Source organism: Lentzea sp. NPDC058436, assembly GCF_042721515.1.
Lineage (GTDB): Bacteria > Actinomycetota > Actinomycetes > Mycobacteriales > Pseudonocardiaceae > Lentzea.
Map to the genome: position 1 here is coordinate 993169 of NZ_JBHXLF010000001.1, position 57671 is coordinate 1050839.

Annotated in this window: 48 protein-coding genes (2 of these 48 only partly in view); 25 read left to right on the forward strand and 23 right to left on the reverse strand. The window is 72.0% G+C overall.

Annotated features, from left to right (window positions below; genetic code table 11):
* The 4 genes in view from ACFWN2_RS03885 to ACFWN2_RS03900 are tightly spaced (at most 25 nt apart) and all read right to left on the reverse strand, a layout consistent with a single transcriptional unit that may run on beyond the window.
* Positions 1 to 767, reverse strand: the 5' portion of a protein-coding gene (locus ACFWN2_RS03885; protein WP_382424750.1) for a hypothetical protein. 103 nt of this gene lie to the left of the window's left edge; the window shows 767 of its 870 coding nt (coding positions 1-767); its start codon is at positions 765 to 767; the stop codon falls past the left edge of the window.
* Positions 764 to 1234, reverse strand: coding sequence for a phage tail protein (locus ACFWN2_RS03890; protein WP_382424751.1), 471 nt, complete (start codon positions 1232 to 1234; stop codon positions 764 to 766). The genes ACFWN2_RS03885 and ACFWN2_RS03890 overlap by 4 nt, the downstream gene beginning before the upstream one ends.
* A gap of 25 nt (positions 1235 to 1259) precedes the next feature.
* On the reverse strand, positions 1260 to 1715 hold the full coding sequence (locus tag ACFWN2_RS03895) for a phage tail protein (RefSeq protein ID WP_382424752.1): 456 nt from the start codon (positions 1713 to 1715) through the stop codon (positions 1260 to 1262).
* Positions 1716 to 1729: 14 nt separating this feature from the next.
* Positions 1730 to 3631, reverse strand: a complete 1902-nt coding sequence (locus ACFWN2_RS03900) for a DUF4157 domain-containing protein (protein ID WP_382424753.1) — start codon at positions 3629 to 3631, stop codon at positions 1730 to 1732.
* Between the two features lie 1018 nt (positions 3632 to 4649).
* Between ACFWN2_RS03900 and ACFWN2_RS03905 the strand changes: the two genes are divergently transcribed.
* On the forward strand, positions 4650 to 4853 hold the full coding sequence (locus ACFWN2_RS03905; protein ID WP_382424754.1) for a hypothetical protein: 204 nt from the start codon (positions 4650 to 4652) through the stop codon (positions 4851 to 4853).
* An 810-nt stretch (positions 4854 to 5663) separates the two neighbouring features.
* Here ACFWN2_RS03905 and ACFWN2_RS03910 read toward each other — a convergent pair.
* Genes ACFWN2_RS03910 through ACFWN2_RS03925 form a run of 4 tightly spaced genes read right to left on the reverse strand, consistent with a single transcriptional unit; the run spans position 5664 to position 8260 of the window.
* Positions 5664 to 5843, reverse strand: a complete 180-nt coding sequence (locus tag ACFWN2_RS03910; protein WP_382424755.1) for a DUF6760 family protein — start codon at positions 5841 to 5843, stop codon at positions 5664 to 5666.
* Positions 5843 to 6229 carry a phage tail assembly protein gene (locus tag ACFWN2_RS03915; protein WP_325515827.1) on the reverse strand — a complete coding sequence of 129 codons (387 nt, stop codon included), beginning with the start codon at positions 6227 to 6229 and terminating at the stop codon, positions 5843 to 5845. The genes ACFWN2_RS03910 and ACFWN2_RS03915 overlap by 1 nt, the downstream gene beginning before the upstream one ends.
* The gene (locus tag ACFWN2_RS03920; protein ID WP_382424756.1) at positions 6226 to 6690 is read right to left on the reverse strand and encodes a phage tail protein; all 465 of its coding nucleotides are present in this window, start codon (positions 6688 to 6690) and stop codon (positions 6226 to 6228) included. The genes ACFWN2_RS03915 and ACFWN2_RS03920 overlap by 4 nt, the downstream gene beginning before the upstream one ends.
* A 34-nt stretch (positions 6691 to 6724) precedes the next feature.
* On the reverse strand, positions 6725 to 8260 hold the full coding sequence (locus ACFWN2_RS03925) for a phage tail sheath family protein (protein ID WP_382424757.1): 1536 nt from the start codon (positions 8258 to 8260) through the stop codon (positions 6725 to 6727).
* Positions 8261 to 8444: 184 nt separating this feature from the next.
* On the opposite strand from ACFWN2_RS03925, the gene ACFWN2_RS03930 reads away from it, so the two are divergent.
* Positions 8445 to 9095 (forward strand): Pvc16 family protein, encoded by a 651-nt coding sequence (locus ACFWN2_RS03930; RefSeq protein ID WP_382424758.1) that lies wholly within the window; start codon positions 8445 to 8447, stop codon positions 9093 to 9095.
* A gap of 16 nt (positions 9096 to 9111) precedes the next feature.
* Entirely contained in the window at positions 9112 to 12288 is a 3177-nt protein-coding gene (locus tag ACFWN2_RS03935) for a hypothetical protein (protein WP_382424759.1), read from the forward strand.
* Positions 12289 to 12428: 140 nt separating this feature from the next.
* Here the strand turns inward: ACFWN2_RS03935 and ACFWN2_RS03940 are convergent, their stop codons facing one another.
* On the reverse strand, positions 12429 to 14654 hold the full coding sequence (locus tag ACFWN2_RS03940; protein WP_382424760.1) for a hypothetical protein: 2226 nt from the start codon (positions 14652 to 14654) through the stop codon (positions 12429 to 12431).
* Positions 14655 to 14666: 12 nt separating this feature from the next.
* A complete protein-coding gene (locus ACFWN2_RS03945; RefSeq protein ID WP_382424761.1) occupies positions 14667 to 15737 on the reverse strand; it encodes a hypothetical protein in 1071 nt (356 codons plus the stop codon).
* Positions 15738 to 16097: 360 nt separating this feature from the next.
* On the opposite strand from ACFWN2_RS03945, the gene ACFWN2_RS03950 reads away from it, so the two are divergent.
* Entirely contained in the window at positions 16098 to 16529 is a 432-nt protein-coding gene (locus ACFWN2_RS03950) for an HIT family protein (RefSeq protein ID WP_382424762.1), read from the forward strand.
* Positions 16530 to 16680: 151 nt separating this feature from the next.
* Here the strand turns inward: ACFWN2_RS03950 and ACFWN2_RS03955 are convergent, their stop codons facing one another.
* From ACFWN2_RS03955 to ACFWN2_RS03970, 4 genes are all read right to left on the reverse strand, one after another.
* The gene (locus tag ACFWN2_RS03955) at positions 16681 to 16989 is read right to left on the reverse strand and encodes a hypothetical protein (RefSeq protein ID WP_382424763.1); all 309 of its coding nucleotides are present in this window, start codon (positions 16987 to 16989) and stop codon (positions 16681 to 16683) included.
* 58 nt (positions 16990 to 17047) lie between these two features.
* Positions 17048 to 18946 carry a hypothetical protein gene (locus ACFWN2_RS03960; RefSeq protein ID WP_382424764.1) on the reverse strand — a complete coding sequence of 633 codons (1899 nt, stop codon included), beginning with the start codon at positions 18944 to 18946 and terminating at the stop codon, positions 17048 to 17050.
* Positions 18947 to 19059: 113 nt separating this feature from the next.
* Complete coding sequence (locus tag ACFWN2_RS03965; protein WP_382424765.1) at positions 19060 to 19704, reverse strand: isochorismatase family protein; 645 nt, start codon at positions 19702 to 19704, stop codon at positions 19060 to 19062.
* A 12-nt stretch (positions 19705 to 19716) separates the two neighbouring features.
* Positions 19717 to 20490, reverse strand: a complete 774-nt coding sequence (locus tag ACFWN2_RS03970; RefSeq protein WP_382424766.1) for an SDR family oxidoreductase — start codon at positions 20488 to 20490, stop codon at positions 19717 to 19719.
* A gap of 88 nt (positions 20491 to 20578) precedes the next feature.
* On the opposite strand from ACFWN2_RS03970, the gene ACFWN2_RS03975 reads away from it, so the two are divergent.
* The 17 genes from ACFWN2_RS03975 to ACFWN2_RS04055 all read left to right on the forward strand — a co-directional run bounded on the left by ACFWN2_RS03975 (position 20579) and on the right by ACFWN2_RS04055 (position 44231).
* Entirely contained in the window at positions 20579 to 24274 is a 3696-nt protein-coding gene (locus ACFWN2_RS03975) for an amino acid adenylation domain-containing protein (RefSeq protein ID WP_382424767.1), read from the forward strand.
* Positions 24275 to 24293: 19 nt separating this feature from the next.
* Positions 24294 to 26780: an alpha/beta fold hydrolase gene (locus tag ACFWN2_RS03980; protein ID WP_382424768.1), complete on the forward strand. Its 2487-nt coding sequence runs from the start codon at positions 24294 to 24296 to the stop codon at positions 26778 to 26780.
* Positions 26781 to 26866: 86 nt separating this feature from the next.
* The gene (locus tag ACFWN2_RS03985; protein WP_382424769.1) at positions 26867 to 27697 is read left to right on the forward strand and encodes a glycosyltransferase family 2 protein; all 831 of its coding nucleotides are present in this window, start codon (positions 26867 to 26869) and stop codon (positions 27695 to 27697) included.
* Between the two features lie 4 nt (positions 27698 to 27701).
* The gene (locus ACFWN2_RS03990; RefSeq protein ID WP_382424770.1) at positions 27702 to 28670 is read left to right on the forward strand and encodes a glycosyltransferase family 2 protein; all 969 of its coding nucleotides are present in this window, start codon (positions 27702 to 27704) and stop codon (positions 28668 to 28670) included.
* 23 nt (positions 28671 to 28693) lie between these two features.
* The gene (locus tag ACFWN2_RS03995; RefSeq protein WP_382424771.1) at positions 28694 to 29908 is read left to right on the forward strand and encodes a lipopolysaccharide biosynthesis protein; all 1215 of its coding nucleotides are present in this window, start codon (positions 28694 to 28696) and stop codon (positions 29906 to 29908) included.
* Positions 29905 to 30765 (forward strand): glycosyltransferase family 2 protein, encoded by an 861-nt coding sequence (locus ACFWN2_RS04000; protein WP_382424772.1) that lies wholly within the window; start codon positions 29905 to 29907, stop codon positions 30763 to 30765. Before ACFWN2_RS03995 ends, ACFWN2_RS04000 begins: the two co-directional genes overlap by 4 nt.
* 36 nt (positions 30766 to 30801) lie before the next feature.
* On the forward strand, positions 30802 to 32976 hold the full coding sequence (locus ACFWN2_RS04005; protein ID WP_382424773.1) for a glycosyltransferase family 2 protein: 2175 nt from the start codon (positions 30802 to 30804) through the stop codon (positions 32974 to 32976).
* The gene (locus ACFWN2_RS04010; RefSeq protein WP_382424774.1) at positions 32973 to 35297 is read left to right on the forward strand and encodes a hypothetical protein; all 2325 of its coding nucleotides are present in this window, start codon (positions 32973 to 32975) and stop codon (positions 35295 to 35297) included. Before ACFWN2_RS04005 ends, ACFWN2_RS04010 begins: the two co-directional genes overlap by 4 nt.
* Positions 35297 to 35590, forward strand: coding sequence for a hypothetical protein (locus ACFWN2_RS04015; RefSeq protein WP_382424775.1), 294 nt, complete (start codon positions 35297 to 35299; stop codon positions 35588 to 35590). Before ACFWN2_RS04010 ends, ACFWN2_RS04015 begins: the two co-directional genes overlap by 1 nt.
* The gene (locus ACFWN2_RS04020) at positions 35587 to 36327 is read left to right on the forward strand and encodes a glycoside hydrolase family 16 protein (protein WP_382424776.1); all 741 of its coding nucleotides are present in this window, start codon (positions 35587 to 35589) and stop codon (positions 36325 to 36327) included. The genes ACFWN2_RS04015 and ACFWN2_RS04020 overlap by 4 nt, the downstream gene beginning before the upstream one ends.
* A 73-nt stretch (positions 36328 to 36400) precedes the next feature.
* Complete coding sequence (locus ACFWN2_RS04025; RefSeq protein WP_382424777.1) at positions 36401 to 38413, forward strand: hypothetical protein; 2013 nt, start codon at positions 36401 to 36403, stop codon at positions 38411 to 38413.
* A 2-nt stretch (positions 38414 to 38415) separates the two neighbouring features.
* A complete protein-coding gene (locus ACFWN2_RS04030; RefSeq protein WP_382424778.1) occupies positions 38416 to 39477 on the forward strand; it encodes a WxL protein peptidoglycan domain-containing protein in 1062 nt (353 codons plus the stop codon).
* The gene (locus tag ACFWN2_RS04035) at positions 39470 to 40444 is read left to right on the forward strand and encodes an ABC transporter substrate-binding protein (protein WP_382424779.1); all 975 of its coding nucleotides are present in this window, start codon (positions 39470 to 39472) and stop codon (positions 40442 to 40444) included. Before ACFWN2_RS04030 ends, ACFWN2_RS04035 begins: the two co-directional genes overlap by 8 nt.
* Positions 40441 to 41454 carry a hypothetical protein gene (locus ACFWN2_RS04040; protein WP_382424780.1) on the forward strand — a complete coding sequence of 338 codons (1014 nt, stop codon included), beginning with the start codon at positions 40441 to 40443 and terminating at the stop codon, positions 41452 to 41454. Before ACFWN2_RS04035 ends, ACFWN2_RS04040 begins: the two co-directional genes overlap by 4 nt.
* Complete coding sequence (locus tag ACFWN2_RS04045) at positions 41454 to 42158, forward strand: hypothetical protein (protein WP_382424781.1); 705 nt, start codon at positions 41454 to 41456, stop codon at positions 42156 to 42158. The genes ACFWN2_RS04040 and ACFWN2_RS04045 overlap by 1 nt, the downstream gene beginning before the upstream one ends.
* A complete protein-coding gene (locus tag ACFWN2_RS04050) occupies positions 42155 to 43147 on the forward strand; it encodes a FecCD family ABC transporter permease (RefSeq protein WP_382424782.1) in 993 nt (330 codons plus the stop codon). The genes ACFWN2_RS04045 and ACFWN2_RS04050 overlap by 4 nt, the downstream gene beginning before the upstream one ends.
* Positions 43148 to 43196: 49 nt before the next feature.
* A complete protein-coding gene (locus ACFWN2_RS04055) occupies positions 43197 to 44231 on the forward strand; it encodes a FecCD family ABC transporter permease (protein ID WP_382424783.1) in 1035 nt (344 codons plus the stop codon).
* Positions 44232 to 44233: 2 nt separating this feature from the next.
* Here the strand turns inward: ACFWN2_RS04055 and ACFWN2_RS04060 are convergent, their stop codons facing one another.
* The gene (locus ACFWN2_RS04060; protein ID WP_382424784.1) at positions 44234 to 44887 is read right to left on the reverse strand and encodes a FadR/GntR family transcriptional regulator; all 654 of its coding nucleotides are present in this window, start codon (positions 44885 to 44887) and stop codon (positions 44234 to 44236) included.
* Between the two features lie 44 nt (positions 44888 to 44931).
* On the opposite strand from ACFWN2_RS04060, the gene ACFWN2_RS04065 reads away from it, so the two are divergent.
* Positions 44932 to 46152, forward strand: coding sequence for an enterochelin esterase domain-containing protein (locus tag ACFWN2_RS04065; protein WP_382424785.1), 1221 nt, complete (start codon positions 44932 to 44934; stop codon positions 46150 to 46152).
* Between the two features lie 48 nt (positions 46153 to 46200).
* Positions 46201 to 46719, forward strand: a complete 519-nt coding sequence (locus ACFWN2_RS04070; protein WP_382424786.1) for a DoxX family membrane protein — start codon at positions 46201 to 46203, stop codon at positions 46717 to 46719.
* Between the two features lies 1 nt (position 46720).
* Here the strand turns inward: ACFWN2_RS04070 and entS are convergent, their stop codons facing one another.
* Positions 46721 to 48010 carry an enterobactin transporter EntS gene (gene entS / locus ACFWN2_RS04075; protein ID WP_382424787.1) on the reverse strand — a complete coding sequence of 430 codons (1290 nt, stop codon included), beginning with the start codon at positions 48008 to 48010 and terminating at the stop codon, positions 46721 to 46723.
* A gap of 82 nt (positions 48011 to 48092) precedes the next feature.
* Here entS and ACFWN2_RS04080 point away from each other — a divergent pair, with 82 nt between their 5' ends.
* Together ACFWN2_RS04080 and ACFWN2_RS04085 are read left to right on the forward strand one after the other, a co-directional pair.
* On the forward strand, positions 48093 to 49196 hold the full coding sequence (locus ACFWN2_RS04080; protein WP_382424788.1) for an isochorismate synthase MenF: 1104 nt from the start codon (positions 48093 to 48095) through the stop codon (positions 49194 to 49196).
* Entirely contained in the window at positions 49193 to 49411 is a 219-nt protein-coding gene (locus ACFWN2_RS04085) for a phosphopantetheine-binding protein (protein ID WP_382424789.1), read from the forward strand. Before ACFWN2_RS04080 ends, ACFWN2_RS04085 begins: the two co-directional genes overlap by 4 nt.
* On the opposite strand, the gene ACFWN2_RS04090 is transcribed toward ACFWN2_RS04085, so the two are convergent.
* The 7 genes from ACFWN2_RS04090 to ACFWN2_RS04120 form a co-directional block, all read right to left on the reverse strand.
* Positions 49380 to 50378 carry a 3-deoxy-7-phosphoheptulonate synthase gene (locus ACFWN2_RS04090; protein ID WP_382424790.1) on the reverse strand — a complete coding sequence of 333 codons (999 nt, stop codon included), beginning with the start codon at positions 50376 to 50378 and terminating at the stop codon, positions 49380 to 49382. The genes ACFWN2_RS04085 and ACFWN2_RS04090 overlap by 32 nt on opposite strands.
* A gap of 4 nt (positions 50379 to 50382) precedes the next feature.
* Positions 50383 to 51975 (reverse strand): (2,3-dihydroxybenzoyl)adenylate synthase, encoded by a 1593-nt coding sequence (locus ACFWN2_RS04095; protein ID WP_382424791.1) that lies wholly within the window; start codon positions 51973 to 51975, stop codon positions 50383 to 50385.
* Between the two features lie 127 nt (positions 51976 to 52102).
* Positions 52103 to 53824, reverse strand: a complete 1722-nt coding sequence (locus ACFWN2_RS04100; protein ID WP_382424792.1) for an ABC transporter ATP-binding protein — start codon at positions 53822 to 53824, stop codon at positions 52103 to 52105.
* A complete protein-coding gene (locus tag ACFWN2_RS04105; protein WP_382424793.1) occupies positions 53821 to 55527 on the reverse strand; it encodes an ABC transporter ATP-binding protein in 1707 nt (568 codons plus the stop codon). Before ACFWN2_RS04105 ends, ACFWN2_RS04100 begins: the two co-directional genes overlap by 4 nt.
* The gene (locus tag ACFWN2_RS04110) at positions 55524 to 56678 is read right to left on the reverse strand and encodes an alpha/beta hydrolase-fold protein (RefSeq protein ID WP_382424794.1); all 1155 of its coding nucleotides are present in this window, start codon (positions 56676 to 56678) and stop codon (positions 55524 to 55526) included. Before ACFWN2_RS04110 ends, ACFWN2_RS04105 begins: the two co-directional genes overlap by 4 nt.
* Positions 56679 to 56690: 12 nt before the next feature.
* The gene (locus tag ACFWN2_RS04115) at positions 56691 to 57524 is read right to left on the reverse strand and encodes an ABC transporter ATP-binding protein (protein ID WP_382424795.1); all 834 of its coding nucleotides are present in this window, start codon (positions 57522 to 57524) and stop codon (positions 56691 to 56693) included.
* Positions 57521 to 57671: the 3' portion of a FecCD family ABC transporter permease gene (locus ACFWN2_RS04120; RefSeq protein ID WP_382424796.1), read on the reverse strand. It continues 899 nt past the right edge of the window; only the last 151 of its 1050 coding nucleotides appear in the window; its start codon lies beyond the right edge, outside the window; the stop codon is at positions 57521 to 57523. The genes ACFWN2_RS04115 and ACFWN2_RS04120 overlap by 4 nt, the downstream gene beginning before the upstream one ends.

The window sequence follows — 57671 nt, forward strand, 5'->3', positions numbered from 1 at the left end:
TTGCGCCAGGCGTGGGGACTGCCGTAGACGCGGTTGGCGATCTGCACGACGTTCTCGCCCTGGCAGACCACGTGCCTGGTCCGTCCGGGAACCCCGCCGGAGGTCGGGTTGGTCCGGGGTTTCGGCGCCGTGTACTCGACCAGCGTCAGGTCGAAACTCGCCCACACCGGCACGCCGTACTCGTCGAAGCGCTTGTACTTGACCTTGACGTTCTCCAGAGCCACCTTGGCGTTGCGCCCCATCGGACCCACGATGCCCCAGCTGAACAGCAGGACCGGCAACCGGTAGAACACCGGCCTGGAGGCCATCTCCTTGAAGGGGTTCTTCGTCGCGGACTCCGCCGCCCCGCCGGTCGCCTGCGCCTTCAGCGCCTCCGCCTTCGCGAAGACACTGTTCGCCAGGTCCTCCGCGGCGGTGAACGATCCGAGCTCCAGCGCCGTCGCGGCGCTGATCCGCACCGGCGTGGCCCAGGAGATGAGCTGGTCCACGGCCATCTGCGTCGTCCCCGCACCGACCACCTGCGCGCCCGAGAGCTCCAGCCGGATGTTGCTGGTGCCCTTCAACGCGTCCTGGAAGCTGTGCGTGACGACCGCGCGGTTGCCCTCGGTGTTGTTCTTCTTCTTGAGGCTGACGTCGGTGGGGTTGAGGGAGAACACCACCGGCCACCCACCGGACTCGGGGACGAGTGTCGCCTTGGCGTTGCCGCTCACCAGCCCGAGGAGGTTGGTGACGTCGGAGATCGCCCGGCCGCCGGGCATCTTGATCACAGGAACCCCTCGTGCGCCAGTTCGAGCGTTTCCTTCGCGATCCCGCCCTTGTCCGCTTCGAGGTCGGGGCCGGTCCACGAGACGGGGTAGACGTTGCGCAGCTCCCAGGACGTGACGACCTGCCACTCGGAGTCCAGCAGCTGGATGGTCGCGTCGTCCCCCAGGAAACCCCTGGCGATGGAGGGCAGCGCGCCGGGCTGGCCGTAGGGGGACCACTTGCCGCGCAACCAGCTCAGCACCTGCGCCGACGACGAGTCGATCGCGCGTCTGAGCCTGATCGGCTTGTAGTCCACGTCCGCGAACAGGATCCGCTGGTAGCCGTACTGCCCGGGGTCGTGCGCCTTGTGCAGCTTGGCGTCCACCTTGAGTCCCGCGCAGGACGCCCAGTCGCCGAGGCTCACCCCTCCCACGATCACGTTGAACCGCATGGACATGCCCATGACCGGGCGTGCGCCGATGTCACTCATGCCGTGCCCCGCTCTGCCGCCGCGTTCACCGGGAGGCCTGCTGTCCGGGAGCGAGGAATCCACCGTGGACGATCGTCAGCGTCTCCACGGCCACCTTGCTCGACGTCGCGTCGAACTCGCTGATCTGCCAGCCCACGGGGAACATCTCCCGCAGGTTCCACACCGCGACGGGGATCCCGCCCGAGGTCGACATCTCGACGGCTCCCTCCTCCGGCACCCCTCCGCGCGCCTGGACGTCGGCCAGCCACGTCTGGACGGCCGCCGCGCCGGCGGCGTCCGCGGCACGGCTGAGCTTGACCTGTTCGTACCGGGGTATCGCCGCGAACCGGACCACCTGGTCCGAGTTGCCCCGCCGGTACTCGGCGACGTCCCACTTCACCGCCAGCCCGGCGACCTTCGACCACGAACCGAGGTCGTGCGCGCCCGCCGTGACGGCGAACCGATGAGACATCCCGTGTGCCAGGGACAGCTTGTCCGTCATGGTGGTACCCACTTTCAGCCGAAGTCCATCAGGCGGCCGGAACGCTCCCGTTCGACGAGCATGTCGAACCGGAGGCGGGCCGAGAGCTGGTTGTAGATCCTGTTCGCCAGCTCCTCGAACTCGTCGACGTCGTCCAGGTCGAACCACCGGCGGGGAGGTTCGTCGGCGAGCACCTCCGCCAGTCGTTCCAGCAGTCCCTCCTCGTCCACTTCGGACGGTGTGCCGAGACGTCTTCCGCCGTTCTCGTCCGTTGTGCCGTCGTCGCGGTGAGCGGCGTTCTCCGCGTCTCGCTCCACCTGCTGGTACAGGGAGAGCAGCGAGGCCGCCTCACGCCGCTGGAACGACGGCTCACCGGCCGCGTCCTGAGCATTCGCCTCCTCCAGCGCGCGCCGCACCTGTTCCGCCATCTGCGGTTCTTCGGGACCTGCCTGCCAGGACGCTGCGGCCCGCAAGTCCTCCGGAGGTGCTGGAGACGTCGCGACGACGGGGTGCAGAAGGACGGGCGGTGCTCCGGTGGCGCCACCCGACACCCAGTCCTCGATCCGCACGGCGTCCTGTTCGAGCTCCTGACCCACCGCCGAGGACCGGTCGGGCAGCGCTCCACCGAAATGGCGTTGCTGGAAGACGTGGGTGAGCTCGTGCGCCACGAGCGGCGCCGCCTCCGTCCCGTCGAGCGCACCGGCCTCCCCGGGGACGTGCATCACCGCGCCGTCGGTGTAACCGCGCACGTCCAGCTCCCTCGCCGTCCGTGACGCGTCGGCACCCCTGCGCACCGGCAGGTCACCCACCTCCACGCCGAGCGCGCGCGAGACCGGCTCCGCGACGGAGCGCGGTACCTGTTCCTCGACCGCGAGAGCGATGCCGGACGGCCCGCCCGGCCGATCCCGGCGTCCGGGTGCGAACTGGGCACTCGCCCTGGGAAGGGGCGAGGTGATCGCGGATCGGGACGACACCGCCGCAGTCCCCGTGCTCCTGGCGGGAGCGCCGAAGCGGACTGCCGCCGGAGGTGCTGGACGAACAGGTCGTTCCTGCCACCAGCGGATGGCCTCGCGCACCTCTGGACCGTCCTGTGTGGACTCGAACCCGAGCTGTGAACTCGTCGTGGGCACCGCCGCAGACACGGGAGACCGGTGTCGGGCCACCTCTGCCGTGCCACCGGCCGGGAGAAGCGCGCGGAGCGACTCGCCCGCGGGTCCGTCGCGCCGTTCCCCCGCCTCACCGTCCTGCCCGACGACCGAGGTGACCTGCTCTTCACGCACGAGCGCATTGGCGATCGACACGGGAGCGTTGTGCCGCAGGGGAAGGGCGGTGGTCCGTTGCGGTGGTGCGGGCTGCTCGGTGAAGGACGCGGGCGGTGCCACGGGAGGAGTGGTCGTTGAGTCCGGATTCGTCGCCGTGCCTGTGTCAGCCGGACCCGTCTCGTCCCCGACACGCTTTCCGGTCGTGTTCGCCGCCCGTGGTGTCGTCGCACCGGCGTTGTCGAACGTCGGCGAGTCACCGGGCAGGAGCTCCTCAGCGGTCTCGCCCACGTGGATCACGGTGGGGGCCTCCAGCGGAACGGCCTTCGCCGGTGAGGGCTGCTCCTCGACCGGGCCGTCGTGGTCACCGCCGGCGGGTCGGGACTCCACCCGTGCCGGCAACGAGGGGTGCACCAGTGGTGAGGAATCAGAGGGTTCGTGCTCGTCCGTTTCGGGTGAGGCGCCGAAAACCTGTGCGCCGGTGAACGCGGCAGCGTCGGCGCGACGCGGTACTCCGTCGTCGCTGTCAGGAGCTTGGACGTTCTCCCCGGTCGTGTAGACCGGGTCGGCGGCCGCGACGACGGGCTCGCCGGTACCACGTGGAGTGCGCTCTCTCACCGGCGCGTGCAGGAGCGCGGGAGCGGCGGAATCATCCGGCTCCTCCGCTTCCTGTTCCACCAGGGGACCTTCGATGTGTGACCGGGCCTCGGGAAGCGCAGGACTCGGGACGTGATCCACGAGGGGGACCGGTTCCTCGGCAACCGAGCCGAGGAACGTGGTCCCGGCCGGGGCGACGGTCTCGGCGTCGAGCGGCTGGGGAGACGTTTCCTCAGCGCTCTCCGCAGCGGGGATCGCGGTGGGAGTCGCGGTGGTGGGAGACGGGGGGACACGGAGGACTTCCGGGTGCGCCAGGGGTAGCGGCGATCGGTTGGCGTTCTCGCCGGCTGGATCAGCCGCCGGAACAGCAGTTGCATCGGGCGCCGGGTCCGTCGCGAGACCGCGCACTGGGGCTACCACGGGAGCGGGTGCTGGGGCTGTGACGGGGATGGGCGCTAAGTCTGTGGCGGCAACGGGTGGTGGGGTTGCGACGCGAGCGGACGCCGGGGCTGCGACGGGGACGGGGGCTGGGGTTGCGACGGGAAGGGGCGCCGGGTCTGTCGCGGCAACGGGCACTGGAGCTGCGACGCGAGCGGGCGCCGGGGCTGCCACGGCAACGGGTGTCGGGGCTTCTATGGGAACGGGCGTTGGGGCTGCCACGGGAACAGGTGTCGGGGCCGCGACGGGAGGGGGCGCTGGAGCCGCCGCGGCAACGGGTGTCGGGGCTGCGACGGGATGGGGCGCTGGAGTTGCCACGGCAACGGGCGTCGGGGCTGGCACGGGCGCAGGCGCTGGGATCGCGACGGAAACGGGCGCTGGGTCTGTCTCGGAGCCAGGCACTGGGTCTGCCTCGGGAAGAGGCACTGGGTCTGCCACGGGAACAGCCACTGGGGCTGCCACCGGAACGGGCACCGGGCCCGCGGGCTCGACCGGGAGGGGAAAGGGGCTCCGGCCACCCAGCCCTCGCCTCCGTGCCTCGGCAAGCGTCGCCCGGCGTTGGGGAAATGGAGCGGCGGTCTGCTGCGCGAGAAGCGGAGAGCCCTCACCGCGCACCGGAGGCACGGGCGCGCTGCTCGCCAGGTGCTGCGGAAGCTCGTCCATGACGACACCGACGGGCAGCCCCGGTGCCGAGGTCACCGGGGCGGAGAACGTGGAGCCGGTGCCGACGTCCTCAGCGACCGCCGCCACCGCGTGCGAAGCCGGCTCGGGTGCCCAGGGCTGCGACGGGAGGTCCGCGTCCTGCTGGTGCGTCACCTTCCGCACGGTGGGCGCAGGGCGTGACTCGCCGTTGGTCTCGCGGTAGAGGTTGTCCAGCAACCGGTCCTTCTCCCGGTAGGCGCGGTGCATGAACTCCGAAGGGGTCCACGGCGCTGCCGGGGCGACGGCGTCGTCGAGGACCTGCGGTGACGAGGTGGTCAACGGCGTGGCGGGCAGGCTCCCGGACCGGACGGCCAGCGATCGCGGCGCCACGGGCTCGGGCAGCGCCTCCTGCGCAGGGACAAGGGGTGCGTCGACGACGACCTCCGGCGACGGAAGGGCCGCGCCGCCGTCCTGTGCCGTGCGCTGGGGAGGAGCCGACGCCGGGGCGACCGCGGGTGAACCGGCCGCAACCGGTGCGGCAGCGGCTGGAAGTGCTGCGGGCGACTTCTCCGGGAGGACGTCGTCGCCGGGCTCCCACGAGTGGGGATCGGATTCCTCGGACCGGAGAAGCCCGGGCTCGTCGGCGGAAGGCCTCCTGCGCGAAGGTGTTCGCAGAGGGGACCGCCCTCCCGCGACCGCCGGGCCGCTCCCGGACACCACCGTCACGAGACCGGACACCCTGCCGACCTGCTCGCCACGACCCAGCAGCAGCTCGGAGGCCGATCGCAGGACGAGCCGGTCGAGCACCCCGATCGACTCCTCCGGCAGGGTCACCGGGGGCTCGGTGCCGATGACACCGGACATCCGGGGAACGTCCCGCCACGACTGACGCCGGCGAGGAGGTTCGACTGACTGCGAGACGTCCGGGGACTCGGCGGTGCCGTCCGGGGCGGTGACGTCCACAGAGGACTCGACGACCTGTTTCCTCGTGCGTTTCCAGGGCCAGCGGGCCATCCGGTCCTCCTCTCCGTGATCAGAAGTCCTGCGCGGGCTGGTCGAGCCGTGCGTTGATCGCGCCGATCTCGTGGACCACCCTCGCCCGCGTCCGGTGGTCGAGCTCGAGGATCGACTCGAAGGACCAGTGCAGGTAGTAGGCGATGTAGACGATCTCCTCCCACAGCCGGTCGGGGTCCTCGACGGTGATCGCCTCCATCAGCGCACCTCGCCGGCCACGTCCACGAGGAACTGGTGCCGGCACTGGGGGCAGGTCACTTCGCCCTCGGTGTGCCCGAGCTGGTTGACCCTGCGGTAGAGGTCCTGCAGGAACGCGAGGTCCGACGCGAACATGTGCTCGACGACGAACCTGTCCACCGCCGGCAGCGCGCCGAGCCGCGAGACGGTGCGCATGATCAGGTAGATCGTCAGGTAGGAGGGGTTCTGTCGCACCAGCGGCTCCGACTGGGCGGTGAGCTCGTCCTTCGCCGTCGCCAGGCGGAGAGCGCCGTCCCGGTGGAGCCGCCCGTCCTCGTCCACGTACCCCCGTGGCAGCGTGAACGGGAACTCGGTGCGCAGCCCCTGTTGGAGCCCGGCTGCGGTCATTGCTTGATGTCGATCTGCTCGCAGGTCAGGGTGACGGTCGCGATCGCCGCCTCACTGCCGCCCGCCTTCATGCCGGCGATCTCCAGCTTCGACGGCCAGGCGTTGAGCAGGTCGTAGGTCTGCTTGATCACGCCGGACATGTCCAGCAGCAGCAACGAGCAGCTCCTGCGCGCGGTCGGCTGTCCCGCCAGGACCTCCTGGTGCCAGGTCCACAACGCCATGTCCTGGTCGACACCGCGCTTGAGCACCACGGTCGCGGGTTTGGTGCGGCCGAACTGCTTGGCCAGCGAGACGCCGAGCCGGTTGCTCGACATGTACTCGCTCACCTCCACCTCGGAGGTGATGCCCGACAGCTCCGAGAACGAGATCTCGGACATGCGGTCGGCGGTGATGACGAAGCGCGCCGCACTGACGAGGGTGCTGGTGTTGGTGCTGGCGGTCGACACGCGGGGGAAGGTCATGGCACGGTCTCCAGACGGGGGTCGGGGTGGGTGGTCACTCGTCGAGGGCGGGTCCGTGCGGCATCTGCGCGATGCGGAACACGACGAACTCCGCGGGCTTCACCGGCGCGATGCCGACCTCGATGATCAGGTTTCCGGCGTCGCGGGACTCGGGAGGGTTGTTCTCCTCGTCGCACTTGACGTAGTACGCCTCCGCCGCCGAGCGGCCCATCAACGCGCCGTTGCGCCAGATCCGTTGCAGGAACGCGCCGACGACCCTCCTGACCGACGACCAGAGGTACTCGTCGTTGGGCTCGAAGACCACCCAGTTCGTACCGTTGAGGATCGACTCCTCGATGAAGTTGAACAGCCGGCGGACGTTGATGTAGCGCCACTCCGGGTCGGAGGACAGCGTCCTGGCACCCCAGAGGCGGATCCCCTGCCCCGGGAACGCCCGGATGCAGTTGATCCCCACCGGGTTCAGCAGTTCCTGCTCGACCCGGCTGATCGCGGTCTGCAGCGACACCACACCCCGCACGACCTCGTTGGCCGGTGCCTTGTGCACACCGCGGGTCTCGTCGCTGCGGCCCCAGATGCCCGCGACGTGACCGCTGGGCGGCAACGCGATGGGAGTGCCGGTGTTCGGGTCGAGCGTGTTGATCCACGGCCAGTACAGCGCCGCGAACTTGGTGTCGTACCCGGTGACCTCGGAGCGCCAGTTCCGGATCTGCTGCGAGTTGAGCCCGGGCGGCGTGTCCAGGATCGCGACGCGGTCCGCCATCAGCTCGCAATGGGCGATCATCGCCTGTTGCACGGCCTTCACGCCGTCGGTGTCGATCAAGCCCTGTTCGTGCGCGGACATCAGGTCGGGTACCAGGATCATGGTGATCTCGTCGATGGCCTCGAAACCGCCGATGCCCGTCCGTTCCACGGGGTCGCCCACGTAGCTCGTGGCGTTCAGGACGACGGGCGACGACGACTTCTCCTTGCCGCCGAGCGCCACCACGGCGTCCTTGCGCGGCAATGCCAGCGTGCCGGACCTGTTCTGCTCGAGGGTGACGAGCTTGGACTGCTTGGACACGGCCGTGACGACGTTCTGCGGACCGCGCTTGGCCGTGACGTTGTCGAACGACTCGACCACCTTGCCCGCGCGCAGCACGTCCAGCCGGAAGCTCTCCTCACCGGGTTCCCCGGCCTCGGCGACGGAGACCGAGTACTCGCCGGCCGCGGCGGCGTCGATCGCCTGCACGGTGAACGCGGGCCGGTTGTCCTCAGTGGACGGAACTGCCACCCGCTCCGCCTTGCCCGGCTTCGCCTGACCGCGTTCCGGCCGCGGGACGCGGATGACGTAGGCGGCACCACCCCCGTTCAGGAAGTAGCCGTAGACGGAGTGCGGCAGGTACGACCCTTCGGCGAAACCACCGAACACCCGCGTGTAGTGGGTCCAGTTCGAGATCAGGACCGGTTCCGACTCGGGTCCCGTCTCGGCGAACCCGACGAAGCCGGCCACCGCGGTTCCCACTCCCTCGATGGGCTTGGAACCCGACGACACCTCTTCGACGTACACGCCTGGGGCCAGGTAGTTGGGCATCGACTCTCCCCGTTCGACCGAGAAATCACTCCGGGGAAGGGTGTCATCGGACAACGGCTGTGAGGCGGTGTCCGCGCGCACCGAGGTGACCAACGGCAATTGCCTTCCAGGGCAACGAGAAGTGCTCACGAGTTCGCCCGCGCCGTGCTCCCGGGAGATCCGCGTCCGCCGGACACTGACGCGTGTGCTGGCAGACCTGACGTCATCGATCCACACGTGGCTCGCGGCCGAGCTGGCTCCAGGAACGGAGATCGGCTCGGACCCTCCCGCGCTGCTGAGCGGGATCCAGCGCCGGCCGCGCCGGGCGGGAATCCTCAACATGTTCCTTTTCGCGGTCACGGAGGACCTGGACGGGCTCCCCGCCGCGCCGATCAGGGTGCGCGACGGCAAGGGAAGGGTCACCGGCTCGACCGCTCCCGGCCGCAGCTACCACCTCTCCTACCTGGTGACGGCCTGGGCGGCGGACACCGCGGAGGAACTCGACCTGCTGGGCGCGGTCATCACGGCCCACGCGGAACAGGACTGCCTCGCGGGGGAGAACCTGCAGGGCTCGTTGCGGGTGCTCGACTCCGCCCTGCCCGTCCGGCTCGGCTGGGCACCGGTGACCGGCAACGCCGACCTCTGGGGCGCGCTCGGACTGCCGATGCGGACTGCCCTCGTCCTGACGGTCACCGCACCCGCGTTGCCGCGGCGGTTGCGCCAGGCCGCCCCGCCGGTGCGCAGCCTCGAGCTGGAGGTGACCGACACGACCCCGCGGCCGGGTGTCGTGGGGTCCGCCGACCGGCCGGGAACCGCCCGCAGGAGCTGGGAACGCACCACGATCACCGAGCACTGACCCAGGAGGCCCTGCCGTGTCCCGACTTCAGGCCGCGATCGCGCTCACGCTGGTCGTGGTGCTCTCCCTGCTCGCCATCGGTGGTGACACCACCGTGGGGACGCCGACCGAGAACGTGGCTCGGCCGAGCCTTCTCCCGCCGCCACCCCCGCAGCCACTGCGGCCGTCCTTCCGCGAGGCCGTGTACGGGGACTTCCTGATCGCGGGCAACAGCGTCCTGCGGTGCCCGGTGGCGGGGGAGGAGTCCGGTGACCACAGCCCGCAGGAGTGCCGTGCCGCCACCGCGGGCCAGGCGGGCTCCGGCGGTGCGTCGTCGGACACCAGCGCCAACAACAACGGTTACTACCTCCACCACGCGGACGTCGACGACCGCCGGGAGACCTTCAACTCGAGCCGGGCCGCGGTCACCATCCCGGCCGGGGCCGAGGTGCGGCACGCACGGCTGAACTGGGGCGGGCACACCGGCAGGTACATCGGGTTCTCCGGCATCAACTGCGCCCAACCGCTCGCCCTGCAGGGGGAGCGGCCCCCGCCTCCCGCCGCAGAGCAGCCTCAGGCGCAGAACGTCCGCCTGGCGGTCGGGCAGGGCGCGCCGGTGGTGGTCCCGCTCGACCCGGCGCACTTCCGCGCCACCGACGGCCTGACCGAGCCCACCCAGATCTACACGGACTGGGCGGACGTCACGGCCGCTTTCGCCGGTGCCCCCACCGGAGTCCCGCTCGGGCTCACCGTCGGCAACGTGTGGGTGCCCACCGGTCCCGGTTGCGCCGGCGGCTGGTCGGTGACCATCGTCTTCGACCACGGAGCACCGACCGCCACCTATCCGCAGCCGCGCGTCGTCGACGTGTACAGCGAGGACCTGCCCCGCGGCGGGGCGTTGCTGCCGGGGTTGCTCGAACCGCTGCTGCCGGGCGTCCCGCCGATCGTCGACGGTCTGCTCCCCGGTCTCGTGCCCGGACTGGCCGGAACGACCGTGCTGCTTCCCGGTGTGCCCAGGAACAAGGCCTCCGCGGACGTCGCGATCGGTGTGACGGCGTTCGACGGCGACTGGAGGCAGGGCGGCGAGTCCCTGACCGTCGACGGCAACGCCGTGACCGAGCCGTGCTCGTCTGACGGCACCCAGGACTTCTTCCGCTCGTGCGCTCTCGGGGCGGACGACCCCCTCGCACCAGGCACGAGTCCTGTCAACAACCTCAGCGTCGACGCCAAGGTCATCACCCCGGCGCTGTCCGACGGTGACATCGGTGACGTCGAGGTGGGCGTGAGCTCGGTCGGTGACTTCGTGGTCGTGCAGAGCCTCGTGATGTCCGCGGCCGTGGCGCCCGGTCTGTCGCTGACCCTGACGGGGCCGTCCGAACCGGTCCGCCAGGGTTCCCTCGTGAGCTTCTCGGCCGACATCACCAACGACGGTTCACTGCCTTTGTCGGACGTGGTGCTCACCGTCGACGGCGGGGCCCGCTGCACTCCGGGCCGGATCCCGCCGCTCCAGCCGGGACAGGTGGCGCGGGCGACCTGCGTCCGCACGACGCCCGGTGACGCCGCCTTCACCACCAAGGCGGCGGTGAGCGCCACCTACGTCGCCGGGACGACCGCGAAGGTGAGCGCCAGTGCCGAGGTGACGACGCAGGTGACGCCCGCGGACCACGTGGTCGAGCGGCTGCCGGACCGGTTCGTGGTCAGGGAGGGCGCGCCCGTCGAGTTCGCCGTGAGGCTCGCCAACAACAGCGACACCGATCTCACCGAAGTCGTCTACCAGGACGGTCTTGCCACCGGTTGTGCCGCCCCCGCCGCCGTGCTGCCGGCACGGTCCGAGCTGAAGTTCACGTGCACTGCCAACGCTCCGGCAGCCACCTTCCAAAGTGGAGGGTCGATGACGGCGACGACGGCGGCGGGGGAGAGGATCGAGGTCCTCTCCGACCGCGTGACGGTGTCGGTGATCGCCCCCGCCGTGGCCGTCGCGGTGGCTCTGCGCGACGACCAGGTCTACCGGGGGTCGGAGGTGGCGCTCGCGTTCACCGTCACCAACACGGGCCGGGCCGACGAGGAGGCGCTGACCGACGTCGTGATCTCCGTCGACGGCCTGTGCTCGCCCGAACCGATTGCCCAGCTCGGGCCCGGTCAGTCCGCCGAGGCCTCGTGCGTGGCCGACGCCGTGCGGTCCCAGGAGGTGGTGGCGAAGGTGAAGGCCCTGGACGTCGGCGGTGAGCCGGTGGAGGCCCAGTCGCCTCCGGTGGCGCTGACCGTCCTGGAACCGTTGATCTCCCTGAGCCAGACCGCCGACCTCTCCACCGTGCGCAACGGCAAGGAGGTCCGGATCACCTTCGCCGTGGAGCACACGGGCACCGAGCAGGACGGGCCGTTGAGCGACCTCCGCGTCGCCAGCCCGACCCTGCCAGCGGACTGCCTGCCCGACGTCGTCCCCGTGCTGCGACCGGGCGAGACCGTCACGGCCTCCTGCACGGCGACACCGGACCGCACCTTCGACAACCAGGCGTTCGCCGGCGCCACGGACGGCGACGGGCGCTCGATGACCGTGGGCACCACACCCCTTCGGGTGGTGGTGATCAACCCGGCACTGACCATCAGCACCACGGTCACGCCCGAGGCCGCCAAACGAGGAGCACAGGTGGACTTCTCGGTCGTGGTGCGCAACATCGGCGACGTCCCGATGACGGTGCAGGTGCGCAACGACAACGCCGAGGACTGCGACTTCGAGCTGGGCGGGCAGGGCCTGCGGGCGGGTGCGGCGCACGGAGTCCGGTGCACCGTCGTCGTGTCCGGTGAGGCGTCCGGGGACAAGGTGACCAACACCGCCTCCTACAAGGCGAGTCCGCTGCCGGACGTCGGGGACACCGGGGAGGCGCTGGAGGGCGCCGACGACGCGACCGTGACGGTGGAGCCGGGACAGGCACCCACCACGCCTCCGCCGGGCACCGATCCGGGCGAGTCGCCCCCACCGGGAGGCGTCGGCAACGGCACGATCGGCAGTCCCGGGAACACCGGCACCGGGCGGTCGTCCGGTAGCTCGCGTTCCTCCGAGGGGCTGGCGTCGACCGGCGCGTCGATCTGGCTGCCGATCGCCCTCGGTGTGGTGCTGTTGCTGATCGGTGGCGGTGTGCTGCTCGTGACATCACGGCGCAGGCACCAGGTCGGGACGATGCTCTACCGGTGGTGGCCCGAGTCGCGCCGCTGATCCGCTCCGGCGGTGTCTCTGCACGGGGCCGTGGGCGATCTTCTCGCCTGCGGCCCCGCTGTCGTACTGGACTTGAAACCTTTGCCGCACAATGCAGAACGCCCGGCCGGGATGTCCTGGCCGGGCGTTCTCGGGTTCAGCTAGTTGTACTGGCTCCACTGGGGAGGCGTGCTGCCCGCCGCCACGGTGGCGCCGAGCTGTGCCTGGAGCCCGAACTCGCCCTGGTTGCCGCGCGGGCCCCCGGCCGTGGGGATCGTCTGCGACACCCACTCACCCCACAGCCCCTCACCGGACGCGTCCGCCGGGATGAAGAGGAACGAGCGGTCGGCGCCGAACGGGCGGTACCACTTGCCGGCCACGTGCGCGCCACCCTCGGTGTACCCGCTGGCGTCCACGGTCCGCTTGCCCCACCGCTCCTGCGACTCCGCGGGCGCGTCGCTCGCGCCGGTGTGGGGTCGCGTGGGGACGAACCGGTACACGTCCTTGCCGTTGTCGTCCTGGTGCTTGACGAGGTCGCCCCACAGGTTGTCGACGCGTCCCTGCATCTTGTCCGCGCCCGGCTTGGCGTCCCTGAACTCGTGGATCATCCGGCCCTTGTCGGTCCTCGTGGGGAGCGCGGCCAGACCGGCGGGAGGCGCGTCGCCCTCGAACTCCCAGTCGGGGTGGAAGATCTTGCCCTCCTGCTCCTCCCGGTTGCCCCCGGTGAGTCGCGCGTCGGTGTAGATGCGAGCCCACAGGAACTTGCGGCCCGAGCCGTCGTCCTCGAGCGCGGACGAGAGCAGGGTGAGGATCTGGTGTCCTTCCTTCGTCTTGGTCGGGCGCTCGAAGTCGCCCTTCGTCGCACCGTCGGCGCCCAGCTGCGTGATGGTGCGGCCCGCCAGGTAGACGCCCTGGATCTCCGAGGAGAGGGCCGCGCCGGAGTACATCTCGGCGGCGGGGGTCAGCGGGAGCTTCTCGAAGATCTTCTGGACGACCTTCGTGATCGCGGGGGCCAGCCACTCCGACACGCTCGACATCGCGAACATGGTCAGGTCCAGTCCCTCGTCGACCGCCGTGAGCGGGTCCTTCGCCATCTCCCGCAACTTGGCCACGGCGTCCTCGGGGAGCGTGGCGAGAGCGGCCGGGACCTTCTTGAGCTCGTCGGCGATCTCACCGACGCGGCCCTTGAACTCCCCGACGACGGTGTCGGTCCACCCCGAGATGTCGATGCCGGTGCTGAACATGGTGGCGTTGAGGGACTTGAAGACGTCCCCGGTCGCCTGCGGGCCGCCGGCGTCGATCCACTTCTGCGCCAGCGCGATGCGGGCGTCGAAGAAGCCGTTGACCGCGATGAGGACGGCGGGCTTGATGATGATGTTCCAGCCGGGGATGAAACCGAGGCCGGGGCCCGCCGCCGTCAGCACCCCGGAGACCAGTGCCTTCTGGTCGGAGACGAGCTTGTTCGCCAGGTCCAGCGGCTTGAGCTTCGCGAACACCGCCGCCTTGCCGTGCTCGGTCTTGAACTGCTCGACCATCACCTTGCGGTAGATGGCCTGGCCCAGCGTGACCAGCCACGGCTTCACCAGCGAGATCGCCGACGCGGCGGCCTTGGTGTACGGCTCGGGGACGTCGGACGCGACCGTGAGCCCGAGCTCGGACACCTTGTCCGCGATGCTCAGGATCTTCTCGATGGTGGTGGGGTCGGCGTTGAAGTTGATCGCCGCGATGGCGGCGTCCACGCTCGTGCCGGTGATCTTGCGCGCGGTGTCGGTCATGGACGTGGACACCTTGGTGACGACGTTCATGAACTTGGCCTGCACCGCCTTGTGCTCGGCGAGCACCGCGCGCAGCTGGGCCTCGTCCTGCGCGGCACGCAGTTTCGCGGTCCACGCGTCGTAGGTCTTGATCTCGGTGTCGAGCGTCCCCTTCGTCGACCAGAGCGAGAGCGCGGCCGCCTTCGCGGAGAGCAGGCTCGGCGTGAACTTGATGTGCTCGTGGTCCTGGATCTTCTCCGCGGCCTCCTTGAGCGCGTCCAGGAGTCCCTTCTGGACGGTCAGGGCGGCCGAGTTCATAGCGGCGACCTGGAGGATCTCGTCCCGCTCCTTGACCAGCTGCGCGGGCAGCCCGCCGGCCGCGGCCCCGCCGCCACCCGCCTGGGCGACCGCCGCCGCGACGTGGTTCAGCACGACGTCCGGGCTGGTCTTGATGGACGCCGTGACCGCCAGGAGCACCATGTCGGGCGACGTCGCCGTGCCGGCCTCCTGCGCGACGGCGCCCGCCTGGTTCTGGACCGTCTGGGTGATCACGTCCCGCTTCGGGGCGAGGATGCTGGTGAGCTTGGCGCGCAGGCTCTGCGCCGCGCTGCTCTTCGACTTCGGCTGGGTCATCGACACTCCTCGTCAGGCGCCGGCGGTGCCGGATGCGGCGGCAAGTTGCTCTTCCAGGACCTCGGCGAGGATCTCCTGGATCTCCTCGACGGAGAGTTCGGACGCTCCCGGCACCGCCTCGATGGCCTCCGTCAGACCGGGCACGATCGTCTCCTCGAAGAGGGTCTGCACGATCTCGCTGGTGGCGGTCGTCTCCGCGAGCGCGGCGACCAGCTCGGTGTCCACTTCGGACGCTTGCCCGGTGGCCACGCCCGTGCTCGCGACGATCCCGTACGCGGTGAGGAACTCCGCGCGTCCGGTGATGTCCTGGCCTTCGGCGTGGGAGAGGAGTTCTTCGACGCGGCGGCTGAGTTCGGTGGCGCCGGCGGGTTCTTCTCCCGCCCAGTACCGGATCCCTTGGGCGAAGTCGGGCCAGGTGGCGTCGGTGCCGTCCCAGCCGCCGGCCCACTTGGTGAGGTAGGCGCCCCACCAGGCCTCGTCGAACGGCTCCTCTGCGGCCGCGGCGACGATCCCGTAGGCGGTGAGGAACTCGGTGCGTGCGGTGAGGTCCTGGCCTTCGGCGTGGGAGACGAGCTCCTCGACGCGGCGGCTGAGTTCGGTGGCGCCGACGGGTTCTTCTCCCGCCCAGTACCGGATTCCCTGGGCGAAGTCGGGCCAGGTCGCCTCGGTGCCGTCCCAGCCGCCGGTCCACTTGGTGAGGTAGGCGCCCCACCAGGCCTCGTCGAACGGCTCCTCGGACGCCTCTTCCGCCGCCTCTTGCGGCCGGTTCTCCAGGTACTTGGTGAGCACCGCGGACACGGCCGACCCGCGTGAGTCCCCCGCGAGATCGCCGATGATCTCCATCGGAGCCATCACCGACTTCATGTACCGCTCGAACTCGTCCCGCTCGGCACCACCGAGATCAGTGGCCTTGCCCGACAACGAGCCCCAGTAGGTGTCCCAGCCCGGGACCTGACCGCCGTTGTCCTCGACGGAATCGTGGTAGCACTCGCTGACCAGCCGAAACCAGTTCTCCGCCCTGCCCTCCTCGGCGATTCCCGGCGCGATGATCGCGCCCACGGTTGCTGCGTCGTCAAGGGACATCTCTTTTCCTCTCGGCTGATTCCGGGTGAGGCCCGGCACTGGCCCGCCGGACGCGAAAGCAGGGTCTGCAGCCGAAAAATATGGCGAAACGGACAAGCGCGGCAGTGAGCCGCGGCCAGCGCCGAAGCCGACGAAGCGTGCCCCTGAGGAAAGGACGGGGTGCACCTGAGGGCAACCGGGTCAGGCTCGAGCCCCTGGCCCTGTGGGGTGTCAGACCGCCGCACGCGAGCGTTGAGCCGCGCCCGTCGGACGGCTTACTGGCGTTCCAGCTGGATCCCGATGTCGAGCACGTGGTGGCGCAACTCCTTCGTCGCACAAGCCCGTGTCTGACCGAACTTCCCGACCTGAGACGCTTCCACCATGACCGAGCAGCAGGACTGCGTCTTCTGCGCCATCGTCGCCGGAGAGGCCGAGGCGAGCGTGGTGCACGCGGACGACAGGGTCGTCGCGTTCATGGACCTCGGTGCGGTGACGCCAGGCCACGTCCTCGTCGTGCCCCGGCTGCACGCCGTCGGCCTGGAAGACCTGGACGAGGACACGAGCACGCACGTCTGGAGGACCGGCCACCGCCTCGGCCGCGCCCTGCGCCGGTCCGGACTGCGCTGCGAAGGCGTCAACGTGTTCCTCGCCGACGGAGAGGCAGCCTTCCAGGAGGTCTTCCACTTCCACCTGCACGTGTTCCCGCGCTTCCGCGGTGACACCTTTCGCATCAACGCGGACTGGGCCACCCGCGCCCGCCACCTGCTCGACGCGGAAGCGCGCCTCGTGCGTCGCGGACTGGCTGCCCTCTGACCCGAGTCACGCCCACGTCGGTGCCGGACGGGTTGAGCCCTGAGCAGATCGCAGAGCACGCCCGTGCCACCGGGTTCGAAGGCCACGGCGCTCTTTCGCCGCGACCAGCCAGAAACCAAGAAGGCTGAACCGCGTCGGCGATGTGGACGGTTCACGAGCCGGTCGGTCCGCCGGATCGCTTCGCGAGACCGAGGAACTGCTGCGACAACAAGCCTGCTCGGGTCACGAGGTTTTCGTACTCGTCGAGCAGGTGCGCCGCGCGCGGGTCGGCGCTCACGCCGGGCGCCGTCCTCACGCGCCTGGCCACGTTCATCCCGTGGAACGCGAGCATCACCATCACCTCGCTGAGGATGTCGACCTCGCTCTTGGCCGCGGGCTCGTCACCCGAGTCCTGGTCGGGCAGCTCCAGCAGCGCTTCGCGGAGCCTGCGCCGTCCTTCCGGTGTGATCGGTGCGTTCATCGGATTCCCCCAGGTGCCGTGTGCCACCGCGAGGCTAGTCGTGCTCGGCGGGAGGCGCTCAGCAGCCGTTCTCGGCGTTCGTCGGCGCGTTGCCCGGAAGTCCGACGCCGTTGATGCCGGCGATCTTGGCGGTGCCCGAGGTGTAGGCCGAGGTGGGTGCGTCGTCGAGGCTGAACGCGATCGCGCCGGCGTCGCTGTTGACGATGACGCCGTTGCTGCCCTGTCCGAAGTCGAACGCGAAGTGCTCCTCGATCCTGTACGCGGCGAAGGCCTTGCGCAGTTCGTCCACTGTGGATCCCGCACGAATGCCGCCGACCTCGGTGCGCGCGGACCGGTCGGTTCCGGGGACGCTGATGGCGAGGACGCGCCCGGTCGCCGACTCGACGCTGAACCCCGGTGATCCTGGGTCCTTGCTGTAGCGGACGCAGGGGGCGTTGGGGCCCTGGTACATGTTCCCCTTGTTGGTGTACCCCTTCGCCAGCAGGTCCTTGGCGGTGAGTCGCAAGGTCGCGTCGCCGATGCCGTCGAACCTGACCACGGTCCCGCCGGTCGGTGCGGTGGGCTTCGGTTTGACCTTGGGGAAGAGGGTGACGGTGAACGCCCCGGCGTCGAGCATCAGCGTCGTGGCGGCGTCGGTGGTGACGAAGGTGAACTCGGCGATGGCGAGCACTCTGCCCAGGGTGCGTTTGGCGGCGTTCGCTGTCCGGTACACCTTGGGGGACAGGCGTTGCCACGTCGTCGCGGACACGCCGGCCCGCATCCTGTCGACGATCACCTCCGCCTGCTCGACGCCACATCTGGCCAGCGACGCGATGGCGGTCGCGATGCCCACCGGACTGCGGTCGTCGACGACGTCCGCTCCCACTCCCTGCACGCAGGCCGCCAGGAGGCCGTAGCTCCACGCCGGGTTCACGTCCAACGTGTCCCACATGGACTTGGCGAGCGTTCCCGCTGCCATCAACAGCGGATCGGTGCGGGCTACCAGTGCGGCGGAGATGCCGGCCGCGCGGAGGGCGTCCTCGTTGAACCCGAGGTGGATCTCGTCACCGGGCATGAGCAACCAGTTGCGCCCCAACGCGTCCTGCGCCACGCCGATGCCCTGCAACGCGCTGTTGACCGTCGTGCTGAACAGTTCGTCGGCGTGGTCGCTGAACATCCGCTGCCAAGCCCAGGACGGCGTGACCGGCGAGGTGACCACCATGGCACCGCCTCGGTTGTTCGCGATCTTCACCACCGCGACCGCCGCGTTCTTCGGGTCCGCGCCGACGCACACCCTGATCGGGCCGTTGACGTCGTCGAGGAAGATGGTGTCGTCCAGCCACTCCGGTGCCTTGCCTTCACACTTCGGTGCGTCCGCGCGGGTGCCGAAGAACTTGCCCAGAGCGTTGGACGTGGTGCTGATGACGCCTTCGAACCACGACTTGAAGCTGAGGTGGTCCACCGACACAGTGCCGGTGCGACGGTCGGCGGACATCTCGGCGACCCGGACCTGGGCGTTGGTGACTGCCTTGGTGTCGTCCACCGCGGGGTCGTACCCGCCGCCGTCACCGGTGTCGTCGACGAGGTAGAGCACGTGACCCTCGGGCAGCGGTTGTTCGGCCCGCCAGACGAACGTCCACGGCGCACTCGGCTGGCCGCTGGTCAACCGCAGGCGCGCAGAACTCAGCGGCACGTCCCCGTCGGCGCGGGCCGGAAGCTGGACGCGGTCGATGCTGAGCGTGGACGGGCCGGACACCCCGCCGCGAGGCACGCGGATCGACCACCGTTCGTCGATCACCACCTCGGCATCGCGCTCGGGCACCAGGTCGGCCGCCACCGCCGCGGAGCCCGTGCCGGTGGCGGACGGCGTGCTGTTCGCGGGCCACAGGAACCAGGCGACGAGTGCCGCCACGACGAGCGCGGCCAGACCGGCGGTGACGACGATGCGACGTCGTCGGGATCTGGCCGGGTCCGCCATCGGATCGCCTCACAATCGGGACTGGTCCGCCCTTCAGCGGCAGGCTGCGTGCTTAGTCGCCCGCTGTCGGTCAGCGGTTACGCGTGTCACCCGGAAGCGGTAATGCATCCGCCTCAGGAAGCGGTCATCAGCGTGGGCGCAAGGGAGCGGCAGAGAGCGTCCGTCGCGGTGACGACGGCGCAGTGACTCGCGGCCTGGTCCAGCGCGCGGACGTGGCCCGGTCGGTCGAAGGCCGCCACGGCGTCCGCCACGACGAACGGCGCGATGTCCCTGCTGAACGCGTCCACGGCGGTGGCGAGCACGCCCACCTCCGCGTACACGCCGGTGACGACGAGCTGGTCACGGCCCTGGGCGCGCAGGAGCTGTTCGAAGTCCGAGCGGGCAAACGCGCTGTAGCGGTGCTTGGTCAGCACGGTCTCGCCCTCGCGTGGCGCCAGAGCCGCGATGATCTCCGTGTCGGCGGAGCGGATTCCGGGGCCCCACAGGTCCCAGAGCAGGCCGCGGGAGTGCGGTTCCTGGTCTCCCGGCTGGGCGGTGTAGTAGACGGGCAGACCGGCGGCTCTCGCGGTGGCGAGGATTCTGGCGATCGACGTGACGGCTCGGGTGAGCGCGATGCTGTCGGCCGGGTAGGCGCGCACGAAGTACTCCTGCATGTCGTGCACGAGGAGTGCGGCGCGGTCGCGGCTCGGGGTCCACTGGGCACGACTCGCCGGCAGGGCGGTGGGCGGGGTGTAGTCGGACAGGCGGGGGAGGGACATCGGGAACTCCGTTCAGAGCGACGCGCCGCCGTCGACGGCGATGGTCTGCAGGGTGATCTGGGAGGCGCGGTCCGACAGCAGGAACGCGATCAGTTCGGCGACGTCCTCGGCAGTTCCGATGCGCCGCAACGGGATTCCGACGCGGTAGCCCTCGGGGACGCCGTTCAGCGCGGCCTGGGTGCCGAGTTCGGAGTCCGGCCACAGCGACCGCAGCATCGCCGTGTCGGTGGAGCCGGGCAGCACGACGTTGCAGCGGACGCCGTGCTCGGCGAGTTCGAGGCCCGCGCACCGGGTCAGCGCGGTGGCCGCGGCTTTGGACGCCGCGTAGGCCAGCATGTTCTGCCGGGGCACCACGGCCGCGTTCGACGACACGACGGCGACTGACCCGCCACCGTTCGCCGCCATCACCCGTCCGGCCGCGCGCAGGCAGTGGAACGGGCCGGTGGCGTTGACCGCCATCTGGAGCGCCCAGTCGTCGTCGGTCGTGTCGAGCAGCATGCCCGTGCGCAGCACGCCCGCTACCGATGCCAACTGGGTGAGGGGACCCAGTGCGTCCTGAGCCAGGGCAACGGCGGCGTCGACCTCGGCGGCGACGGTGACGTCCGCCTCGACGGGGAGCACGTCCGCGCCCACCGCCTCCAGCGCTGTCACCGTGCTCTTCAGATCGGTGCCGGGACGGTCGAGCACGGCCACCGCGCTGCCCTCGGCCGCGAGAGCGAGTGCGGTGGCACGGCCGATGCCACCTGCGGCGCCCGTGACCAGAGCCACGGGTGGGGATGACGGCATGACTACCTCCGGTAACAGGTCTGTTGCCTGGCGCGTTTGATTCACTCGATCGATGACATCAGACAATAGTGAGGCTAACCTAACCCACATGTCGCGCCCGTGGGAGTTCCTCCCGCTCACACCAGCTCAGGAAGGCATCTGGTTCGCCCAGCAACTCGCCACGAGCAGTCACTCGTACAACGCCGCCGAGTACGTCGAGCTGACCGGTGAGCTGGACGTGCCCGCGTTCGCGCGGGCGGTCGCGGCGACGCTTGCCGAGGCGGCGTTCGTGGCGACCGTCGGCGAGGACCGCGTCCAGCACCGGGCGGCGGAGCCGGTGCTGGAGGTCGTCGAGGCGGACGGTGTCGAGGAAGCGCTGGCCTCGATGCGCGGGGACTGCACCACCCCGGTCGACCTCGCCGCCGGTCCGTTGGCGCGGCAGGTGCTCTACCGGGTCGGGCCGCGCCATCACCTCTGGTACCAGCGCTTCCACCACGTGCTCGTGGACGGCTACGGCTTCGCGCTGCTGGCCAGGAGGGTCGCCGAGCACTGCTCAGGACGCGCGCCGGCGCCGTGGTTCGGGTCGCTCACGGAGGTTCTCACCGCTGAGCGCGAGTACGCCACGTCCGCGCGACGGGTCGTGGACCGCGACTTCTGGCTTGCGCGGGCGACGGGGTCGGAGCTGCCGACGTTCGCGGCGGCGAGGCAACCGGCCGGTGCCGGCGCGATCAGGGTGAGCACCACGTTCCCCGCCCAGGAGAAGGCCTGGCCCGCGCGGCTCACCGCGACGTTCGCCGGACTGCTGGCGCGCTGGAGCGGTGCCGACGAGGTGACCCTGGGGCTTCCGCTCATGAACCGGATGGGCTGGGTCGCGTCCCGCGTGCCGTGCACGACGGTCAACGTCATGCCCCTGCGGCTGCGCGGGCCCAGGGACTTCGCGGCCGTCGTCGAGTCCGAACTCAGGCAGGTCGCGGCGCATCAGCGCTATCGCGGCGAGGACCTGCGGCGCGACCTCGGCCTCGGGGCGGCGCCCCTGTGCGGACCCGAGTTGAACATCCGGCCGTTCGGCGCGACGCTCGACTTCGGGGCCGTGACCGGGGAACTCCGGTACCTGCGGGCGGGACCGGTCGCCGACCTCGCGCTGAACGTGCACCGCACACCGGAAGGCGTGCTGGTGGCCGACCTCGACGCCAATCCCGCCTGCTACACCGAGGACGACCTGCACGGGCACCTGGACCGGCTGGTCGCGGCGTTCTCGTTGGACGTGCCGGTGTGGCGCGCGGCCGTCGGGCCCGCCAGTGGCGCGGTCGGTCCGGCGGTGCCGCTGGAGCCGGTCACCCTGCCCGAACTCCTCGCCGCGCAGGCTGAACGGACCCCGGACGCGACCGCGCTCGTCGTGCCGGGCGAGGACGTCCGGCTGACGTTCGCCGAGTTCGACGCCGTCACGTCGGCGTTCGCCCGCAGGCTGGTCGAGGCGGGTGTCCGCACCGGCGACGTGGTCGGCGTGCACCTGGCCAGGGGAGCGGCCCTCGTCGTCGCGCTGCACGCCGTGGTCAAGGCCGGTGCCGCCTACACGCCGCTCGACCCCGCGCACCCGGCCGGCCGCACCGAACAGGTCCTGGCGAGCACCGGCGCCGTTGTCGTCGTGACCGCGGCCGAGTTCCCGTCGGGGGCCAAGACCGTGGCGGTGGACCTCGACGCGTTGCTCGCGGACGCGGGGGAGGCGCCGGAGACCGGCGTTCGGCCGGGCGACGCCGCGTACGTGATCCACACGTCCGGCTCGACGGGGGCGCCCAAGGGCGTGGTGATCTCGCACGCCGCGCTGCACAACCGGCTCGCGTGGATGGCCGCCGAGTACGGCATCGGGCCGGGGGACCGGGTGCTCCAGAAGACCCCGGCCGGGTTCGACGTCTCGGTGTGGGAGTTCTTCCTGCCCGCACTGACCGGTGCCGCGCTGGTGGTCGCCGCCCCCGGCGGTCACGCGGACCCCACCTACGTCCGGGAGGTGCTGCGCGCGCACCAGATCACGACCGTCCACTTCGTACCGTCGATGCTGGCGGCGTTCCTGGCCGGTGCGCACGAAGGGTTTCCGTTCCTGAGCAGGGTGATCTGCAGCGGGGAGGCACTGCCCGGCGAGGTGCGGGACGCGTTCGTGGCCGCCTTTCCCGGCGTGGAGCTGCACAACCTCTACGGGCCGACGGAGGCGGCGATCGACGTCACCGCGTGGCCCGCGCACACCGGCACCGGCAGGGACGTCCCGATCGGCACGCCCATCTGGAACACCGCCGTGCACGTGCTGGACCAGGCACTCCAGCACACCCCTGCCGGTGCGCTCGGCGAGCTCTACCTGGCGGGCGCGGGCGTCGCGACCGGGTACCTTGGCAGGCCCGGCGTCACCTCGGAACGGTTCGTGGCCGACCCGTTCGGCCCGCCCGGCACCCGCATGTACCGCACCGGTGACCTCGCGCGCCGGCGCGCGGACGGCGTGATCGAGTACGCGGGCCGGGCCGACGACCAGGTGAAGGTCCGCGGGATGCGGGTCGAGCCGGGTGAGGTCGCTGCCGTGCTGCGGGAACGGCCTGGAGTCACCGGTGCCGTCGTCGTCGCGCGGCGGCGAGCAGGGGACACCGAGCTCGTCGGCTACGTCACGGGCACCGCCGACCTCGCACGGCTGCGTGCCGCGCTCGCCGAGGTGCTGCCCGAACACCTGGTGCCGGCCGCCGTGCTGACGGTGGACGAGTTCCCGTTGTCCGCCAACGGCAAGCTCGACCGCTCACGCCTGCCCGAGCCGGATCGCACGGCGGGAGCGGGCGACCCGGACACCCCGCACGAGGAGGTCGTGTGCCGGTTGTTCGCCGACGAGCTCGGACTCCCGTCGGTCGGCCCGGACGACGACTTCTTCGCGCTGGGCGGGCATTCCGTCGCGGTGGCCCGACTGGTCGGCCGGGTGCAGTCCGCGCTCGGGCTGCCGGTGGGCATCGCCGACGTGTTCGCCGCCGCATCACCCCGTCGCCTGGTCCGCCACCTCGGCGGTACCCCGGCAGACCCGCTCGCCGGCGTGCTGCCGCTGCGCGCGGGAGGCACGCTGCCCCCGTTGTTCTGCCTGCCACCCGCGGGCGGTCTCGGCTGGTGCTACACGCCGTTGTTGCGCGTACTGGGGCCGGACCGGCCGATCTACGCGGTGCAGGCCCGCGGTCTCACCGACGACGATCCGGGGCCCGCGACGTTGCGCGCCGTCGCCGCCGGCTACGTCGAGCGGATCCGCGAGATCCAGCCGCACGGCCCGTACCACCTCCTCGGCTGGTCGGTCGGCGGCATGGTCGCCCACGAGATGGCGGTGGAACTCCAGGAAGCCGGTGAGGAGGTCGCCTCACTGGTGCTGCTGGACGCCTACCCGAGCGATCAGTGGCGGCACCTGCCCGCCCCCACCGAACGGGACGCGCTCGTCGCGTTGTCGCGCATCGCAGGACAACCGGACCCCGGCGAGGACCTCGACCGCGCCGCCGTGCTGGAGGCGTTGCGGCGCGGCGGAAGCGCGCTGGCCGCACTGCCCTCGACGACGCTGGCCCGCGTCACCGACGTCGTCCGGCACAGCAGTCACGTGGTCCGCGACTCCGTCCACCGGCGGTGGCGCGGCACGGCGGACCTCTTCGTGGCCGACGAACCCAGAGCCGAGGACTGGCTCGACCCCGGCGGCTGGCAGTCCTACGTGGACGGTGAGGTCCGCGTGCACCGCCTGCCCTGCACCCATCCGGAGATGGTGAGCCCCGAGCACCTCTCCACCATCGCCCGAATCGCACTCTGAGCACCGGAGAAGCCCCGACATGTCACTCACGCAGGAACTCGTCCGTCCCGCCGCGCTGGTCGTCCCCGGACCGCACGACTCGATCGCACAGCGCCTGAGCGAAGTGGCCGCGGTGATCCCCGCGGAGCTGGCCGCCGCGTCGGACGGCCAGCGCTACACCTACGCCGAGCTCGACCGCACCGCACGGGTGTGGGCGCGTTCCCTGGTGGCGCACAACGCCGACCTGGCCGAGGGCACGCCGGTCGCGCTCGACCTGGAGCCGTCCGCGAGCTGCCTCGTGGGGCTGATCGCGGTAATGCTCTCCGGCAGACCGGTCATCCCGCTCGACCCGATGCTCCCGCAGGCACGGGTGGAGCAGATCCTCGACGCGTCCGGTGCCCGCAGGCTCAGTGTCTCCGCGCTGGACCGGCTGCCGCGCGCGGAGACCGCCGTGCTGCCCGAGTGCGGGCCGGACGACCCCGCCGTGATCTTCTACACCTCGGGCTCCACCGGACGTCCGAAGGGCCTCGCGCACTCGCACGCCGCGTGGCTGAACGTCGCCTACCTGACCAAGGAGGCGATGCTGCTGCGCGAGGACGAACGCCACGCACTCGTGGTGCCGGTGAGCTACGGCGTCGGACTCGACGTGCTGTTCACCGCCCTGCTCAACGGCACGTCCGTGCACGTCCGCGACCCGCGCACGCAGGGCATCAACGGCATCGGCGGCTGGCTCGCCGAGCACGGCGTCACCGCGCTGCACGCCACGCCGTCCCTGCTCGTGTCCATCTTGGACACCCTCCGGCCGGACGAGGTGCTGAAGGGCGTCCGCACCGTGTCGACATGCGGTGAGGCCATCCACTCGGCCGTCGTGCGCAGGCTCCGCGAGCACCTGGCGCCGGACGCCACGTACGTCAACTGGTGCGGCGCGTCCGAGGTCGGGCCGATCGCCCACTTCCGCCTCGATCCCGGCGCCGAGGTGCCGTCCGGCATCGTCCCGGTCGGGCACGCGGCGGCGAACAAGACGGTGGAGCTGCTGGACCCCGACGGGAATCCGGTCGGGCCCGAGACCACCGGCGAGGTCGTGATCACGTCCCGCTACCTGTCGCTGGGCTACCACAACGATCGCGACGCCACGGCGACCCGGTTCACCGTCAACGCCGACGGCACCACCAGCTACCGGGGCGGCGACCTCGGCCGCTGGGACGCCGAGGGCAGGCTGCACCTGCGCGGCCGGGCGGACGCGGCGCTCAAGATCGGCGGCTACCTGGTCGAACCGGCCGAGGTCGAGGCGGCGCTGCTGGATCTGCCGCAGGTCAAGGAAGCGGTCGTGGTCGCCACCACCCGGCAGGGCGAGGGAGTGCCGAAGCCGGAGCTCACGGCCTACGTCGTCCCGGTCGCCGCCGAACGCGCCCCGGCGCCCGTCCTGCTGCGGCGCGCGTTGCGGGAACGGCTGCCGTCGTGGATGGTGCCGTCGGAAGTCGTGCTGCTGAGCGAACTCCCGCGCACCGAACGCGCCAAAGTGGACCGTCAGGCACTGCCGGAGCCGGGGCAGCGCCCGCCGTTTCGAGCGCCGTCAGGCCGCACTGAGGAGCGGATCGCGGAGATCTGGTGCCGGGTCCTCGGGGTGGCCGAGGTGTCCGCCGCCGACGACTTCTGGCTGCTCGGCGCGGACTCGCTGACCGTGGTGGAGATGTTCGCGGCCGTCCGCGCGGCCACCGGCGTGAAGCTCACCTCGGCCGACCTGGCGGACGTGCCGACCATCACCGATCTGGCCGTGCTGCTGGAAGGGCGCAGGACCAGGCCGTTGCCGCCGACGTGCGTGCGGCTGCGTTCCGGTGACACGGCACCCGCCGTGTTCGGGTTCGCGGGCGGTGGCGCGTCCGGGCTTTCGCTGCTGTCGGTGGCGCTGGGGCTACCGGAAGGGCCTGCCGTGCACGCGTTCCACGCGAGCGGGTACGACGCCAGGGCGTTGTCGGACTGGAGCTTCGGCGCGATGGTGTCGCGGCATCTGCGGACGATCCGGGAACTCGCGCCCACCGGCCCGTACGTCCTCATCGGACACTCGTTCGGCGGGCTGCTCGCGCTGGAGACGGCTCGTCGCCTGACCGAGATGGGCAAGGCCGTGCCGCTGGTGGCGCTGCTCGACACCAGGCTGCCCGGCGCGTTGCGGCAGCGGTTCTCGCGGGACAGCGGCGCACCGGCCGCACCGCCGTCGTTCGGGCAGCGCATGGCGATGCACGCGCGGCTGCTCGGCGCCGGGCTCGTGGGCTACGAGCCGCAGACGCGGGACGCGGTGTTCTGGGAGCAGAGCCTGCGGCTGGCCAACCGGCACCGGTTCACGCCGTGGTCCGGCCGGACGCTGCTGTTCACCGCCGAGGACAACACGGACGACCCGGCGGGCTGGGCGTCGGTGCTGACCGGCTCGCACGAGGTGATCCCGGTGGCGGGTGGGCACTCCGCCATCCTGCGGCCTCCGTTCCACCGGGTGGTGGCCGAGCGGATCGCGGAAGAGCTCGACGGTCTGTGACCTGACCGACTGATGTGCGCGAAGGGGTGGACATTGCCCCTTCGCTATATAAGGTTAGCCTACCTTTCATCAGACAAAGTCGCGGAATGGGGACTGCCGTGCTGGGACGTGTGGAAGACCTCGGGGCGAGACGCGGGACCAGGCCGCGTGAGCCCCGGATCAGCGTGATCGTTCCGGCGCGCAACGAGGCGCGCAACCTCGAACTGATCCTGCCCGCGCTGCCGTCGGTGCACGAGGTGATCGTGGTCGAGGGCTCGTCGCACGACGACACGATCCCGACCGTGCGGCGGATCCTGCCGTTCGCGCGGCTGATCCGGCAGACCCGGCGCGGCAAGGGCAACGCGCTGGTGTGCGGCTTCACCGAGGCCACCGGGGACATCGTGGTGATGTTCGACGCGGACGGCAGCGCGGACGCCGCGGAGATCCCCGCGTTCGTCGAGGCGCTCGTCGCGGGCGCGGACTTCGCCAAGGGCAGCCGGGTGTGCCAGGGCGGCGGCAGCGAGGACCTGACGTTCCTGCGGTCGTTCGGCAACCGGATGCTGACCCTCGTCACCAACGTGCTGTTCCGCACCCGCTACACCGATCTCTGCTACGGCTACAACGCGTTCTGGGTCGACGTGCTGCCCCGGCTGAACCTGCCCGACCCCGAGCCCGCCGGCGACGAGATGCGCTGGGGCGACGGGTTCGAGATCGAGACCGTGCTCAACACCCGCGTCGCCGCCGCAGGGCTGCGGGTCGCGGAGGTGCCGAGCGTGGAACGCCTGCGCGTGCACGGCGCCAGCAACCTGCACGCCGTGCGCGATGGGTTCCGGGTGCTGGGCACGATCCTGTCCGAGTGGCGCGGGCGGGCCAGGCTCGCCACGGTCACCACCACGCGCCCGGTCTCGCGGACCCGCTCGCTCGACCTGGCCGGCTGAGCGCGTGTCGTCGGCGTCGGTCGTCATCCCCGTGTTCAACGGGGCCGGTGTGGTCGGGCGGTGCGTCGCCTCGGTGGCGGCGCAACGGCTCCGGCCCGCCGAGGTGATCGTCGTCGACGACGGCAGCACGGACGGGTCGGCCGCCGTGGCCCGCGATGCGTTGCGGGCCAGCGGGATTCCGTTCACGGTCGTGGAGCACGGCCGCAACCGCGGGGTCGCGGCGGCGCGCAACACCGGGCTCGCGGCCTGCACGGGCGAGTGGGTGTGGTTCGTGGACAGCGACGACACCGCCGATCCGCGGTTGCTGGTCGCCTTGCTCGCGGCCGCTCAGTCGGCACGGGCGGACGTTGCCGCGTGCAGGACCCGGCGGGTGGACGAGGCCGGCGCGGTGCTCGGCGTCGAGGAGGGGCCCTGGCCCGACCCGTGGGTGCCGGGGCCGGTCGCCGCGCGGTGGTTGCTGTCGAACCGGATGCGCGCCTACGTCTGCACGAAGCTGTTCCGGCGGGAGTTGTTGCCGGAGCGATGGTTTCCCGACCGGCTGGCGCACGAGGACTTCCGTCCGGTGCTCGGTGTGCTGCTCGCCGCCGGCCGCGTCGCGTTGGTGGACGAGCCGCTCTACGACTACACCTTGCGGTCGGGATCGTTGTCGGCCTCGTTCGGGGAGAACGTGTTCGGGCTGCTGGAGGTCGCCGACGAGGTCGGCGCGGACCTGCGCGCGGCCGGTCTTGCCGAGCCTTGGGCTGACGACTACCTGACCTACCGCTATCTGAACGCCTTGCTGCCGCTGGCCAACACGGCGTTGCGGGCCGGTCCGTCGCCGTTGGGGGACCACGCGGTCCGGCTCGCGCGCGGGCGCACGGCGTGGGGTGACGTGGTGCGGCTCGGGTTGCGTGGGCAGTGGCGGCTGGCGACGGCCGCCGGGGTGCTGAAGGCGGCTCCCCGCGCCTACTCCGCTGTGCTGGCCCGGCGATGACGGCGTTGCGCACCCGAGGTGCGATGGAGACCAGCGCGGCGCTGCTGATGGGCTCGTCGGTGCTGACCGGCCTGCTCGGGGTGGCCTACTGGATCATCGCCGAGCAGCTGTTCCCGACCGAGTCCGTCGGGCGGGCGTCCGCGGTGATCTCGACGGCGACGATGCTGAGTTCGCTGGCCTGTCTGTCCTTCGGCGGCAGCTACCAGCGTTTTCTGCCGGCTGCGGGGGGCCTCGCCGGGCGGTTGGTCGGGGGTGGTCTGGCGATCAGCGCGGTGACCGCGGTGGTCTTCGGGGCCGGGTTCGTTGCGCTCGGGATCGCCGGCGAACGGATGTTCCAGTCCACTGTGGAGCGCTGGGTGTTCCCGCTGGTGGTGCTCGTGTTCACCGCCTACGCGTTGCTCGACCCCGTGCTGACCGGACTGCGCCGGGCAGGCGCGGTGGCCGTGAAGAACGTGTCGGTGTCCGTGGTGAAGATCCTTCCGTTGCCGTTGCTGGCCTTCACGGCGAGCGGGTTCGCGCTGACCACGTCGTGGGCGGTGGTGTCCGCCGTGATCACCCTCGTGATCGTGGCCGGACCGTTGCGTCGCGGGCTCGCGGCCAACGCCGGGGTGGCGCCCGACCTGCCTCCGGTGCGGCAGCTGTGGGAGTTCCAGGGCGCGTCGTTCGCGATGACGGTCGTGCTCACCGCTACGCCGTTGTGCCTGCCGCTGATCGTGCTGGCGCAACTGGGACCCGAGAACTCGGCCTACTACAACCTGGTCGCCGCGCTGAGCACGGCGGCGGGGATGTTGCGGGCCAACGTGCTGGCGTCGTACGTGGTCGAGGCCTCGGTGCCGGGCGCAGACCGTCCGGCGCTGACCCGGCGGATGGTGCGGCTGATGGCGGGCGTGTGCGCGTTGACCGCCGTGGGTTTCGCGACGGCCGGGCCGGTGTTGCTGCACCTCGTCGGGCCCGGTTACGCGGAGGCCGCGGTGCCGCTGGTGCTGGTGCTCGCGGCGGAGGCGTTGGTGGCGGGCGTGGTTGCCGTGTACGCGGCGGTGGCGCAGGTCGTGCGGCGGTTGCGGCTGCTCGTGTCGGTGCAGGTGCTGATCGTCGCCGGCACGGTCGGGGGCGCGGCCGCGCTGGTGGGGGACTGGGGGCTGACCGGGGTGGGCATCGCCGGGTTCGCCTCGAACGCACTGGCCGTCGTGCTGCTCTTCGCACCGCTGCGGGCGTTGCTGCGGGACGTGACGCGATGACGCCGCGGGTCAGCGTGCTGATGCCGGTGCACAACGGTGCCGCGCACATCGCGGCCGCCGTGCGCAGCGTGCTCGCGCAGACGTACCGCGACTTCGAGCTCGTCGTGGTCAACGACGGCAGCACCGACGAGTCCGTCGCCGTGGTGGAACGGCTCGCCGACGCGCGGGTGCGGGTGGTGCGGCGGGAGAAGGCGGGCATCGTCGGCGCGTTGAACGCCGGGCTGGACGAGGTGCGCGGCGAGTTCGTCGCCCGGTTCGACGCCGACGACCTGATGGCGCCCGAACGGCTCGCGCGTCAGGTCGCGTTCCTCGACGCACGACCCGGCGTCGTCGCGTGCGGCACCGCGTACGCCGAGTTCGGCGCGGGGTCGGCGGTGGTGCGGATGCCCCGGTCCGCTGCCGCCTGTCGTGCGCGGCTCGCGTTCGGCACGTGCGTGGCGCACAGTGCGGCGACGATCCGCACTCGCGCGTTGGCGACCGTGCGGTACCGCCCCGAGTACGAGTTCGCCGAGGACTACCGGCTGTTCAGCGAGCTCAGCGAGATCGGTGACCTCGCGAACCTCTCGTACGTCGGTCTGCACTACCGGACCCACTCCGCGCAGATCAGTGCGGCACGGGCGGCGACCCAGCGCGCGCTGACCGTCCGCATCGCAGCCGAGAACCTCGCCCGCGCTGGCGTTTCCGCTGGTGAGGAGACGCTCGCAGGGGTGATCTGGCCGGGCGCGTTCGGCCGCTACCTGGCCGTGCAGACGCCACGTGCGCTGGCGCTGGGCGCACGAGCCGGCGGGGTCGCGGGAGTCGTCGACGCGCTGCGGTTCGCCAGGGAGCGACTCAACACGGCGTTGCGGTCAGGTTAGGCTTGCCTAAATCGGACATTGAAGGGTGATTCGGAGATGAGCGGTGTCGGGTTGGCGGTCGTGGTGTGCGTGCACACCACGCGACGGCTGCCTCTGATCCGGCGCGTCCTGGCGGTGCTCGCCGAGCAGGCGCGGCCGGAGGACGAGGTCGTCGTGGTGGCGGACCACAACGAGGAGCTGCGCGCGGAGCTGGCCGCCGGGTACCCGGACGTGCGGATCGTGGCGAACACCGGTCGCCGCGGGCTGTCCGACGCGCGCAACACCGGCATCGCCGCGACCACCGCGCCGGTGCTCGTCTTCGTGGACGACGACGCCGTTCCGCGCGACGGCTGGATGTCGTCCTGGCGCGCGGTGTTCGCCGACTCGGCGCACATGCTCGCCGGGGGAGCGGTCGAGGCGGACTGGGAGCGGTCGCGGCCGCGCTGGTTCCCGGCGGAGTACGGCTGGGTCGTCGGCTGCGACTACACCGGCATCGCCGCGGACGGCGCGGTCATCCGCAACCCGATCGGCGCGAACATGGCCGTGCGGCGCTCGGCCTTGCACGAGGTCGGGCTGTTCAGCACCGAGCTCGGCCGGGTAGGGGGACTGCCGGCCGGGTGCGAGGAGACCGAGCTCGGCGTGCGCGTCGGCCGCGCGTTCGGCGCCTTGTCGGTGCGGCGGCACGTGGCTCCGGTCGTGGACCACCACGTGCCCGTGTCGCGCGGGTCGGTGCGGTACTTCGTGTCGCGCTGCCATCACGAGGGCCGGTCGAAGGCCGCGCTGAGCCGGATCGCGTCCGGCAACGTGCTCGGCACCGAACGCCGCTACGTCGTGCACACCCTCGGCGGCGGAGCGGTGCGGCACCTCGGCGCGTTGCTGCGAGGCGATCTTTTTGGTCCGGCGCGGGCGTTCATGCTCGTGGCGGGGTTCGTCGCGACCGCGCTCGGGTACGTGCTCGGGCGGCTGTCCGGCGGCCCGTCGCTGCCGCCGGTGCCGGTCGTGGACCTGGAGCTCGCCGGGACCGGGGACGGCCCGCTGCCGGTGCCGATCGGACCGGCGTCGGTGCTCGTGCGGGTGCGCGGGCTGCCCGTGGGCAGGGTGGAGGCGCGGCAGGCCGACGTCGGGAGTTGCGTGCTGGCGGCGTTGACCGGCGACCTCGCGCCCGCGCTGGACCGCCACCTGCGGCGTGCGGGGGTGGAGGAGTCCGCCGACCCGGTGGCCGCGGCACGCCGGTTGACCGTCGTGGCGCCCGCTCCCGTGGACGCGGAGCTGGTGAGCGTCGTGGTGTGCACTTTGGGCCGGCAGGCGATGCTGCGCGAGACCGTCGCCGCGATCCTCGCCCAGACGCACGGCCCGCTCGACCTCGTGATCGTCGACAACGACCCGGAGTCCGGCCGCACCGCCGCGTTGCTGTCCGATGTGGACGATCCGCGGGTGCGGGTGGTGGCCGAGCCCGTGCGCGGCCTGTCCCGCGCCCGCAACACCGGCCTGGCCGCCGTGCGCGGTGCGCTGGTGGCGTTCACCGACGACGACGCCGTGCCCGACGTGCACTGGATCGCCGAACTGGTCGCGGGTTTCGCGCGGTCCGAGGCGATCGGCTGCGTCACGGGCCTGGTGACCCCAGCCGACCTGTCGACCCGCTGGGCCCAGCTGTTCGAGGAGTACGGCGCCTTCGACAAGGGCTACCGGCCACTGCAGTGGTCGCTGGGGCAGGTGCCCGCGATCGCCGAACCGGGCCCGCGCGGCCCGTTGTTCCCGTATGCGGGCGGCGACTACGGCTCCGGCAACAACATGGCGTTCCGCGTCCCGGTGCTCCGCGCGGTCGGCGGCTTCGACACGGCGCTGGGCGCCGGCCGCCCGACCCGCGGCGGCGAGGACCTGGACGCGTTCGCCGCGGTGCTTTTGGCGGGCCACGCCGTCCTGTACACGCCGGACGCGTTGGTGCGGCACCACCACCGCGACACCGGACCCGAACTGCGCCGCCAGCTCTACGGCTACGGCACGGGGATGGCCGCGGTGGTGGCCAAGCGCCTGGTGTCGAGCCCGCAGGTGGCCCGCCGGATGCTCACGGCCGCACCTTCGGCGTTGGGCGTGCTGCTGCGCCCCGACTCGCGCAAGAACAGGAAGCGCTCGCGCCGGTTCCCGATCGGCCTGATCGCCGTGGAGCTGCTGGGGTACCTGACCGGTCCTGTGCTGCTCGCCCGCAGCAGGCTCGCGGACCGGTCCCGGTGACGGCCCGGCTCGTGCCGCTGGGGCTGGCCGCGCTGGTCGCGGTGCTGGTCCCGGTGCTCGCGCTGACCGAGGTGCACTCGCCGGTGCGGGTGGTCGCGGCGGTGGTGTTCGTGGTGCTGGTGCCGGGCGTGCCGGTGGTGTTCGCGCTCGACCTGCCGGACGGGCGGGTGACCGCGGTGCTCGCGGTGTGCGTGTCGGTGTCGGCGTTGCTGCTCGGGGGAGCGGCGGGGGCGGTGCTCGGCCGGTGGGACCCGGTGGGCACGGTGATGGTGATCGCGGCGGTGGGGTTGCTGGCGACGCCGCTGGGGCTGCGGGCCGTGTTGCGACGGCCGGTGCCCGCCACGGCTCGGGGCGGGGAACGGGGGAAGGGCTCGGCCGGGCAAGAGGCGGCTGCCTCGGCTCCGCCGCGCGACGGGAGCCATCGAGCCCACTCCCGCTGGCCCGACGCGAGTCGTCTAGCTCACTCCCGGCCCGACGCGAGCCGTCGCGCCGACTCGCGCCGACACGACGCGAGCAGTCGAGCCGACTTCCGCCTGCGCGAGGCAGCGGCACGGGCTTTGCCCCGAACCGCCGGCCTCGCGCTCGTCGCTGCTTCTCTCGTCCTCTGGTGGATCTCCACCCGGCAGCTCGACACGGGCCAGGCCGGCCTCGGCGGCGCCGCCCTCATCGCCCCCGTCACCTACTGGCTCGCGCTAGCGGTCCTGGCCGGCGTGCTCGCCTGGTCACTGCTGCGAGACGAACTCGACCACGTCGTGCTGGCCGCCGCCTGCACGACGTTCGCCGTGTGCGCCTACCTGTTCACCTCGGTCGCGGACGGTGCGGGCGGGGTCGGCGCGGGCTGGGTGCACGTCGGGTTCACCGACCTGGTCACGCGCACCGGCACGTTCGCCACCGGCATCGACGCCCGCTTCTCCTGGCCGGGCTTCCTCGGTGGTCTCTCGATCCTCGTCACCGCGGCGGGCCTCCCGGACGCCGCGGCACTGCTGCTGCTCGGGCCGGCTTTCTACGCCGTGCTGGCGATGCCCGCGTTGTGGTTGATCGCCAAGGTGATCAGCCGGAACGCCCGGACGGCGTGGCTCGCGGTGGCGTTGTGGCTGTGCTTCAACTGGTACCAGCAGGACTACCTGTCCGCGCAGGCGACGGGGTTCGTGCTCTACGCCGGTGTGCTCGCGGTGTTGTTGTGGGCGTTCGACGTCGCGGACGTGCCGGCGGTGCGGGGGCGCAGGGCGTTGCGGTGGTTGCGGGCCGCCCGGCGGATTCCCGGCAGGCCGCCGGGGGTCGGGGGCGTCGGCATGATCGCGCTGGAAGTGCTGCTGTTGCTGGTGATCGTCGCACTGGTGCTCAGCCATCAGCTCACGCCGATCGCGCTCGGGGCGGCGTTGCTGTGGTTCACCGTGGCGGGGGCGACGCGGTGGCGGTCGTTGTGGCTGGTGACGGCGGCGCTGGTGGTCGGCTGGTTCTCGTACGGCGCGGTGGGGTTCTGGCGCGGGCACCTGGCCGGGTTGCTCGGGGATCTCGGCGGGGTCGGCGCGTCGGTCAGCAGCGGGGTGAGCGAACGGCTGGTCGGCGATCCCGTTTACCAGCAGCTGCAGTTCAGCCGGATCGGGTGGACCGGGTTGCTCGGGCTCGTCGCGGTCGTCGGGTGGTTTCTGATGCGGCGCAACAAGGGTGCCGTGCTGTGGGCCGGGCTGGCGGCCGCGCCGTTCGCGTTGCTCGGAGTGCAGTCGTACGGCGGCGAGGTCGTGATCCGGTGCGCGCTGTACGCCGGTCCGGTGCTGGCGCCGTTGGCGGCCGTCGCGCTCGTACGGGCCGGGGGCGCTGTCCGGAAAGCGGTGGGGGCACAGCGGTTCAGCGCACGGATGACGGTCGCGGTGGCGACGGCGTTCGTGCTGTTCGTGGCGATGAGCGTGCTCACTCTCACGCGCGGGCTCAACACGTCGTTCGAGCACGTGTCGGCGGCCGAGGTGGACGCCGCGCGCACCCTGCTGCGGCTCGCGCCGGACGGAGCCACCGTCGCGAGCGGTGGTGAGGTCGGGCCGTTGCCGCTCGGGCGGGTGGGGGAGGTGCGCACGGTGCCGTTGGTGCCGCGCGACTGCGATGGGCTTCCACCTGACTGCCTGAGAACCGCGCTGAAAGACGGCGGTCCGGACTTCGTCTACGTGACCCAGGGGCAGGAGGCGCTCGGCCGGTTGCTGCGGATGGCGCCGCCGGGCTGGACCGGCGAACTGGTGGACGTCGCGCTGGACTCAGGCGACTACGAAACCGTGGTGCGGAACAAGGAAGCGACCGTGCTGCGGCGGATCGGCGGTGGTGCGCCGTGATGGAGAGCCTGCTCGCCTCGGGGGTCTTCGCCTGGCTGCTCGTGGCGGTCGTCGTGCTCGCGGTCGTCGCCGGGGTGTTGCGCGAGTCGTGGCTGGGCGCCGAAGGCACCAACGACCCGGTCGTCTCGCTGCGGCTGGCCGGGAAACGGGGACAGCGCTGGAGTCTGCGCACCGCGCGCACGATCGTGACGGTGCTGCTGGCCGTCTGCGTCACCGCACTGCTGGTGACCACCGCGATGCGGTTCGCCATGCTGTCCGACCAACCCCCGCCGCCGGGGGTGACGCAGCAGTGAAACGCGCGATCGCCCTGCTGTGCCTCGCACTCACAGCCTGCACGACTCCCGGCCCCACCTCGGACGGCTTCGAGCTGGTGTTCGCCGACGACTTCGACCGCACCGAGCTCGGCGACAAGTTCACCGCGTACTCAGGACAACCGGGCGGTGACCCGTACAGCCGCTGGCACCCCGACCACGTCAAGGTCAGGGACGGCAAGCTCGTGCTGGAGGGCTACCGGCGCGACGGCGCCTGGACCACCGGCGGCGTCTCGAACTGGCCCGTCACGCAGACCTACGGCCGCTGGGAGGTCCGGTTCCGCGCCGACCCCAGTGACGAGATCACCTACCACTTCCTGCTGTGGCCCCAACGGGAGCAGTGGCCGCCCGAGATCGACTTCGCCGAGGACTTCGGCGGTGATCGCAGAGGCCTCGCCGCCTTCCTGCACTGGAAGGAGGACGGCGAGAACCGCAAGCAGCAGCGCGACCTCAAGGACGTCGACTTCACGCAGTGGCACACGGTCGGCGTCGAGTGGACGCCGGGCGAGGTGAGGTTCCTCCTCGACGGCGAGGAGTGGGATCGCATCACGGGGGACGTGGTCCCCGACGAGCCGATGTGGCTCGGCCTGCAGGCGCAGTCGGGCGGCTGCCAGCGCAAACGCGACTTCGGCTTCCCCGACTGCCCGATCGTCGGCGTGCCCGAGCGGGCCGACGTGGAGATCGACCGGGTCTCGGTCTACCGCAAGCTGTTGAGTTAATGTCAGACAATGCTTAGGCTCACCTAACCGGTCGCAGTGGCCGGATCGAGAAGCGGAGAGGGAACCCCCGCTGATGAAGACGAGAACCTGGACGCGTGACGTGGTGCGGCGGAGCGCCGTAGCCGCGGCGGCCGTCACGCTGGTAGCGGGCGGCCTGGCCGTGGTGACCGCCCAGTCCGCCGCCGCGGCCACGTACACCAGTCCGACCGACCCGACCGTCACCTACACCGTGCCCACCGAGGTCGAGCTCGGTGCCGCGATCGAACTGTCCGGCACCGGCTGGAAGACCGCGAACGGCTCGGCGGGCTCGATCCTCGCGGTCAAGCTCGACGAGGGCGCGGTGTCGACCAAGCGCGACGTGACGCACCCCGTCACGGGTGCGGTGCAGGCCAACAAGACGATCTACGCGGTCGTCGCGGCGGCCGCGGACGGCACGTGGAGCGCGCGGCTGGACTTCCCCGACCTCACCAACTCCACCGCGGAGTGGGCGGTCGGCCAGAAGCACAGCGTCCGCTTCCTGACCGGCAGCATGACGGCGGGGGACGCGCCGCGTTCGCTCGGCGCCGAGTTCACGGTCACCGAGAAGGAAACGCCGACCGAGCGCACGTTCACGGTCGACAAGGTCCGCGGTGGCACGGGCCAGTACCAGATCGCGTACTCCGCGCGGAACGACGTGTTCTGGGTGACGCAGGCCGGTCCGCCGCCCGTGCAGACCTCCCGGTTGCTCAAGGTCGACCCCGACACCCTCGCGGTGCTGGAGTCGTACCGGGTGCCGTGGGACGACGCTTCGTCCACTGTGGAGGCCGTGTACGGCCTGGACGTCGACGACGAGCGCAACACCGTCTGGGTCACCTCGACCAGGCTCAACCGCGTCGCCGTCTACGACCAGGCGACCGGTGCGCACGTCAAGACGTTCCAGGACGTCAACCACGGCCGTGAGGCTCTGGTCGACTCCGCCACCGACACGGTGTTCGTCAGTGCCGTGTACGGCAAGTACATCGCGCGCTTCAACGCGGTGACGCAGGAACGGGGCGAGAACATCGCGCTCACCGGTCAGCCGATGGCGATCGACCTGGACGCGAGCACCGGCACGCTCTACGCCGCGCTGCTCGACACCAACCAGGTCGCCGCGATCAGCACGACCACCGGGCAGGTCACCTACCACGCGCTTCCGGGTGCCCGCAGGGCTTCCGGCGTCGCGGTCGGTGGCGGTCGCGTGTACGTGGCGAACCAGGACTCGGCCGACGTGACGGTGCTCGACGCCGCCACCGGTGCCCACGTCACCAGCATTCCGACAGGGTCCGGCGCACTCGGGGTGGACGTGGACGAGCGGAACAAGCTCGCCTACGTCACGAACTTCTTCGCCAACACGGTGAGCATCATCGACACGACCACGAACGCGGTCGTGCACACCGTGCAGGACGAGCACCCCAACTTCGTGACCGTCCTCGATGGCAAGGGTTATGTGGTGGACCGGGGCACGTTCGGCTCCCAGCCGCACGACTCCCTGCTCCGCATCACCCCGTCCGGCGGCGGGAACCCCGGACCGGGTCCTGGGCCTGGCCCCGGTCCCGGCCCGGATCCCGTTGGTGACGCGGGGATTCCCGTGACGGTCACGGTGCCGGAGCAGGATCCCGGTCAGCCGGCCGGCGCGCTGACGCTCACCGTCGACCCGGCCTCGTCCGTCGCGCTCACGCGTGGTGGCGCGGCGGGACGGCTGGAGTTCGTCGGGGCGCTGCCGTCGGTGCGGGTGGACGACAACCGCGGCGAGGTGGCCGGCGGCTGGGCGGTGTCCGCGCAGAGCAGCGGGTTCGCCTCCGACGGCGCCACGATCGACGCCGGGCACCTCGGCTGGACCCCGCGGGTGCTGACGCCGCGCGACGGTCTGCTGCCGGGTGTCGCCGTCGCCGGTCTGCTGGACGGCGGCGCGGGTCTCAAGTCGCCGTCGGCCCTGGCCACGGCGAGTGCGGCAGGACGTGCGGGAACCGCCCAGCTGGGCGCGGACCTGCGGCTGTCCGTGCCGTCGAACACGGGTGCGGGCACCTACCGCGCCACGGTGACCGTCTCGCTGTTCCCGGTCGACTGACCGTGCACGAGACGGCTTCTCCGTCCGGTGGCCGCGACTTCGGTCGTGGCCACCGGCCTCGTCGTGCGCTGGCCGTGCTGCTCGCGGCGCTGTGGCTGTTCTCCGCCGCGCCCGCCATCGCCCAGCCCGCACAGGTCACCTGGTCCGTCACGCCGTCCAAAGAGGATGGTTCGACGGACGGCAGGGTGTCGTTCCGCTACGACCTCGCCGGTGGCCGTTCGGTCGACGACCACGTCACCGTCACCAATCTCGGCGCCGCGCCGGCGTCGTTCCGCTTGTACTCCAGCGACGGCGTCACCACGGACGAGGGCGTGTTCGACCTCCTGACCGGTGACCGCGCGCCGGTCGACTCCGGTGCGTGGATCAAGCTCGGCGTGTCCGAGCTGACGCTCGCCGCGGGGGAGAAGCGCACCGTGCCGTTCACGCTCACCGTGCCCGCCGACGCCAAACCCGGCGACCACCCGGCGGGCATCGTCGCCGCGCTGGCCGCGTCCGGTGACCAGGTCGGCATCGAACGCCGCATCGGCGCCCGCGTGCACCTGCGCGTGGACGGCGAAGTCACCGCACGACTGGAGGTCGCCGAGCTCGACGCCGACTACGCGGGTGGCTGGGAACCGGGCGCCACCGGGCCGCTGACCGTCCGGTTCGACGTCGTCAACACCGGCAACGTCCGGCTCGGCGGACGTGCCTCGGTGCGGGTCGCCGGGCCGTTCGGCACGAGCGAGCGGGTGGTGCAGGTAGGCGACCTCCCGGAGATCCTGCCCGGCTTCCGCTACCGCGCGATCACCCGCCTGGAGAACGTGCCCGCGCTCTTCGCACTGTCCACTTCGGCCTCGGTCGAACCCGTGGTCCTCGGCGCGGACGAGCTGCCCGCACGGCCAGAGGGCGTCGGTGCCGACCTGCGCACGTGGGCGATGCCGTGGCTGTGGACCGTGATCGGCCTCGGCGCCGTGGCGGTCGCGACGGCCATCGCGCTGAACGCCGGACGGCATCGGCGCAGGCTCGCCGCCGCAGTCGCGGAAGCCCGCGCCGAGGGCGTCAAGGAAGGAGCGGGTCGTGCCTAGCAGGTTGCTCGCCGGACTGGCCGTCGTCGCGGTGCTCTCGGGGTGCGCCGCGCCGCAACGGGGTCCGGCCGCGCCGACGAGGACCGTCGTCGACATCGAGGGCACCTCGGTCCAGGTGCCCGTCACGCCGCAGCGGGTCGTCGTGCTGAGCGAACCCACCCTCGACGGCGCGCTCGCGCTCGGTGTGCGACCGGTCGGCGCCACGTCCGGGCGAGGGCAGGCGGGTCTGCCCGGTTACCTGGCGGACGTGAGCGACGGCATCCCGGTGCTCGGCACCGTCGCCCAGCCGAACTTCGAGGCGATCGGCAAGGCCAAGCCGGACCTGATCCTGGTCGACGGCAGCTCGATCAACAACAACCCGCCAGTGATCGACCTGCTGCGCAAGATCGCGCCCACGGCGTACGTCGGGCACGCCGGCGGTGACTGGCGCACGACCTTCACCCACCTGTCCGACGCGCTGAACAAGGTGGAGGAGGGCAGGAAGGTGCTCGCGGACTACGACCGCTCGGTCGCCGACGCCTCCACCGCCGTGGGCGACCGTTCCGGCGAGACGTTCTCGATCGTGCGCTGGCAGGGCTCGTCCGCCGCGCTGATCCTGAAGGAACTGCCACCCGGCGTGGCGCTCACGGACCTCAAGCTCCGCCGCCCACCCGCGCAGGACCGCATCGGCCGCGGGCACAGCGAACCCGTGTCGCTGGAGAACATCGAGGACGTCGACGCCGACTGGATGTTCTTCGGCACGCTCGGCGGCTCGTCGGTCGGCAACCCCGGCGCGGGCGGGACGTCCGATGTGGACGGTGCGAGGGCGGCGCTGGAGCAGGCGCGCGCCGTACCGGGGTTCGCGGACCTCGCGGCCAACCGGAAGAACCAGGTCGTGCTGGTGGACGGCTCGCTGTGGACGTCCACGGGCGGGCCGCTGCTGATGAACCGGATCGTGAACGACGTGCGGAAGGCGCTGGGCGCATGAGAGTGATCGCAGGAGCCGCGCTGGCGGTGGTGGTGTTGGGGCTGGGCGCGCCGGCGGTGGCCCAGCAGTCGAGTACGAACCCGTCGAGCAGTGTGCTGGCGCCTTCGTCTGCCGTTGTCGCACCTTCGTCATCGGCCGTTCCGCCGTCGGCGGCCCGCGTGGCGCAACAAGCGTGTGGCGCGGCCACCGTTCAGGTCCCGCCGTCCGCGACCATCGGCGGCACCCTGCGGCTCACCGGGTCCGGCTGGTGCAACCCCACCGGCGGCGGCTCGGCCATCGCCGTGAAGATCGACGACGGCGCCATCAGCCACCTCGCCGGCCAGGGCGTGCACGCGAACCTCACCATCTGGCAGATCGTGAACGCCGCCGCCGACGGCTCCCTCGACGCGACGATCACGTTGCCCACCGGCACGAACTCGACCCCGGCTTTCGCGGCGGGCGCGCACAAGCTGCGCCTGCTCACCGGCACGCTCGCTCCCGGCGACACCCCTCGCTCGGTCGAGAGCGGCGAGTTCACCGTCACCGGCGACACCCCGGCACCGCCCGGACCGGGCAAGCCCGCCGGTGTCCCCGACCCGCTGGACACAACCGAGGACCTGACCGAGGCCGCGCGCGGTGGTGTCACGGCGACGCTGACCGCCGGTTCGCTGAAGGTCACGACACCGGCCGCGGCAGCAGGGGACTGGGTCTTCCTCTACCTGCACGACCCGTCGCCGCGCCCCGTCACGTGGCTCGCCGCCGACGCGTCGAAGTCCGTCACGACGTCCGTCGCCGGACTCGCTTTGCCGGTGGGGACGCACAAGGTCGCGGTGCTCGACCGCACCGGCAAGCTGCTCGGCTGGGACGACGTGACCGTCGCGGCAGGCTCGACCGGTTCGACCGGACGTGAGCTCGCGGCGACCGGTGCGCCCACGCGGCTCGTGCTGGGCACCGCCGTGCTGCTGCTGGCGTTCGGCGGGGTGCTGTACGTGGCCGCGACCGCGCGTCCTCGCCGGGAGAGTGGTTCGTGATGAGGGTTTTGGTGGCACTGGCAGCAACGTTGCTGCTCGCGACTCCCGCGCTCGCCGTGCCCCCGGACGGCGCCTCACCGGACACCCCGGGGACGACCGCGACCGTCTCGCCGCGCTCGGTCGCGCCGGGGCAGCGGATCACGTTCACCCTCGGCGGGTTCCCGGCGGGCGAGATCGTCAGCATCAAGATCGACGACGGCAAGTACTGCGAGGCCTCGGCGGTGCACGGCGCCTGTGTCGTGCACAAGCAGAAGGTCACCGCCGGGGGCACGGTGACGGGCGAGATCCCGTTGCCCGCCGACCTGCCCGCCGGGCAGCACTGGCTGCGTTTCCTGGCCTCACAACCGATTCTGGACGGCCAGGGCAACCAGCAGGGCGTGCGCGGGTTCACCTCCCGCGGCCAGTCCGACTTCAAGCTGGCCACGCCCCAGGCTCCGGTGGCCCCACCTCCGACGCAGGCACCCGCCCCGACCACGGCCGCCCCGGCGCCGACGTCCGACGCACCACCGGCGACCACCACCACGTCCGACGAGGCGGTCGCCACGACGGCGGAAAGCTCGGTGCCCCAACCGGTTCCGGTCGCGCAGCAGTCGTCGCTGTCCGGTGTGATGGTGTGGGTGCTCGGTGGCGCGGGCGTGATCGCGGTGCTCGCGGTCGCGTTGGTGCTGCTCGCCCGCAGGCGCCCGCCGGAGCAGGAAGGATGAGACCGACCACCGCCACGCTCGCCCTGACCGGCGCGGGCCTGCTCGCCGCTGGCGTCGCGGTGAGCCTCGCGGTGGGGTCGAACCCGGTGCCGCTCGGCGACGTGCTCGCGGCGTTGACCGACCCCGCTCATCCCGCCGCCGGAATCGTGGTGGAGCAACGGGTTCCGCGCACGGTACTGGCGGTGCTGCTCGGTGCCGCACTGGCCGCGGCGGGGGCGCTGATGCAGTCGCTCACCCGCAACCCGTTGGCGGATCCCGGAATCCTCGGCATCAACGCGGGCGCGGCGCTGGCCGTGGTGCTGGCCGTCGCGGTCACCGGCGTGACCGGGGTGTGGTTCTACCTGTGGTTCGCGTTCGCCGGAGCCGCGGTCGCCGCCGTGGTCGTGCACCTGCTGGGTGCTGCGGGCGGGTTCTCGACGCCCGGACGGCTCGCGCTCGCTGGCGTGGCGATCAGCGCGGCGGCGGGATCGCTGGTGCAGACGGTGATCCTCGCCGACCAGGCCGCGCTCGACGAGTTCCGCTTCTGGGCCACCGGATCGCTGGAGGGACGGCGCTGGGAGATCATCGCCGCCACCGGGCCGTTCCTCGCGGCCGGTCTGGTCGCCGGGCTGGTCTGCGCGCCCGCGTTGAACGCGCTGGCGCTCGGCGACGACGCGGCCGCCTCTCTCGGGGTGCGCGCCAAGGAGGTCCGGGCGGGCACGATGCTCGCGGTGACGTTGCTGTGCGGCGCGGCCACGGCGGCGGCGGGCCCGATCGGGTTCGTCGGGCTGGGCGTGCCGTTCCTCGTGCGCGCGCTCGTCGGGCCGGACCTGCGCAGGGTGCTCGGCTGGTCGCTGGTGGCCGGGCCGGCGCTGATGTTGTTCGCCGACACCGCCGGGCGTCTGGTCGGGGGAGGCCGGGCCGAGCTCGGGGTGGGCGTCGTGACGGCGTTGCTGGGGGCGCCGGTGTTCGTGGCGCTGGTGCGCCGGAAGACGGCGGTGGGCGTGTGAAGGCTTCCGTGTTGGTCAGGGCCGTGTGGGTGCGTGCGGTGGTGGGCGTGTGAAGGCGCCGGTGATCGTCCGGACCGGGCCCGTCGTGCTCCGGGTCCGCGTCCGCTCGGTGCTGGGCGTGTCGGCCCTGGTCGTGGCCTGTGCGGCCGTCGCGGCGCTGGGCATCGTGACCGGCGACTACCCGGACACCGTCGCCGGGTCGTTCGCCGCGCTGATCGGCAGCACCGGCGATCCGCTGGCCTCGGTGTTCGTGGTCGACGTCCGGCTGCCCCGGATCGTCGCGGCCGCCGCGGTCGGCGCGGCGCTCGGGGTGTCCGGGGCCGCGTTCCAGGTGGTGTCCGGCAACCCGCTGGGCAGCCCGGACATCACCGGCTTCACAGCCGGTTCGGCCACTGGCGCGCTCGTGGCGATCATCGTGTTCGGCGGCTCGCCCACGTCCGTCGCGTCCGGAGCGGTGGCGGGCGGGGTCGCCGTCGCGGTGCTGATCTACCTGCTGGCCCGGCGGGGCGGGGTGACCGGGCACCGGATCGTGCTGGTCGGCGTCGGCGTCGGCGCGGCACTGGCCGCCGTGAACTCGATGCTGCTGGTGCGCGCCTCGCTCGGGGCCGCGCAGACGGCGGCGCAGTGGCTCGCCGGATCGCTCAACGGCATGACGTGGGACCGGGTCTGGCCGACGCTGCTCGGGGTCGGCGTGCTGATCCCCGCCGCTTTCGCGTTGTCGCGGTCGCTGTCGTTGCTGTCGATGGGAGACGACATCGCAACGGGGCTGGGCGGCAGACCGGCGCGCACGCGGGTGGCGGCCATCGCTGTCGCCGTGGGGCTGGTGTCGATCGCGTGCGCCGCCGCCGGGCCGGTGGCGTTCGTGGCCCTCGCGGCACCGCAGCTCGCGGCACGGCTGGTGCGCACGACCGGCGCAGGGCTGACCGGGGCCGCCGCGATGGGCGCGTTGCTGGTGCTGGCGGGAGACCGGATCGCGCAGGACCTGCTCAGCCCCGTGCAGCTGCCTGTCGGTGTCGTCACCGGTTCGGTCGGTGGCCTGTACCTCGCGTGGCTGCTCGCCCGGCAACGGCGGGTGCGGCGATGAAGTCAGTCCGGCAGGCGGAAGTCGCGGTCGACGTGGAACGCGGCCGCCTCGCGAGCACCCTGCACGTCGCCTTCGGTGATCGCCTCCAGCAGCCGCGCGTGGTCGGCGTCGCGCTCGCTCTTCGGGCCCGGCACCAGCTTTCCGCGCCACAGCACCGCGATCACGCTCTCGAACATCTCGGTCAGCAGCGGGTTGCCCGCCGCACGGAAGACGTCGGCGTGGAACGAGCCGGGCGACTGCGGGTTGCCCGGGCTCGCGGGCGCGGGCCGCAGGTCCGGCCGGTCACCCGAGGCCGACTTGCGCAGCCGCGCCAGGTCCTCCTCGGAGCGGTTGGCCGCCGCGAGACCGCTCGCCTCGACCTCCAGCGCCCGGCGCAGTCCGACGACGTCCATCACCGGCTGCTGCTCCAGGTAGTCGCGCAGCACCACGTTGATCGCGTTGCGGGACCGCACGAACGTGCCCCTGCCCGGCGCGCTCTCCAGCATCCCGTTGTTGACCATCACCTTGGTGGCCTCGCGGATGGTGCTGCGGCCCACGCCGAGCGACTCCGAGAGCTCGACCTCGGTGGGAATGCGCGAGTTGAGCGGCCAGGTGCCGTCCTGGATCTGCGACTTGATCCACTCGGAGATCTCCTCCGACCGCGGTCTGCGTGGCATCTGCTCAGGCCCGTCCGAACACGCCGACAGCCGTCGGACCGATCATGAAAGTCTCTCTTCGCGCCATGGACCACGTCTCCTCGTCAGCGTATCAGCGCCCGGCTTTCGCGCGGTCCGAACCGGTCGAGCGCACCACGAGTCCGCGGGTCGCCGCGCTCCTGGCGGATCCGCGTTCCGCACCGGCGTTCTGGGCGGCCGCCGAACGCGACGGCACCCCGCTGGTCGAACCCGATCCGCTGGGCGACCCGAAGAAGCGCGCCGTCACGTTCCTGTGGCGCGACCACCTCGTCGACGGGTGGTTCGCCCGGTTCGTCCTCCTGCACGCCAACAAGTTCACCGACTACGACGATCCGGCGTCGTGCGCGCTGGACCGCGTCCCGGGCACCGACGTCTGGCACGCGACGTTCCGGCTGCCGTCGGACTGGCGCTGCGGCTACCGGCTCGGTCCGCTCCCCGCCCCGCCCGAACTCGCCGGACGGTCGCGCCGCGACGAGCTGATGCGCTACTCCGAGCCGGATCCGTTGGCGCGCAACGTGATGGTGGGACGGCAGAGCGGCACGGTCACCTCCGTGGCCGAACTCGACGACGCCCCGGAGCAGCGCTGGGTCGACGCCGACCCCGATCCGGGGCGCTGCCACGAACTCGCCGTACCGGGCCCGCATCCGGTGTGGCTGCACAGGTCCGCGCGCAAGGCCGCCGGGGTCCTGGTGCTGCTGGACGGCCACACGTGGGCGGCGGAGCACCCGATCCGGCCCGTGCTCGACGCCGCGGAGGCCACGGCGGCGCTGCCACCTCTCGACGTGCTCCTGGTCGGCACCTCGCCCGCGGGCAGGCTCGCCGACCTCGGGTGCAACCCGGCACTGCCGGACCACCTCGCCGACGTGGTGCTGCCGTCGGCGGCCATGCGGTACGGGCGTGACCGCACGATCGTTGCCGGACAGAGCTTCGGCGGACTGGCGGCCGTCCACACCGGACTGTCCAGGCCGGACGTCTTCGGCGCCGTGCTCGCCCAGTCCGGTTCGTTCTGGTTCCGCGCGGGCGAGTGGCTGCGGGACCTGCCCGGCGCCGAACCCGTCCGGGTCGCGTTGCAGGTCGGCACCCAGGAGTGGGGGATGGGCCCGGTCACGCGGGACACGCGCTCCGCACTGGCGGAACGCGGACACGAGGTGACGTTGCGGGAGTACTGCGCGGGCCACGACAAGGTCAGCTGGCGCGGGGGACTCGTGGACGGCCTGACCGAACTGGCGTACGTCACGCCGAAGTGAAGAACCGAACGCAAGGCCCCTGAACCGAATCCCTGTGGAGGAACTGCCATGACCACGACCGCTCTCGACGGACCCGCCCTGGCCACCCGTCCCGCCCTCGTCCTGCTCGGCCTGGTCCGGATCGTCTTCGGCTGGGTGATGCTGTGGGCGGGGCTGGACAAGGTGTTCGGACTGGGCTTCGCCACACCGGCGGAGCGGTCTGTGCTGTCCGGCGTCTCGCCGACGAAGGGCTACCTCGGCAACCTGGACGGTCCCGCCGCGAGCGTGATGGGACCGCTGGCCGGGAACGTGGTGGTCGACGTCCTGTTCGTCGGCGGCCTCGTGCTCGGCGGGCTCGCGCTGCTGCTCGGCGTCGCGACGCGGGTCGCGGGCATCGGTGCCGCCCTGATCTTCGCGCCGCTGTGGTTCACCTCGTTGCCGCTGGCCAACAACCCGGTCGTCGACCAGCACCTGGTGTACGTCCTGGTCGGGCTGCTGCTCGCGTTCACCCCGTCCGGCACCACGCTGGGCCTGGGCGCGGTGTGGGCACGGCTCCCGTTCGTGCGCGACCACGCCTGGCTGCGCTGACTCACCTCGCGGGTGCGGGGTCCGGCAGGTCGCCGGCCCCCGCGTCGCGCAGGCTCGCCTGGCGCAGGGCGGGGGAGGCGCCGGCCAGTCCGGCCGCGCTCGCCGCGCACACCGCCCCGCCCGCGACCAGTGCCGCGACCGGCCCGACGGCCCGCGCGAGCAGGCCCGCCTCGAAGTTGCCGAGCGCCGGTCCGATGTTGGTCTGGGCGAGCCACAGGCTGCTGACCCGTCCCTGCAGGTGGTCGGGAGTGTGGTGCTGCAACAGGGACCGGCGCAGGATCTCCGACGTCGTGTCGGCCGCGCCCAGCACGGCGAGGCACGCGAGCGCGGCCCACAGCACCCCGGCGCTCAGCCCGAAACCCATGACCGCGAGTCCGCCGGCGATCGTCGCGCCGACCAGGAACCGCCCGGTGCGCCGGACGCGCCCGGTCCACCCGCTCGCCACGGCCGCGACGAGCGCACCGGCTGCGGGCGCGGCGTAGAGCAGGCCGGCCACGCCGGGGCTGCCGTTGAACGTGCGTTCGGCCAGTTCGGGGAAGAGCGCGAAAGGTGTGGCGAACAGGGCGATGCACAGGTCGATCAGCAGCAGGCCGGTGATCACGCGGCTGCCCAGCGCGAACCGCAGTCCCTCGGTGATCGACCGCAACGGCCGCGAGGGCGGAGGGCCGGTCCGCGGCAGCGGGCGGACCAGGGCGACGAGCGAGGTCGTGACGAGCGTGGCCGCGGCGGCGAGCAGGTAGTTGGCGGTGAACCCGAACGCCGCGATGAGCACACCTCCCAGTGACGGCCCGGCGATCGCGCCCAGTTCGGCGGTGATCGCCATCAGCGCTCCCGCGGCCGCGAGCTGGTCCCGGCCGACCAGGGCCGGGGTGGCGGCCATCAACGCCGTGGCGCTCAACCCGGCCAGCACGCTGTTCGCCGCGACGCAGACGTAGATCGCCCACAGCTGCGGGGAGTCGGCGGCGGCGTTGAGGGCGAGCGCGAGGAACACCGGAACGGAACCACCGCGTGCCCAGACGATCAGGCGCCGCCGGTCCACCCGGTCCGCCAGGGTGCCGCCCGCGAGCGTGCCCGCGAGCATCGGCACGACGATCGCCACGCTCACCAGCGACACCTGCAACGACGACCCGGTCAGCCGGTAGACCTGCACCGGGACCGCCACCGCCGTGAACCCGATCCCGAACAACGACACCAGGCGCGCCAGGAAGAGGTAGCGGAAGTCGCGGCTCTCCCGCAGCGGGCGGACGTCCAGGACCAGATCCCCCAGGCGCATGTGGTCTCTCTCCGCCATGAGGCCAGAGACCTCGCCAATTCCGTTATAGGTAGCCTACCCTTTGTCTGACATTTGCCGCACTGCTGATCGGAGCCGCCCGGTGCTCGTCGCCGACTCCTCTGCCGCCGTGGCGCCCGGCTGCGCCTACCGCGCCGGCGACTTCCTGCTGACCACGCCGGGCGGCGTGCTGGTCGCGGACGGGCCGGGTGTCGCACTCGACCTGCCCGCCGCCCGCACCGCGCTGGCCCGCCCGGACGCCGTGGTGGTCGGCGCGTTGCCGTTCCAGCCCGACGTGCCCGCGTCGCTCATGGTCCCTTCGGCGGTGCGGCGAAGACCGCCGCTCACGCTGTCGACGGCTCCCGCGGGAGGCCGGTGGACGGTGCGGCACGACGGGTCCGCCGCCTACGTCGAGGCCGTCCGCCGCGCGCTCACGAGCATCGCCGCCGGAGTCGTGGACAAGGTCGTGCTCGCCCGGTGCATGGACCTCGTCGCGGACGATCCCGTGGACGTCGGCCGGCTCGTCGAGACCCTGTCCGCACGTGATCCGCACGGCTACACGTTCGCCACGGGCGCAGGGAGCCGGACGCTCGTCGGCACCAGCCCCGAACTGCTGGTGAGCCGCCGGGGCGACCGGGTGACGTCGAACCCGCTGGCGGGATCGCGCCCGCGCGGCGCCGATCCCGCGACGGACGGCCGCAACGCCACGCAGTTGTTGCGCTCGGCCAAGGACCGCCGCGAACACGCGATGGTGGTGACGGCCGTGGCGGACGCGCTGGCGCCGTTGTGCCGCGACCTCACCGTGCCCGCCGACCCGGAGCTGCTGCCGACCCGGTCGATGTGGCACCTCTCGACCCGCGTCACGGGCACCGTGCGCGACCGCGGCACGACGGCGCTCGACCTCGCGATGGCCCTGCACCCGACTCCGGCGGTGTGCGGCACTCCGGCCGCCGCCGCGCGGGCGTTGATCGGGGAGCTGGAACCGTTCGACCGGGGTTGCTACACCGGTGCGGTCGGCTGGACCGATCACCGCGGCGACGGGGAGTGGGTCGTGGCGATCCGGTGCGGCGAGGTGGACGGCACCGAGGTGCGCCTGTTCGCCGGCGCGGGCGTGGTGGCCGGGTCGGTTCCTGAGGCCGAGCTGGCCGAGACCACCGCGAAGTTCGCGACCCTGCTGGGCGCGCTGGGACTGGAGGAGCGGCAGTGACCACGACGGACCGCCTGCGCGGGCAGGTCGCCGCGCTGCTGGAGATCCCGCCCGGCGACATCGGCGACGACGACAACCTGCTCGACCACGGCCTGGACTCCATGCGGCTGATGGCGCTCGCGGACGTGTTGCGCGGCGAGGGGAGTTCGGTGTCCTTCATGGAGTTGATGGAGGAACCGACCGTCAGCTCCTGGAGCCGACTGCTGGCCGGCTAGTGCGGGCGAGGAGCTCCAGCAACGGCACCGTCCGCGCCCAGCCCAGGCAGGCGTCGGTCAGGCTCAGGTCGGGCCGCAGCGGCTCGTCCTGCCTGCCGTCGGCCAGGTAGGACTCGATCATCACCCCGGCGATGTCCGCGCCGGCCGCGATCTGCACCGCGACGTCGTCGACCACGGCGGGCTGCCTGTTGTGGTCCTTGCCGCTGTTGCCGTGGGACGCGTCCACGACGAGCCGCGCGGGCAGCCCCACCTCCGTCAGCGCCCGCGTGGCCGCGGCGACCGCCGGTGCCTGGTAGTTGGGCGTCCGGCCGCCGCGCAGGACGAGGTGCGCGTCGGGATTTCCGGTGCTGCGCAACGTGGTCAGCCTGCCGTCGTGACCGATCCCGGCGAACGAGTGCGGCAGCCGTGCCGCGCGCACGGCCGCGATGGCGGTGCCGAGGTCGCCGGACACGCAGTTCTTGAGCCCCATCGGCATCGGCAGCCACGACGTCAGGTGCCGGTGCGGCTGCGAGGCCACCGTGCGGGCGCCGATCGCACCCCAGCTGACCAGGTCGGCCACGTGGTGGGCGAGCATCGGGTCGACGAACTCGTAGGCCAGCGGCAGCCCGGTGGCCGCCGCGTCGGCGAGGAAGGCACGGCCTCGCCGCACTCCGGACGCGATGTCCCCCTTGCCGTCCAGCGACGGATCGGTGAGGAACCCGGTCCAGCCCGTCACGGTGCGCGGCTTCTCCAGGTAGGCGCGCAGGACGATCACCAGATCGTCCTGCAGCCGTTCGGCTTCCCGCGCCAGCCGATGCGCGTACTCCAGCGCGGCATCGGTGTCGTGCACGGAACACGGCCCGACCACGACCAGAAGCCGGGGGTCCCGTCCGGAGAGCACATCGGACACCACCTCGCGGTGCCGTGCCACGGCCTGCGGCGCGGGATGAGCGGTGGCCAGGTCGGCGGGGGAGGGGATGAGGTCCACAGGATCATCTCTCCCCGGCCAGAGCGGTCAGTGCCGTCCGCAGCGCGCGTTTGCTCGTCTTGCCGACGCCCGTCACGGGGAACTCGGGCACGACCTGGACGAGGTCGGGCACCTTGAACGCCGCGACGCCGCGCTCCCGGACGAACCGCCGGAGCTCGGCCGCGGTGGGCTTCTCCCCGTCCGTCGGCACGACGTAGGCGCACGTGCGTTCGCCGAGGAAGCGGTCCGGCACCGCGACCACCGCCGCGTCGAGCACGGCCGGGTGCGCCATGAGGTGGTTCTCCACCTCCTCGGCGGCGATCTTCTCGCCGCCCCGGTTGATCTGCTCCTTGACCCGCCCGACGACCTCCAGGTGCCCGGTGGCAGTCCGCCGCACCAGGTCGCCGGTGCGGTAGAAGCCGTCGTCGGTGAACGCGATCCGGTTGTGCTCGTCGGCGCGGTAGTAGCCGCGGATCGTGTAGGGCCCGCGGGTGAGCAGCGCGCCGACCTCGCCCGGTGGCACCACGTCGGCGGACGTGGCGGCCGGATCGTCCGGGTCGACGATCCGGATCTCGTCGTCGGACGAGATCGGCCTGCCCTGCGTGCTCAGCACGAGCTCGTCGGGGTCGTCCAGCCGCGTGTAGCAGACGAGCCCCTCCGCCATGCCGAAGACCTGTTGCAGCCGGCACCCCAGCGCGGGCCCGATCCGTTCGGCGAGCTCCCTGCCGCACTTGGCCCCGCCGACCAGCAGAACCTCCAAAGTGGACAGATCGTGTCGCCCGCTCGCCTGGACCCAGGCCGCCGCGAGCGGCGGCACCACCCCGGTGATCGTGACAGCTTCCCGCTCGATCAACGGGAACACCGTCGCCGCGTCCGGCCGCGGTGCCAGAACGACCTTGGCACCCGCGTGCAACGCCCCGAGCACACCGGGCGAGCTGAGCGGGAAGTTGTGCGCCACCGGCAACGCCGCCAGGTAGACGCTGTCCCCGCGCAGCCCGCAGATGCGCGCACTCTCCCGCACGCTGTAGAGGTAGTCGTCGTGGGTGCGCGGGATCAGCTTCGGCAACCCGGTGCTCCCGCCGGACAGCTGGAGGAACGCCATCCCGGACGGGTCGGGGTCCGGCAACGCGCGCGGGGTGGCCGCCTCCAGCGCCGCGAACCCGGGCTCCCCGACCGCGAACACCTGGCGCACACCGGGAATCGCGCGGGCCATGGCCGCGTGGTCGTGCCGTTCGTGCTCGGCGACGGTGATGATCGCGACGGCCTCGCAGTGCTCGACGAAGTGCTGCAGTTCGCTCTCCCGGTGCGCAGGCAACGCGAACACCGGCACCACCCCGGCCCGCCACAGTCCGAACACGACGGACAGGAACTCCGGCACGTTGGGCAACTGCACGACCACCCGGTCGCCGGCCTCGATCCCGCTGTCCAGCACCCCGGCGGCGATCCGGTGCGCCCGCTCGTCCAGTTCGGCGTAGGTCCACCGCCGTCCCTCTCCGACGACCGCGATCCGGCTGCCGTAGGCGGTGGCGAGAGAGGTCAGCAACGCGCCGAACGTCTGCCCGCGCCAGTGCCCGGACGCGCGGTAACGGGCGGCGAAGTCCGCGGGCCAGCCGTTCATGCCAGGTCTCCCCAGGAAAGTCCGCTCCCGCTGTGCACTGCACGAGGGATTTGTCTGACTTAAGTAAGGAGAGCCTTACCGCGACTCGGTCGCAAGTCAACCGCCGGACGCCTGGATGTGAACGTCGTCATGGTGTCCGGTCAGGTTGCCGCCCGTCCTGCCACGCCGACCACAACCGGGCGTAGACGCCACCGGCGGCGATCAGATCGGAGTGCGTTCCGCTCTCGGTGACGCGGCCGTGCTCCAGGACCACGATCCGGTCGCACGCGGCGGCCTGGGAGAGCCGGTGGGCGATCACCAGCCCGGTGCGGCCGGCGAGAGCCGCGTCGGCCGCACGGTCGAGCAGGCCCGACTGCGCCGACCCGGCTTCGGCGGTCGCCTCGTCGAGGATCGCCAGCCGCGGGTCTGCGAGCAGCAGGCGGGCGAGTGCGAGCTGTTGCGCCTGGGCGTCGGTGAGCGGATGACCGCCGGTGCCGACCACCGTGCCGAGGTCGTCCGGCAGCAGGTCGAGCAGGTCCGTCGCGCCGGTGGCCTGCAGCGCCGCGCGCAACTGGCTGTCGGTGGCGCCAGGAGCGGCGAGGGTGAGGTTGTCGCGCAGGGTTCCGGCGAACACGTGGACCTCCTGGGTGATCACCGCGGTGCTCGCCGGCCGGGTGACGGTCCCTGTGTCGGGCGGGTGGATACCGGCGATCACGGCGGCCAGCGTGGTCTTGCCCGCCCCGGACGCGCCGACGACGGCGAGGTGCTCGCCGGCGGGGATGTCGAGGGTGATGTCGTTGAGCACGCGGGGGCCGGTTCCGTAGCCGAACGCGACGTCGCGGAGCCGGACGGCGGTGTCCGGTGGTGCCGGCGGCTCGTCCGCCGTGGCGACGGTGGTGACGCCGATCATGCGGTTCAGCGACGCGAGCGCGGACTGGAGGGTGTCGACGACGAACAGCAGCTGGTTCACCGGGTCCAGCAGGCGCAGCACCAGCAGCATGGCCGTGGTCGCGCCACCGACGGTTGAGACTCCGCGGTCGATCAGGACGAAGCCGACCACCAGCACGGCGGTCAGGCTCAGCCACTCGCCGAGGTTCAGGCGGGCGTTGAGCATGCTCTGCACGGTGCGGGCCCGCAGAGCCTGCGCGGCGACGGCCCAGGAAGCGGTCAGCACGGCACGATGGCGTTGTTCGCCGAGCCCGAAGCCGAGCACGGTGGCAAAGCCGCGCTGGGACTCGACGATCCGCTGCGTGCGGGCGCTCATCATCGCCCGCTCCTCGCGGTAGACCTCGGGCCCGGTGCGCAGGTACCACCGCAGTGCGAGTGCGTAGACGGGCAGCACGACGGCGAATGCCGCGGCGTAGGGCCATTCCAGCGCAGCGAGTCCGCCCAGCGACACGACGATGGTGAACGCCGTGGTGGTCAGCACGCCGATCAACGCAGGGGCCGCATCGGCGACGGCAGTGACGTCGTCGCTGGACCGCGAGATCAGGTCCCCGGTGCCCGCTCGCTCCACGCGGTGCTGCGGCAGCGTCAGTGCGCGGGCGACGAGTTGCTCGCGCAGCCCGGCGAGGATCGTGTGGTAGGTCCGCGTGGCGAACACGATGGTCGCCGCGGTGCCGGCGGTGCCGAGGACTGCCGAGATCGCCAGGACCGCGGCGACGGTCAGCACGGTGCCGCGGTCGGCGGTGCCCGCCCGGACGCGGTCGACGAGGAGCCCGATCACCACGGGCCCGATGAGGTCGGCGGCCGTGCTGACGATTCCCAGCGCCGCGACGGCCGCGAGCCGCCGCCGGTGACCACGGCTGAGCCGCCACACCTCCCGGGTGGTCTCCCGGCCGTTCGCGACGGGCAGCGCGTCGTCGATCACGTCGCGACCGCCCTTCCTGACTGCGAGCTCAAGTCCACGACACGGTCGCAGCCGCCCAGCAGCGCGGGGGAGGAAGTGATCAGCAGCGTCGAACGGCCCGCGCGGATGCCGGGCATCCGCTCGGCGACGGCCTGCTCGGTCACCGGGTCGACCGCCGTGGTCGGATCGTGCAGGACCAGCACGGGCGCGTCGCTCGCCAACGCCCTGGCGAGCGCGACCCGTTGCCGCTGCCCGCCGGAGAGCCGGTTGCCGTTCTCGCCGATCGGGCTGTCGAGATCGGTCGCGAAGTCCGTACACGCCGCCGCCCGCAGCGCCGCGTCCAGCAGCCAGGGCGCGCCGGCGGACAGGTTGTCGCGGATGGTCCCGGTGAACAACGTGACCTGGTGGGGCGCGACGGTGACCTGAGAGCGGTACTCGACCGCGGTCAACTCCCGCGCCGGCCGTCCGTCCAGACGCACTTCGACGCGTGGCAGGTAGGGGTTCATCAGCGCGTCGGCGATCCGGGCGGCGGTCCGGTCGTCGGCACGCACCCCGACGAACTCGCCGGGCTTCACCCGGACCGTCCCGCCGAGCACGGACACCTCCAGCACGGGCAACGGCGCCACGCCCGGCAGCGGTGTGGTGTCAGGCAAAGCCGCACCCGCGCCGCGCAGCACGTCGAGAATGCGTCGGGACGAGGCGCGGGCACCGGCGAGGTTCGGGATGGAGGCGCTCGCGATCCACCGCATCTGCGGCAGCAGCGCCTGGGTGAGGCCGACCGCGGCGATGAACCCGCCGACGCTCAGCCGCCCGTCCACGGCGAACCAGCCCGCCAGCCCCGTCACGGCGGCCACGAACACGCCGTTCACCGCGCCCGAGCCCACGAGGAACCTCCCGAGCAGGCCTGCGTTGCGCTGGGCGCCTGCGAGTGCCGCCTGGCTGTCCCGCCGGTAGCGCCGGGTCGCCTCGGCCTCCGCGCGCACACCCTTGATCACCCGGTAACCGGCGACCAGATCGGTGGCCCGCCCGACGGTGTCGGCGAGGAGGTCCTGGTAGGCACGGGTGTCGTGGGAGAGCCGTTCGCTCAGGCGACCCATCGACCAGACCGCCACCGGCGCGCCGAGCAGCACCGCGACCCCGAGCGGCCAGTGCGCCAGCAGCAACGAGACCGCGATGAACCCGATCGCGGTGATCCGCGCGATCGGCAGCACCACGAGCAACCCGGCGTTGGCCAGCCGGGCGACGTCGCTGGTCATCGCCGACACCACGTCGCCGCCCGGCGCCCGCGCAGCCGCACCGTCGGGGTGCAGCACCCTCGCCGACAACGCGGCCCGCAGCCGGTGCTGCAACAGCTGGATCGCGTAGGCGTTGAGCCGGTTGGTGAGTCTGGCCGCCGTCGTCAGCGCGACGTACAGAGCCGCCAGCACGGCGATCCACAGCACCAGCTGACGGCCGTCGCCGGTCGCCAGCGCCCGGTCGATCGCGAGCCCCATCACCACGGGCACGGCCGACTCACCGACCTGCCACGTGATCGCCAGCAGCATCGACGGGATCGTGATCCGGGGCAGCGAGAAGATCACCCGCGCCACGAACCGGCCTGGACGCTCGTCCGGCCGTGCCTCGAACGGCGGGAGATCCGGAGGCGCGCCGCGGGCCTGGCCGAACACCGGCATCCACCGGGTCAGCGGCCCCCGGCCCAGGCCCGCGGGGTCGGCACGGTTCACGGGCGCGTCTCGGGAGGGAAGCACCAGCGCAGGGCATCGGCGAAGAGCCCTCGCCACCACGCGTAGTCGTGCCCGCCGGCGAACTCCCGGTAGACGGTGTCGTAGCCCTTCGACGTGAGCACCTGGTCCAGCCACCGGCTGTGGGTGTTCGAACTCTCCAACTCGCCGGCGTCGTGGAAGACGCGGATCGGTGCCGGGTCCGCGCTCAGGAAGTCGGAGATCAGCAACGGCACGGGGACGCGGCGCAGCAGTTCGCCGGTGCCCCACCTGATGTCGGGGTGGTACCCGCACGAAGGGGACTGGAGGACGGCGTTGCCGAACGTCTCCGGGTGGTGGAGCACCGTCCACCCGGCACACAGGCCGCCGAAGCTCTCGCCGGCCAGCGCCACGTCGGCGGGGTCGTGCGAGAGCGCATACCGTTCGCGCAGCCACGGCACCAGTTCGTCGGCCAGCATCCGCGAGAACTCCGGATCGCAGAGCAGTTCCCGGTAGCGCTGTTGCCCGAGTGAATCGACGAGAACCACCGCGCAGGGCTGGATCAACCCCGCCTCGACGAGGGCGTCACGAACGCTCGGCGCGCTGTGGTCCGGCGTTCCGTCCAAGTGGATCACGAACGGCAGCGGTTCGGAGATCTCCCCAGGAGGCATCGAAACCCAGACGCGGCGCTCGTTGCCCAGAAGCTCACTCGCGAACACCGTGGACTCCACGGCCGGCGCCGGTCGCGCTTCGGCCTGATCGAGCCACGGCAACGGCACCGCGTCGGGCAGCACCGCCACCGAGGCCCCGGAGAACCTCTCGACCGCGCACCCGGCGAACCTCGGTGGAGGGTTGAACGGGTCCGGAATCCGCTCACCACCGCGGGTGAACACGTACGAGAAGCGCAGATCGGACCGCATCCGCAGGGTGAGCACCCGGAACGGCGTCCCCGGCACCGCAGCGAACTCCTCGCCGATCTCGTTGAAGCCGATGACGGGGCCGATGACGACCGAGAGGGTGACCGTCGCGTCGCCGGGCTCGTCGACGAACGTCACCTCCACCTCGTCCGCCCCGACCCGTTCGACCAGCGGACCACCCGTCTCCACGAGATGCCGCCGGAACCTCTCCGGACTCCACTCCCCGGTCGACAGCTTCTCGACGAACGGATTGACCATGTCGTGCTCTCTTCAGGTGAGTCGGGTTCGGTCGCGGCCGAGCGGCACGACCTGCGGGGTACCGGCCACCGGATCGGGCACGACCAGGCAGCGCAGGCCGAACACCTCCTCGACCAGTTCGGCGGTGACGACCTCCTCGGGGGTGCCCTCGGCGACGACCCGGCCGTCCTTCATCGCGATCAGGTGGGTGCCGTAGCGGGCGGCGTGGTTGAGGTCGTGCAGGACGGCGACCAGCGTGTGGCCTGCCTCGTGCAGATCGGTGAACAGTTCCATCAGCTCGATCTGGTGGGCGATGTCGAGGAACGTGGTCGGTTCGTCGAGCAGCAGGACGTCGGTGTGCTGGGCGAGCGCCATGGCCACCCACACGCGTTGCCGCTGCCCGCCGGACAGCTCGTCCACCAGGCGGCCGGACAGGTCGGCGACTGCGGTCTGGTGCATCGCCCGCAGCACGGCCTGCTCGTCGGCCTCGGTCCACTGCCGCAGGAAGCCCTGGTGCGGGTACCGGCCCCTGGCCACCAGGTCGGCCACGGTCATCCCGTCAGGAGCGGCCGAGGCCTGCGGCAGCAGCCCGACCCGCCGCGCCACCTCCTTGCTCTTGAACGAGCTGATGTCCGCCCCGTCCAGGACCACCTGCCCGGCGCTGGGCTTGAGCAGCCGCGACAGCCCGCGCAGCAGGGTGGACTTGCCGCACGCGTTCGGACCCACGACGACCGTGAACGAGCGGTCTGGGATGGCCACCGACAGGTCCTGGCAGATGACGCGCCTGTCGTAGCCGATCGTCGCCGACTCGACGTGCAGGCGCGGGTGGCCGGTCGCCGCCACGAGACCGGTGGTGTGCGTGGTCATGGGCGTCTCCTGGCTTCGGTGAGCAACAGCCAGCCGAGGTAGCCGCCGCCGAGCACGACGGTGACGATCCCGACCGGCAGCGGGGTGGGGGCGATGTGCTGGGCGAGGTAGTCCGCGGCCAGGCACAGCAGCGCCCCGGCGAACGCG

Coding starts and splice junctions, on each gene's coding strand:
- ACFWN2_RS03920 (WP_382424756.1), bottom strand. CDS start 6,690: ATGACCTTCCCCCGCGTGTCGACCGCCAGCACCAACACCAGCACCCTC.
- ACFWN2_RS04110 (WP_382424794.1), bottom strand. CDS start 56,678: ATGGTCAATCCGTTCGTCGAGAAGCTGTCGACCGGGGAGTGGAGTCCG.
- ACFWN2_RS04015 (WP_382424775.1), top strand. CDS start 35,297: ATGGAGAGCCTGCTCGCCTCGGGGGTCTTCGCCTGGCTGCTCGTGGCG.
- ACFWN2_RS03890 (WP_382424751.1), bottom strand. CDS start 1,234: ATGAGTGACATCGGCGCACGCCCGGTCATGGGCATGTCCATGCGGTTC.
- ACFWN2_RS04000 (WP_382424772.1), top strand. CDS start 29,905: ATGACGCCGCGGGTCAGCGTGCTGATGCCGGTGCACAACGGTGCCGCG.
- ACFWN2_RS04095 (WP_382424791.1), bottom strand. CDS start 51,975: ATGAACGGCTGGCCCGCGGACTTCGCCGCCCGTTACCGCGCGTCCGGG.
- ACFWN2_RS03975 (WP_382424767.1), top strand. CDS start 20,579: ATGTCGCGCCCGTGGGAGTTCCTCCCGCTCACACCAGCTCAGGAAGGC.
- entS (WP_382424787.1), bottom strand. CDS start 48,010: ATGGCGGAGAGAGACCACATGCGCCTGGGGGATCTGGTCCTGGACGTC.
- ACFWN2_RS04005 (WP_382424773.1), top strand. CDS start 30,802: ATGAGCGGTGTCGGGTTGGCGGTCGTGGTGTGCGTGCACACCACGCGA.
- ACFWN2_RS04045 (WP_382424781.1), top strand. CDS start 41,454: ATGAGGGTTTTGGTGGCACTGGCAGCAACGTTGCTGCTCGCGACTCCC.
- ACFWN2_RS03950 (WP_382424762.1), top strand. CDS start 16,098: ATGACCGAGCAGCAGGACTGCGTCTTCTGCGCCATCGTCGCCGGAGAG.
- ACFWN2_RS03895 (WP_382424752.1), bottom strand. CDS start 1,715: ATGACGGACAAGCTGTCCCTGGCACACGGGATGTCTCATCGGTTCGCC.
- ACFWN2_RS03915 (WP_325515827.1), bottom strand. CDS start 6,229: ATGACCGCAGCCGGGCTCCAACAGGGGCTGCGCACCGAGTTCCCGTTC.
- ACFWN2_RS03995 (WP_382424771.1), top strand. CDS start 28,694: ATGGAGACCAGCGCGGCGCTGCTGATGGGCTCGTCGGTGCTGACCGGC.
- ACFWN2_RS03985 (WP_382424769.1), top strand. CDS start 26,867: ATGGGGACTGCCGTGCTGGGACGTGTGGAAGACCTCGGGGCGAGACGC.
- ACFWN2_RS03955 (WP_382424763.1), bottom strand. CDS start 16,989: ATGAACGCACCGATCACACCGGAAGGACGGCGCAGGCTCCGCGAAGCG.
- ACFWN2_RS04040 (WP_382424780.1), top strand. CDS start 40,441: ATGAGAGTGATCGCAGGAGCCGCGCTGGCGGTGGTGGTGTTGGGGCTG.
- ACFWN2_RS04115 (WP_382424795.1), bottom strand. CDS start 57,524: ATGACCACGCACACCACCGGTCTCGTGGCGGCGACCGGCCACCCGCGC.
- ACFWN2_RS04050 (WP_382424782.1), top strand. CDS start 42,155: ATGAGACCGACCACCGCCACGCTCGCCCTGACCGGCGCGGGCCTGCTC.
- ACFWN2_RS03945 (WP_382424761.1), bottom strand. CDS start 15,737: ATGTCCCTTGACGACGCAGCAACCGTGGGCGCGATCATCGCGCCGGGA.
- ACFWN2_RS03960 (WP_382424764.1), bottom strand. CDS start 18,946: ATGGCGGACCCGGCCAGATCCCGACGACGTCGCATCGTCGTCACCGCC.
- ACFWN2_RS04070 (WP_382424786.1), top strand. CDS start 46,201: ATGACCACGACCGCTCTCGACGGACCCGCCCTGGCCACCCGTCCCGCC.
- ACFWN2_RS03940 (WP_382424760.1), bottom strand. CDS start 14,654: ATGACCCAGCCGAAGTCGAAGAGCAGCGCGGCGCAGAGCCTGCGCGCC.
- ACFWN2_RS04065 (WP_382424785.1), top strand. CDS start 44,932: ATGAAAGTCTCTCTTCGCGCCATGGACCACGTCTCCTCGTCAGCGTAT.
- ACFWN2_RS04025 (WP_382424777.1), top strand. CDS start 36,401: ATGAAGACGAGAACCTGGACGCGTGACGTGGTGCGGCGGAGCGCCGTA.
- ACFWN2_RS04060 (WP_382424784.1), bottom strand. CDS start 44,887: ATGCCACGCAGACCGCGGTCGGAGGAGATCTCCGAGTGGATCAAGTCG.
- ACFWN2_RS03970 (WP_382424766.1), bottom strand. CDS start 20,490: ATGCCGTCATCCCCACCCGTGGCTCTGGTCACGGGCGCCGCAGGTGGC.
- ACFWN2_RS03965 (WP_382424765.1), bottom strand. CDS start 19,704: ATGTCCCTCCCCCGCCTGTCCGACTACACCCCGCCCACCGCCCTGCCG.
- ACFWN2_RS03980 (WP_382424768.1), top strand. CDS start 24,294: ATGTCACTCACGCAGGAACTCGTCCGTCCCGCCGCGCTGGTCGTCCCC.
- ACFWN2_RS03905 (WP_382424754.1), top strand. CDS start 4,650: ATGACGACACCGACGGGCAGCCCCGGTGCCGAGGTCACCGGGGCGGAG.
- ACFWN2_RS03910 (WP_382424755.1), bottom strand. CDS start 5,843: ATGGAGGCGATCACCGTCGAGGACCCCGACCGGCTGTGGGAGGAGATC.
- ACFWN2_RS03925 (WP_382424757.1), bottom strand. CDS start 8,260: ATGCCCAACTACCTGGCCCCAGGCGTGTACGTCGAAGAGGTGTCGTCG.